This window comes from Acinetobacter sp. TUM15064, assembly GCF_008980265.1.
GTDB lineage: Bacteria > Pseudomonadota > Gammaproteobacteria > Pseudomonadales > Moraxellaceae > Acinetobacter.
Window position 1 is genome coordinate 1 of sequence record NZ_BKFU01000012.1, and the last position, 57,671, is coordinate 57,671.

Below are 57,671 nucleotides of genomic sequence, written 5' to 3' on the forward strand. Positions count from 1 at the left end.
TTCGTTACTTTAAAGCAGATGGAATGCAAATAAAAGTTTAGGAAATTATCTGTAAACGAGTAGCCATCAAACCAAAGCCAAACTTTTTATTGGCGACAACAGATGACGTTGAAGAGTTCTAAAAATGTTCGAGATAATTTTGGAGAGATAAGAAAGAGTAAAGCGGAGGCCTTTACGTTCACGCAGAAATTTCCAACAGAATGTAATAGTAACATAAAAATAAAATTCGCACATTTTGCTAAGTGCAACGTTTAGTGGGGGGCTGCCTATACTTTGTGAAATTTGAGTTCTGTTCTGTACTTATTTACTTTCTTGTAAATGATTATTCTGTACAGCCGTTTAATGTACTGTTGAGCGCTCATGTTTCTTGAGAAAAGATTAATTACCATTCTTTAGAGTGGTTTTTCTGCATTTAAATTTTGATAACTTTCTGAATCCAACGATGCCCTTGTGTAAGCGGGTCCTTATTTTGCTCCGTTGAATTTTAAATTGATGGAGAAAATATGTTTGCACAAGGGTGAGTTAAAGCAAATTTGGATGATGGTAGGAAAGATCATGACTTATAAAGCCTTTACGTTATCAAAATATCCGCAAGGACATATCACTACAGATATTTTTGAGCTAGTCACTTTGGCACAACCGACTTTAAAAGAAGGTGAGTTTCTCGTTAAGCAGACACATATGTCACTTGATCCTGCTATGCGCACTTGGCTCCAACCAAGAGAAGACAGTTATTTACCGCCAGTACAAATAGGCGAAGTCATGCGCTCTTACGGAGTCGGCGTGGTAGTCGAGTCCTTGAATGCTCAATTTCCAGTCGGTACTCATGTCGTTGGTGTCACTGGATGGAGTGAATATGTTTTAGGTCATGCCGACATGCAAGTGATTGATGCCTCGATACCAGCAGAGGCCATATTGGCTTTATTTTATTTCACAGGTCTGACCGCTTATGCAGGTTTAATGAAAGTTGGAAAACCTAAAAAGGGTGAAACTTTGGTGGTGACAGGTGCAGCAGGTTCAGTCGGTTCATTAGTAGGGCAATTGGCGAAAGCCGAAGGTCTAAGAGTCGTAGGTGTTGCTGGCTCTGATGAAAAGTGTAAATGGTTGGTTGAAGAGCTGGGTTTTGATGCTGCGCTTAACTATAAAGCGGAGGATTTTGAAGCTCAACTTCGTGTTGCTGCGCCAAATGGTGTGGATGTTTTCTATGAAAATACGGGTGGGTCAATCCAAGAAATTATTTTTAATCAGTTAAATCGGTATGCACGTGTCATCGTCTGTGGCGTGTTGGCTGATTATGACCATGAGATGCCTGCAAAAGGTCCAAGTTGGGTAGATATCAATTTAAAAAGCCTGCGTGTACAAGGTTTTATTGTAACTGATTATGCGTCTTTTGCAGACGAGGCTATGTCTGTGTTGGGCCGTTATCTCGCAGAAGGCAAAATCCAATATAAAACCTATACAGTTGAAGGCTTCGAGTCTTTGCCTGAAGGCTTAATGAAGCTATTTAAAGGTGAAAATACAGGAAAATTTATCGTTAAGTTTTAATCTTAATGGCTCTCATGGAGGTTAATGCCAATTCAATTTTATTGCTCACTATAAAAGTTCTGTCCCTTGTGTATTGGATCAACTGTTTTAGATGCAAAGGGGATGCTGGCGGCGTTGGTGCTGTGCTTAGTGAAATTTAAATTGCGATGAAGATCGTATCATTCTTGTGGACGATCAAACTTAAATCACATGGACGAATCGAGAACTTATTCTTTTAGCCCCAAGTCAGCATGGTTTGCTATGGGGCCGGGAGTTCTCACATAAATTAAAACAATGATTACAATCTGGATAGAATCAGCATGCGCATTATCCCTACTCAAGCCGAGTCTCCACCTTTAAAAAGTATACAGCTTCAAGGGCAAATGTATCGTTATCATGTGATGCTCAAACCCTCCGGTGCCCAATGTAACTTGGACTGTAGTTACTGTTTCTATCTGCATAAACAAGACTTATTGCGTCAACCTAAAACCCCACGTATGGCGGAGTCGATGCTTGAGTTGCATATCAAGCAATATATTGAAGTACAAACAGGTAATGAAGTGGTTTTTAGCTGGCAGGGTGGTGAGCCTACCCTGATGGGGTTAGAATTTTTTCAGCGTGTGGTTGAGCTACAAAATAAATATAAGAAGCCGAAGCAATGTATTGAAAATGACATACAAACCAATGGCACCTTGCTTGATGAGGCATGGTGTGAGTTTCTGAGTCAACACAATTTCTTGGTTGGTTTATCTATTGATGGCCCAGCTGAATTTCATGACAAACATCGCTATAACAAAGGTGGCAAACCTACGCATGCCAAAGTGATGCATGCCGTGGAATTACTTCATCGTTACCAGATTCCATTTAACGCACTGTGTGTCGTGAATCGAGACAATGCGAAACGCCCAAACGATGTATATCGTTTTATCCGTGATCAGGTGCAGCCACGGATGATCCAGTTTATTCCGGGAATGGAAAGTGCACAGTTCCAAAGCACTGCGCCTGGGCATTGGAATCTTGATGATTTACCCATACTTGGCAGCTCTGCCGCACAACCAGGAACCAACGACTCTGTTGTCACTGATTGGTCTATTGTTGCTGATGACTGGGGTTATTTTCTCTCACGGGTTTGGGGGGAATGGATCAAGAAAGATTTTGGACGGGTATTTGTCGACCAGTTTGAAAATATAGTGTCCATGATGCTTGGCTATGGCGCGCAGAAATGTGTTTCTGGTCAGATTTGCGGGAAATCACTGGCAATCGAGCATAACGGTGATCTCTTTTCCTGTGACCATTTTGTCTATCCCGAATACAAGCTCGGTAACATTCAAGAGATACATCAAGGCGATCTAGTCTTTTCAGAAGAACAGAAAAAGTTTGCTTATGCGAAGTCGAATAGCTTGCCTCAATACTGTCGCCAGTGCCCCTATTTACAATATTGCTGGGGCGACTGTCCCAAAGATCGCTTTTTGAAAACACCCGATGGAGAAGCAGGTTTACATTATCTGTGTTCTGGCTTAAAGCGCTTTTTTCATACTGCACTTTTATCCAAAAGTGAAATTATGAAACAGCTTAAACCCTAAAGAAATTTGCTGCGAATAAAGACTAAAAATAGTCTTTTAAATAAACGGGTTTATCTCGAATTTTGTCAATGTTGCTCAGGCGAAAGACAAATTTTCAAAATGTTATAAAAGGAAAAAGAATATGCACAAAAAAAGGATTTCGAGTTCAATCGCTGTACTGGGTGGAGCACTACTTTCAACAAGTCTAATGGCAAAGCCACCGAATATTTTGGTGATTATGTCTGATGACGTAGGTTTCACAAATGTTAGTGCATATAGTCATGGCGTTATGGGGTATAACACGCCCAATATTGATCGAATTGCCAAAGAAGGCATCATGTTCACCGATCATTATGCGCAACCCAGTTCAACAGCGGGACGTGCAGCATTTATTACGGGGCAATATCCAATTCGTTCAGGCATGACCACAGTAGGACGTCCAGGTTCTCCACTAGGTATTCAAGCTGCGACCCCAACCTTGGCAGAAGTGCTTAAACCTTTGGGTTATATGAGTGGTCAGTTTGGGAAAAACCACTTGGGCGATCGTAATGAACACTTACCGACTGTGCATGGTTTTGATGAGTTCTTTGGTAATTTATATCATTTAAATACCGAAGAAGAACCAGAACAATTTGATTATCCCAAAGATCCAGAATTTCATAAAAAATATGGCACACGCGGTGTTTTACACTGCTATGCCTCTTCAACAGATGATGAAACTACAGATTCTCGTTTTGGAAAAATGGGGAAGCAAAAATGTGAAGATACAGGGGCATTGACGCGCAAACGCATGGAAACGGTAGACGATGAGTTTATTACAGCCAGTGTTGACTTCATGAAACGTAGTAAAAAATCGGATAAGCCATTTTTTGTTTGGCTAAATCCAAGTCGCATGCACATGTATACGCATTTACGTGCGTCTCATCGCTATTTGGCTGCAAAAGCAACCTCAGAAGATGATTTGTATGGCAGCGGGATGATTGAGCACGATATGCAAGTCGGTCAATTGTTGGATGATATGAAGAAAATGGGTGTGTTGGACAATACCATTATTGTGTATACCACCGATAATGGTCCTGAACACAGCGCAAAAAATCATGGTGGTACGACACCATTTCGTGGTGAAAAAATGACGACCTATGAAGGTGGGGTACGTGTTCCGACAATGGTACGCTGGCCGGGACATATTCCTGCAGGGCAGGTGAGAACGGGTATTCAAGCCAACATGGATCTTTTCACGACATTGGCAACGATTGCAGGTAATCCAAATGTTGTCGACGATATGAAAAATAATCGTAAGCAATATATTGATGGGGTGAATAATTTAGATTACTGGACAGGGAAATCAGAGGAAAGCAAGCGCAATAATTTTCTTTATTATCATGAATCAACACTGCGAGCTGTTCGAATTAAGCAGTGGAAAGTTCACTTTGAAACCAGTGAAAATTATTATGATAGTTATCAAAAGCAAAAATTCCCCATCATGTACAATCTCCGTCAAGATCCATTTGAGTCCTTTGATAGTGTAAGAGACCGTTCTGAAATTATCCAAAGTAAACAATGGATTTCTGAACCTTTACAGGCTTTGATTGGATCACATATTAAATCCTTGATGGATTATCCTCCTGTACAAAAAGCAGCAACACTCGATTTTAGTGAGCTGATTAAAAATATGCAGGCAACGAAAAAATAAAAGCATTCTGGATGAATAAGGCAGCTCAGTTTTCTGAGTTGCCTTTTTTATTAATATGGCATCATTTTTTTCAACCTATTTTTATTGAACGCATCAATCTTTGTTTTTGATTGAGCCTCGACTTCAAATTGATTATGGTAAATAGACGATAACAATAAAAAAATGGAGGAAATATGTTTGTACTTGAGCAAGTCTTTAAGGATAAAAAAGCAGTGCATTCTGATGCCTTTAACTTAAGAATTCATCGTGGTCTAAGCTGGTTTAAAAAAGCCACACAATTGGATGATGATCTTGATTTGAAGTTCATCACGCTATGGATTTCTTTTCATGCTTTGTATGCCCAAGAATTAGAACACCTTCAAAACCAACAGCATCTGAGCCAGTTCTTACAGACAATGCTTCAGCATGATGTTGAGCACAAAATTGAGATAATTTTATTGGAGAGGTCGAGTCAGCCCATTTATCGCCTATTGAACAGTTCGTATAGTATGCAAAGTTATTGGGACTATCAAAATCAGGCAATTAGCCTAGAGGCGTATAAAGCTCAACGAGGACACGAGAAGAAGAAAGTCACAGAAGCCATAGAGAATAAACATACAGAAGATATTTTGTTGATCTTATTTAGCCGTTTATGCACGTTGAACGATCAGTTCATGCAGGGTGGTTGCTCCTATAAAAGCGCGTTAAACCGAGAGCAACTCCAAGACGCATGTCTTGTTTTATCCGCGTTATTGCCTGCTTTGATTTATATTTTACTGGAAAATGCAGATGCTCTAGATAACGGGAAACCCTATTATCCAGTGGCACAGGTCAGCTAATTTACGAATAAAAAATCAGACAGTTTTAAAGCAAGCTGTCTGATTATCGGTATTAGGCAATACCATATTTTCTACTATATAGTGTGTCAATCAGTGCAAAGACACTGGCCAAGATGACCAATGAAATTCCGACCAGACAGGTGCTGCTCCAGCCACCATGATGCCATGCATACACGCCCAGCGCAGAACCACACGCCCCACCAATAAAATATAAAGTCATATAGATTGAGTTCACCCGAGACTTTGCATCGGGACGTAAACGGAAAATCACGTTTTGATTACAACTATGTGTGGTGGCTAAACCAAGGTTAATTAGTGCATAGCCTAGGACATAGCTGAGCAATGAACTGGCACCCAAATATAAAAACACCCAACTCAAGGCTAAAATGGCGCAGCCTGCCCAAGTCAGGACTAGGGTATAACCACGATCTGCCCATTTCCCAATGAACTGAGTCGAGAGTGCCCCAAAAACGCCAACAAGGGTCACTATACCCACCCATACATCGGAGAGTTCGAATGGCTTAGAGGTTAGCAGCAGGGCAATGGTTGAAAACAGCATACTCATGGCAGCAAAAGCAAATCCACCAGTCATTGAACGAAACACCAAGCGTGGCTCTTGTTTCAGTAGGCTTCCCATGGACTTAAAAATTGTGAAATAAGTGATTTTAAATTTTGGTAGTTGCGGCAACTTTCCTTTCATAATGAAAGCTAGAACAAACATGGCAATGCCACTGAGGATGTAAATCATCTTCCAGTGCCATAGATCAGAAAGTAAGCCTGCCACACTGGTAGACAGTAAGATGCCGACCAGTAATCCACTCATGAGAAAACCAACCACTTCGCCAGTACGTTCAGGTTTGACTGCCATCGCAGCTAAAGGAATCAGCACTTGAGCTGCGACAGAGAATAACCCTGTAATAATTGTCCCGATCCAGAGCATCGCTAAGTTGGTCGATATTGCACAAATAAAAAGCCCTGCAGATGCACCAAACATCAGGAGTGGAATAAGCTTGGCTTTATTGAGCATATCGCCTAAAGGCACAATAAATAGCAAACCTAGTGCATAAGACACTTGTGCAAACGTTACTGTTAAAGCGACTTGTTCTTCTGGAACTTGAAGGCTTTGTTGTATTGATGAAATCAAAGGCTGGCAATAATAGTTTGCCCCTGCACATAAACCACACACAATTGCCATGAGCCAAAGCAGTGATTTATCTCGACTGATGTCGAAGGAAGTATTCATAGTAAGCCTTTGATTGGGGGAGGTAGGAGCAAACAACGACAACATCACTGTTGAATGATCATGATGTAGCGTTTGGGAAATTGTATACGAAGCGAGGTTAAAAGCATAAAAATGGTGCAGAAAATAAAGTACAAGTGGATCGCTATAGGGCTGAGTAATAACCTCGCATTCTTATGTTCTTTTGATATGCTTTACTGAGATATAATCAAAAAAAAGTGATATTTCTAATTTTCTGTCAAAAAACACCGAGAAAAATGAAAAAAATTCTGAATTGATGGGGGAAAATTGTGAGTAATTGTTGCATTCCATCATTCTTCATCAGAATCATCAGCAAAAAGCCAAATCAAATTGTTGAAATATTCACCTTGTAGATGCTTTTGTGGTCGATTATGGTGCATTTAGGTTTAAGTACAGACTCACAATTGGCTTTACTATCACTCCATAAAATATTGAAAAAAGTTTTTTGTTAGTCAACTCTAGCTTGAAATCAGATTGAACAGGACAAATTTTGTTTAGGGTTTTTATAGAATCATTTTCAAATACACTTTTTCATCTGACTGAAATTGGAGTGCGGGTATTTTTGATCTATTCAACATAGATGTTATTCAATTTGAAGCCAGAGTCATTGCCGTGAAACTGTCACTTGGGTCAATGTCTGCAAAGTTTGCATGACAAGATGTGGAAAAGGTCTATGAATGATAGGTTTTGTTTTATGTGAATGTGATGCTTTAAATTTGTGAATTGGTCAAAAAGATCAATAGGGAAGAATTAAAGCACTCAGTCTTGTACAAAAAAAGTGCGATTTTTATGCTAAATGGCGATGAGGGGAAAGCGCTGAATAGAAATAAATCAATTCTGAATGTCATTTTCAGCAAATAAACGATATATCACACAATATTTTTTATGAATCACGAGTTCAGTATGTGGGTATTTATTAAATAAATAGTGGGTGGTATTTTAAAAAAGTTTCATTAGAATCCAAAAATTCATAAGAACATCCTGGGGGAAACATCGCCTAACTCGTGATGTTTACTTTAAGAAAAATTAGCTTGAGGGACGCTCATGCAGATCGGAATTCCAGCCGAAACGGTTGTTGGTGAAAATCGTGTAGCCGCAACGCCAGAAACGGTAAAAAAATTGATCAATGCTGGTCACAGTGTAGTCATTGAACGTAGAGCAGGTGTAAAAGCTGCTTATATTGACAGTGCCTATGAACAAGTTGGTGCCACGCTTACAGATGATGCCTATACCGGTAGCCAAATCGTTTTGAAAGTACGTGCCCCTCAGGGTGCTGAGATTCAAAAGCTTGCGCCAAATACATCGGTTATTGCCATGTTTGATCCGCACCGCAACACTGAACTTGATCAATTTGCATCGCAAAACGTGTCTGCATTTGCTTTAGAGCTATTGCCACGTACTTTGTCTCGTGCACAGAACATGGACGTGTTGTCCTCACAAGCGAACTTGGCGGGTTATAAGTCAGTGCTTTTGGCTGCTGCTGAATACCAACGTATGTTCCCTATGTTGATGACGGCTGCAGGTACAGTAAAACCTGCACGTGTGGTGATCATGGGAGTCGGCGTTGCAGGATTACAAGCGATTGCAACTGCAAAACGTTTGGGTGCTGTGGTTGAAGCAACGGACTTACGTCCAACAGCGAAGGACCAAGTTGAGTCTTTAGGTGGCAAATGGTTAGACGTACCGATGTCAGCAGAAGAACAACAAAAAGCAGCCGATGCTGCGAAAAATGGTTATGGTTGGATGCCGGGTGAAGACTATATCCGTGATCAAGCCATCATTGTAGATAAAGCTGTGTCGAATGCCGACATCGTGATTACTACTGCACTATTACCAGGTCGTGACGCACCACGCTTAATCAAAGCAGAAACTGTTGCCAAAATGAAACCAGGTTCAATCATCCTTGATATGGCGGTTGAAACGGGTGGTAACGTTGAAGGTTCGAAGAATGGTGAAAACGTTGTCACTGATAACGGTGTGACCATTTTAGGTATTCCAAATATTCCATCTACAGTTGCAACAGAAGCGTCTGCTTTGTATGCACGTAATGTATTGAATTTCCTTGACACCTTGTTTGATGCTGAGAAAAACTTTGCACTCAACCCTGAAGAAGAAATTCAAAAAGCCCTTCTAGTAACTCATGGCGGTCAAGTACTGCTCAAGCGTGGTTAAGGAGATAGATCATGGTTGAAACAATTACAATTTTCGTCCTTGCCATCTTTGTAGGGTACTACGTGGTGTGGGGCGTAACGCCAGCATTACATACACCGCTTATGGCAGTAACCAATGCTTTGTCATCCATCATTATTGTGGGTGCGATGATCCAAACTGTAGGCTTACCTGCGATTGGGGTTGATGCCAATGTCGCATTCCAAAGCGTTAACGTGGTGAGCATCTTAGGTGCGATTGCGGTGTTCTTAGCAAGTATCAACATTTTTGGTGGCTTCGCAGTAACAGCGCGTATGCTTGAAATGTTCAAGCCAAAGCAAAAGAAAAAAGAGGGCTAATATATGGAATTCATTCGAGACTATGCGGATTGGTTCTACCTGATTGGTGCTGTCCTCTTTATCCTAACTTTACGTGGTTTGTCAGGTCCTAAAACTGCCATTCAAGGTAACCGTTACGGCATGATCGCAATGGCGATTGCGGTGATCACTACTTTCTTTGTGGCAGATCATCCAGTGATTTGGATGATTGGCGGGGCAATGGTACTGGGTGCACTTGTGGGTATTGCCCGTGCACGTACTGTACCTATGACACAAATGCCTGAAACGGTTGCATTGATGCACTCTTTGGTGGGCTTGGCTGCGGTATTGATTGCGATTGCTGCAATTCTACACAATAACCAACTCACTGCTTTATTTGCACAAAATGAAGCTGCATTAACTGCTGCGGGTGTACAACATGCCCACATGAGCAAGGTTCATTTGTTTGAATTGTTCGTGGGTTGTTTCGTTGGTGCGATTACCTTTACAGCGTCTGTATTTGCTTATGGTAAATTGGCTGCGAAAAAATGGGCAAAAACCATTTCTGGTGCATGGGTTAAACCTGTACAAGCGCTGATTTTCCTTGCAATGTTGGCATGTGGTGTGTATTTCTTCACCACGGGTAACATGACTGCATTTTGGGCAATGACTGCACTTGCACTTGCATTCGGTTGGGTGTGGATTGCGCCTGTTGGTGGTGGTGATATGCCAGTGGTGGTATCACTGTTGAACTCATTCTCTGGTTGGGCAGCAGCAGGTATTGGTTTCACGCTTGAAAACAATATGTTGATCGTTGCAGGTTCACTGGTGGGTTCTTCTGGTGCGATTCTGTCTTACATCATGTGTAAAGCGATGAACCGTTCGATCATCAACGTTTTGTTTGGTGGTGCGATGGGCGGTGCAGCAGTGGCTTCTGCGAATAAAGGTGAACAAGCACAGCGTAATCACCGTTCTGGTTCAGCAGATGACGCAGGCTTCTTGATGTCAAATGCAGACAGCGTTGTGATCGTGCCGGGTTATGGTATGGCGCAAGGTCGTGCACAAAATGCAGTTAAAGAATTGTGTGAAATCTTAAAAGAGCAGGGCGTAAAAGTTCGCTTCGCGATTCACCCAGTGGCTGGTCGTATGCCGGGTCACATGAACGTATTGTTAGCAGAAGCAGATGTTGCGTATGAAGACATCTTAGAAATGGATGAGATCAACTCAGATTTCCCTGCAACAGATGTAGTACTGGTAATTGGTGCAAACGACGTGGTTAACCCTGCGGCGAAAGATGATCCGACATCTCCAATCTACGGCATGCCAATTCTTGAAGCACATAAAGCACGTACCATCATGGTGATCAAACGTTCTATGGCAACAGGTTATGCGGGCTTAGACAATGACTTGTTCTACAATGAAAAAACCATGATGATCTTTGGTGATGCGAAAAAAGTGGTTGAAGATATGACCAAAGCAATTAATGGTGGTGGACACTAATCCTCCTCCTGGATTGTATAAAGACCACCTTCGGGTGGTTTTTTTGTTTTAGGGCCAAAGCTCTTTAGTTACAAAAAAACCTCACAAAGACACATTTTGTATAAGAAATCAGCATGCTGATTTGTATTTAGGTGTTTAAATTGAGAATTATTATTCTCAATTTGGCTAAACCCTATTATGGACTTGCACCCGTTATCTCGCACGGAAAAACAGAACAAAAGAAAACAACTTATTATTGATAAAGCTATAGAGTTAACTGTAGCACATGGTTTAGATCAACTTTCAATTGCAGACATTGCAAAGGCCAGTGGATTAGGTCCCGGACAAATTTATCGCTGTTTTCAAGATAAAGATGAAATCATAGAAAATATGATTTTGAGTATTACGGACAAGCGCATTTGCACTCCTGGCTTTCACCGACACGATCTACATATAAAGGCTCAGGAGCTTGCCAGTGGGCATCCTAATAATATGAGTTCTGAAGAATTATCTTTGTTATATGAAGTTCTCAATATTAGTGGCAATAATAAAATAATCGAAACTATTGAAAAATCAGAAAAAAAAATGCAGGAGCAAGGTTTGTATATTTTAAAAGAATATTACAAAACCGCGTCTCCACAAGAAATAAGAGCAATTGCTGAGGTGGTTGCCACGTTAACGGAGGGCGTCATTTTGAGAACGGCGAAAGGGTATTCGCAAGATGTTGATCAGGCTATTTTACAGCGTATTTATGAAACGATGTTAACAGCAATGGATTCCTTATTTGGTGAAGTGAAAGAGAAAGAAAATAATATTCAATAAATACAATATTTTATTTCTTAAATTTAATGTGGTGGGTTCAGTCTTTTTTCAAATCTAGGTGTGCGTGTGCAATGAAAAAATCGGTAGTATTCAAAAAGGCTTTTCTGACAGGAATGATTATATGCTGTCTTGGTCTTACCTTATCTGCTTGTGATCAAGAGCAGGTCGCTCCACAAAAGTCTGTAACTGAAGTAGAGGTGATGACGATCCAACCTCAGTCTATGGACATGAAACAAACCTTGGCTGGTCGGACAACGGCTTATTTGACCTCAGATGTCAGGCCTCAAGTGAGTGGTATTATTGAAAAGCGGCTTTTTAAGGAAGGAGATTATGTACAAGCTGGTCAGGTATTGTATCAGCTCGATTCTAAACTGTATCAAGCAGCACATGAAAGTGCGCGTGGTGATTTAGTTGAAGCTGAGGCGAGTTTGCTTGCCGCAAAGCCCAAAGCGCAACGTTATAAAAACCTTCTCGCAATTGAAGCGGTTAGTCAGCAAGATGCCCTTGATGCTCAAGCAACTTTAAAAGAACAAGAAGCAGCCGTTATTTCTGCAAAAGCGGCGTTAAATACAGCCAAAATTAATTTGGGCTATACCTCAATACGTGCCCCGATCTCAGGACGGATTGCCACGTCTACATATACTCCTGGTGCACTGGTGACGGCTGAGCAAACGACCGCATTGACAACGATCCAACAATTAAACCCAATTTATGTTGATATCACGCTATCGAGCACTGAGTTACTTAATCTGAGAAAGCAAATTGATAAGGGAACATTGAATGCCCCTAATGGTAAGGTGCCTGTCAGTATTATTATGGAAGATGGTTCGACTTATGAACATACGGGGACGCTCGAATTTATTGGAACGTCCGTTGATACTGGAACGGGTACGGTAAATTTAAGAGCTATTGTTCCAAATCCTAAATATCTATTGCTTCCAGGTGCTTATGTTAAGGCAGAGCTACCATTAGCAGTTAATCATCAGGCTATTCTGATTCCACAAAAGGCAGTGACCCGAAATCATAAGGGAGATCCTGTTGTGAAGTTGGTCGGTGCAGACAATAAGGTGGTTGAACGTACCGTCGAAACCTCGGATGCACAAGGCAACCAGTGGGTGGTGACCTCTGGTCTAAAAGCTGGGGAGAAGTTGATTGTTGAAGGTGTGAGTACTGTTTCTTCGGGGAATACCGTGAAAGTGGTACAGCAAGCAACTGCAAGTAATTCAGTGACCTCAGATCAAAAATAGGATGAACAATGGCTCGTTTCTTTATTAACAGACCTATTTTTGCATGGGTCATTGCAATTGTGATCACCTTGGCGGGTGCACTTTCTATATATACTTTACCTATTGAGCAATATCCTGACATTGCTCCTCCAACAGTCAGTATCAGTGCAACTTATACAGGTGCTTCAGCTGAAACGACAGAAAACTCAGTGACGCAAGTGATTGAGCAAAGTATGACGGGGTTGGATAATTTACTGTATATGTCATCAAGTAGTTCATCCTCAGGGAGCTCTTCGGTAACCTTAACGTTTGCTTCAGGGACAGACCCAGATACGGCACAAGTTCAAGTCCAGAATAAGTTGAAGCAAGCGGAATCCTCTTTGCCAGAATCCGTGCAGGACAATGGTCTGACGGTGACCAAGTCTTCAGGTAGTATCTTTATGGTGCTGAGTTTTATCTCAGAAGATGGCAGTATGAATGGTACGGACTTGGCAGATTACATGGTGTCTAGTGTAAAAGACCAAGTGAGTCGAGTCAGTGGTGTTGGTAATGTTCAAGTGATGGGTTCGCAGTATTCCATGCGAATCTGGCTAAATCCAGAAAAACTCAAAACCTATTCTTTAGTACCCAGTGATATTGTAACGGCTATTCAAGCACAAAATAGCGATGTTGCGGCAGGTTCCCTTGGCGCTTTACCTGCTGTAAATGGGCAGGAATTGAGTGCCACGGTAACGGCACGTAGTCGCTTAAAAACAGTGGATCAGTTTAAAAATATTATTTTAAAGTCAGATGAAAGTGGAGCGGAGGTTCGGCTATCTGATGTGGCAAATGTTGAACTCGGCAGTGAAGACTATGCGGCCTTGAGTAAGTTCAATGGTAAGAATGCAGCAGGCATGGGGATTGAGCTTGCAGCTGGTGCAAATGCTTTAGATGTTTCAAATGCGGTAGAAGCAAAATTACAAGAGCTCAAAGCGTTCTTTCCTACGGGTGTGAACTATAAGGTTGCCTATAGCACAGCACCCTTTGTCAAAATTTCGATAGAAGAAGTAGTGAAGACCTTATTTGAAGCAATTGCGCTGGTCATCATTATTATGTATCTGTTTTTGCAAAACTGGCGTATTACTTTAATTCCTGCAGTTGCCGTTCCTGTTGTGCTCATGGGGACCTTTGGCGTGTTGTCTATTTTGGGTTATTCCATTAATACCTTATCAATGTTTGCCATGGTGTTGGCGATTGGTCTTTTGGTGGACGACGCGATTGTTGTGGTGGAAAACGTTGAACGGATCATGCAAGAGGAGGGACTATCACCTAAGGCGGCTGCTGAAAAATCAATGGGGCAAATTACAGGTGCGCTTATTGGTATTGCTTTAGTACTGACGGCGGTATTTATTCCCATGGCATTCTTTAGTGGTTCTACAGGAGCCATTTATCGCCAGTTCTCTATTACGATTGCCTCTGCGATGATTCTCTCGGTGATTGTTGCAATGACGATTACCCCTGCATTATGTGCAACCTTGTTGAAGCCAATTCATCAAAATGGAACTGAGAAAAAAACAGGCGTGCTTTCTCGATTTTTTCAGTGGTTTAACCAGACATTTAATACCAATACCGAGCGCTATAACCGTGGTGTGAAATGGATACTTGCTCATAAACGTCTAGGTCTGGTGGCTTATTTACTCATTGTTGTTTCTATTGCGGGGCTGTTTTGGAAACTTCCAACAGCATTTTTACCTGAAGAAGATCAGGGCATGTTGATGGTGTCAATCAAACTACCATCAGGTGCGACGCAACAACAAACTGTGCGTGTTATGGATCAAGTTGCTAACTATGTAGAAAAGCAACCTGAAGTGGAATCGGTGATGAGTGTTGCTGGTTTTAGTACTGGAGGTAGTGGTCAGAACTCAGGAATGGGATTCATTAAGTTAAAAGATTGGTCTGAACGTTCTACCGATGCTACAAGTGTTGGGAACCGTATTACCAAAGATATGGCTTCTAAGTTTAAAGATGCGCAGATTTTTGCCATGGCACCCTCTGGGATTCCGGGTTTGGGACAAGGCTCAGGTTTCACCATGGAGCTGACAGATTTGGGTGGAGCTGGGCATGATGCATTGGTTTCGGCCCGTGATCAGCTTCTAAAACTCGCTCAGCAAAATGAAAAGCTTACGGCTGTTCGCTATGGCAGCTTAGAAGATGCACCTACATTTGCCTTGAAAATTAATGACTCCAAAGCAGGTGCTTTAAAAGTCAGTCAAAGTGATATTGATGATGTTTTATCAACTGCTTTGGGCAGTAGCTATGTCAATGACTTTGTAAATAATGGGCGTGTTAAAAAGGTTTATGTGCAAGGTGAAGCGTCTGCGCGTATGTTACCTAGCGATATTAATCGCTGGTACGTTCGAAATGATGATAATGATATGGTGCCATTTTCTGCTTTCACTGAAAGTAAATGGAACTTTGCGCCGTCTTCTTTAGCTCGTTTTAATGGTTCTTCCGCAATGGAAATTTCAGGGCAAGCTGCAGAAGGAGTGAGTTCTGGAACAGCGATGGCAGAAATGCAAAACTTAGTCAAACAATTGCCAAATGGTTTTGGCTATGCGTGGTCTGGCTTGTCTTATCAAGAACAGCAGTCGGGCAATATGGCACCCCTGCTATATGCTATTTCAATCCTGTTTGTATTCTTGTGTTTAGCGGCTTTATACGAAAGTTGGTCGATTCCTTTTTCTGTTTTACTTGTTGTGCCGATTGGTGTGTTGGGCGCTTTATTATTTACAACGTTGCGAGGCTTATCTAATGACATTTATTTTCAAGTTGGCTTGCTGACAACCATCGGTCTGGCTTCGAAAAATGCGATTTTGATCGTGGAATTTGCTAAAGAGTTAGAAGAAAAAGGTGAAACCTTAATAGCTGCAACCTTACATGCAACTAAAATGCGTCTGCGTCCAATTCTAATGACATCATTTGCGTTCTTACTCGGGGTATTGCCTTTGGTGATTAGTACGGGAGCAGGTTCAGGCGGGCGTCACTCTTTAGGAACAGGTGTTTTTGGTGGAACATTATTGTCTACGGCACTTGGTATTTTCTTTGTCCCTTTATTCTATGTTCTTATCCGTAGCATTTTTTCCAAAAAGAAAACAGCTGAATTACCACAGGAGCATTCATAATGTTGTTGAACTATAAATATGGCGCAGTGGGGCTGTGTTTTCTGGGAATGACGGGGTGCATGAATCTCAATCCAGAATATAGTCAACCAACATCGCCTGTCGCAACGTCATTTAATAATCAGGCTGTGGGGGAGAGCTCTTCTCAACCAGTTGCAGATATACAGTGGCGCACTATTTTTCTTGATACTCGCTTACAAAAAGTCATTGCGATGTCTTTAGATAATAATCGTGACTTGCGTATGGCGATGTTGAATATTGATAAAGCTAGAGCACAATATCGCATTCAGAAAGCAGACTTATATCCAAGTGTAAGTGCATCTGTATCTCAATCTGCATCTAAAGCACAATCCTCATCGGGGCAAAGCCAAATCAGTCGCTCTAGTGAGTTTTCTGTAGGATTTACCAGTTGGGAGCTTGATTTGTTTGGTCGTATTCGAAGTCTGAATACTGAGTCTTTAGAAAGCTATTTTGCAACCGCTGAAACACAACGCAGTTCGCGTATGAGCTTGGTTGCAGAGGTTGCCAGTGATTGGTTGACGATTGCTGCTTATCAGCAACAATTGCGCATTGCAGAAAGCACGCTGGCCAGTCAGGAAAAAACACTCAAACTCACTTATGCCAAATATAAAGAAGGTATATCTTCTGCCCTAGACTATGAGGAAATTAAAACCAGTGTCGATAGTGCCAAGGCTGATATTGCCAGTTACAAAAAAGCTTTGGCTCAAGCGCAGAATGCATTGAACTTAATCGTAGGCACTGCTGTACCAGCTGAGTTTCTTCCCTCAAATGATATAGATTTGCAATCCATACGTCTGGCTCCAATTGCTGCAAACTTATCTTCGAGCATGCTGCAAAACCACCCCGATGTTTTATATGTAGAGCATCTCTTAAAGGGGGCAAATGCTGACATCGGAGCCGCAAGAGCAGCTTTCTTTCCAACCATTTCATTAACCACCACGGCTGGGCGAAGCAGTAGCGATTTAGAAAAGCTGTTTAGTGCTGGAACTGGTACATGGTCGTTTATACCAACGATCTCTGTGCCTATTTTCCAAGGAGGGGAGCTTAAAGCTTCTTTAGATTCAGCCAAAATTCAGAAAAATATCTATATTGCACAATATGAGAAAGCGATTCAAACCGCTTTTTCTGATGTAGCAGATGCTTTGGCTGTGCGTCAGAATATTGAAGCGCAACTTGATGCACAAAAAGACCTAGTCCGTTCCTCGGAACGTAGTTATCGTTTATCTACTGCCCGGTACAAAGAAGGTTTGGATAGCTATTTGACGGCCCTGACTGCGCAGCGAACATATTATAGTGCACAGCAAGAACTTGTTACGTTGGTTCTAGAGGAAGCCACCAATCGTGTCACGTTATATAAGGTCTTAGGCGGGGGGGCTGACGCACAATAAAAAATTGAATGGGTTCGTTGTTTTATAAAAGTGACTCTTTCGGGTCACTTTTTTTATGTGAGAGGTTTGGCGTCTTTCTGAAAAGGGTCTCAAAGCAACATCGTTTTAATATTTGAATGACATTAGCTCGAGTATGCGTGATGTAAGGCAGAATGTATGTGTTTTCTATGCAAGAAGAGAAATGGGTTTTAAATTTTAGAAAGATTGTTTATGTGAAAATAAGGTTGAAAAAGGTTGAGTTACTGGAACTTTTGATCAAATAAATGTTTTGAAATATATATAGAAAATTAAGTATATCCCTAGAAATTGGCATATTTGTTGCAATTTTTATTTCGGTTCTTTGGGGGATAATGATGAAAAAACTTCAAATTTTAGCAGGGCTATATTTACTGTGTTCTAGCTCAACCTGGGCAGTTGAACCTGTGGTGAGTGCAGCCAATATACAAGAAATTCGCCTATCTTTAGACAGTGTCTGGGTGGTGCTAGGTGGTATCTTGGTGTTTTTTATGCAAGCGGGTTTTGCACTGATTGAAAGTGGTTCAGTTCGTTCTAAAAATACGATTAATGTACTCATGAAAAACTATATGGATGCATGTTTGGGGGGCTTGGTGTTTTGGTTGATTGGCTTTGGCTTAATGTTTGGGGTAAACCAAACTGGCTGGATCGGAACTTCTCATTTTGCACCCAATGAAATGGATGGATGGCATTGGAATTTATTGTTCTTCCAAATGATGTTTGCTGCAACGGCCACCACTATTGCCAGTGGCGCAATGGCAGAGCGTATTCACTTTGTAGCCTATATTGTCAGTGCGGCAGTAGTGAGCGGTTTGATTTATCCGATCTTTGGGGCATGGGCTTGGGGAAGTTTGTTTGACGGCGAGGGCTGGTTGAAGGCTCTAGGGTTTATCGACTTTGCAGGTTCAACTGTTGTGCACTCGATTGGTGGATGGGTGGCTCTGGCGGGTATTATTGTGCTTGGGCCACGACTCGGACGTTTTGGTCGCAATGGGCAAGTTCACTATTTGGCTGGACATAATTTACCGCTGGTGGCACTAGGTGGTTTTATTTTATGGCTAGCATGGTTTGGTTTTAATGCTGCTTCTACCGTTAAAGCTGAAGTGAGTATTGGACGTATAGCCCTAAACACGCATTTAGCGGCGTGTGCTTCGGCCGTTGCCTACATGGTCTATACCCTGATTCGAGGTAAAGCGATTTTAATGCGAGGCACGATTAATGCGTCTTTAGGTGGGTTGGTTGCAATCACCGCAGGCTGTGCAACCATGAGTCCACTTTTTGCAGTGATGAGTGGAGCCTTTGCTGGAATTCTGGTCAGTATTTTACCTGTATTGATGGAAAAACTTCGTTTGGATGATGTGGTCGATGCCGTGACTGTGCATGGCTTTTGTGGTGCGTGGGGGACGTTGGCAGCAGGGCTGTTTTTTGAAGGGCGAATGTTTAATTCAGAAATAATTGCAGTACAAATTTTAGGTATTATGGCTGCATTTATTTGGGGATTTGGTGTGGCTTTTATTGTGTTCAAAGTCTTGGATAAAGTGTTGGGTGGTCTACGTGTAAGTAAACAACATGAACAACGTGGTTTAGACTATACCGAACATGCCGAACTGTCCTATCCGGAGTTTCAGCATGATGTGACTTTTGAAACAGATGATATGACTAAACGTCATTAAATGAAGAGGATAGCTCATGTCGACTGAAACATTAAGTATTTTGCAAAAACGTCAAGCGATTGAACGAGGCCTCAGTCAATACTTACCGGGGACACTTTTGGAGCAAGTGTTGAATCACTGGGAAGCCAAATATGGTGACCAACCATCCTTTGTTTTAAATCGTTTTTTGAGTGAAATTTGCACTACCGAAGAATTGCGTTATCACCGCAAAGATATGCTCAGAAATGTCTTAGCAGAGATGGCACAAGTTGAAAAACAAGTATTACTCAAGCCTACAGCCCAAGAGCTCCGAGCAGAACAGACACAAGAGCAATTATTGGATGCTTTCATCTTTTTTATGCAAGGTATTTGTCAGTCGGTAAAAGATGTTGATATGCAGGATTTTGAAAGTGAAGTAAAGGTGGAGTTGGAAGCATTATCTATTTTGATGTCTGCAAACCAAAGGTTGGATGATCGGATGCTTCTAAATACTTTACTGATGGCTCAGTATGCTCAGATGTTGACAGCCTGCTATGAAAAGTACTGTGAATTTTACAGCCCTGCAAAAGCTGATCAGGTTTATGCCAGTATCAAGAGACAGGTTAAAACACAGTATCCGTCAGTGGATTTGCATTGGCTCATTTAGAAAATATAGCGTATAAAAAAGCGACCTTTAGGTCGCTTTTTTTGATTAGGCTACAGTTTCTTCTGGGGCTGCACGCCATAGGCTTTCGAGGTCGTAGAAACGACGTGCTGTTGGCAACATCACATGCACAACAACAAAGCCAAGATCAATCAAGATCCATTCAGCATCACGTTCGCCTTCGACACCGAGAGGGCGGAAGCCTGCTTTACGTGCTTCTTCAGCAACGTTATCAGCAAGTGCTTTAATGTGACGCGTAGATGTACCACTTGCAATTACAATTGCATCAGCAACATTACTGATTGAGCTGACATCAAGCGCTAAAATATCTTTTGCTTTTACATCTTCAAGGGCTTCGTGTACAACTTTTAAGCAAGCTTGTACGTCGGCAGCTTGTGTATTCATTGCGAGATCGTGAGAATTAGAAGCGCTGGGCGATGGTTCTAAATTCATAAAGGGAATTTTTCCGGACAATAACTCACCTTATAGTATAGAGTTTTTGGCCGAAAAATTCAAATCTGACAAGGCTTAGCTTTGAGGATGCGTGGCAAAGTATTTTGCCTTCCATGCAAAGGACTGAGTTGAAACAGTTTTTGGTCGATATTCAGCCGTAAGAAAACCATCATAGTTGCTGTGTTGTAACCATTCAAAAATATTTGCATACATTATTTGTGCAGTGTCTGGTTCGTGCCGGCCCGGACAGTCGGCAAACTGGATATGTCCAATATCTTGAATATTTTCTTGTAAGCCTTGAAGGACATCCTCACCCATCATTGCCATGTGATAGCAGTCGTATTGCATTTTAAGTGCAGGGTGTTTTACGGCTTCTAACATTTCTTGTGCTTGGGCAATATTTTGTACTAAAAAGCGTGGCATATCGGTGCCGTTGATCATTTCAAAGACAGGTTGAATTTGATGTTCGGTGAACATGTGGCAGGCTAACTTTAAGTTTTTAGCCAAGGTGTTTAAACAAGGCAGGAGGTCAGCGTCCAATGGCTGTTTGCCTGCAAGGATATTCACGCTTGGTACTTTGAGTGCGCTGGCATATTGCACAGCCAACTGTAGGGCCCGATGAAACTCCAGTTCTTTGCCAGGGACACCTGCTAGACCATTACCACCTGTCATGAGGTCTCCCGCGGGAACATTAATCAAGCAGAGGCTTAAGTCATGTAGTGTTAGTTGAGTTTGAACTTGTTCAATACTCAGTTCATAGGGGAATTGGATCTCAACATGTTTAAAGCCTGCGGCTTGAGCTAAAGCAAAACGCTCAAGCAGCGGTACTTCGGTAAAAATCATGGATAAATTTACAGCAAGTTTGGTCATGATTTTCTCCTTTTGTTATTTGGCTTTCTGTCCTACTTGTAATATGACCGAGGCAAGGTCAGCTTCAGCATAGCCTTGTTGTTGATGTGCTTGCAATTGCTGAAGTGCTCGTGCTGCAACGGGGATATCGAGTTGATGGTGGGCTGCGAGTTGCACAGCATTGTTTAAATCTTTAGAGAGGGTTTGTACTTTCCATTGTACGGGTTCAAATTGGTGTGTGGCCATACGTGGGCTTAAAATTTGAAAGGGTTTAGAATCTGCAAAACCACCTGCCAGTGCAGGTGCAAGTAGACGAGTATCTACGCCAGCTTTAGCAGCTAAAGCCACCGCTTCAGCAATCAAGGTGCTATTGGCAGCCACAATCAGTTGATTGCAAATTTTAGTGGCTTGTCCTGTGCCTGTAGCGCCCATGCAAGTAACGCGCTGTGACAGAATATTATAAATTAAAGACAAGTCCTGAATGGTTTGAACATCACCGCCAGCAAAAATCACCAACGTTCCTTGCTCTGCACCTACAGTTCCTCCAGACACAGGCGAATCAATCCATTGCACCTGTTTGTGTTCAGCACGTGTAGCAAGTTTAATCGTTTGCTCAACCGAAAGACTGGAAAAGTCGACAAGTACTTGATTGGCTGTTAAAAACGGCTCTATTTGTTCATAAACATTTTCAACCGCTTTGTCGTCAGCTAAACAGGTGAGGATAACGGGATAGAGGGCTATGTCTTGCAGGGCTAAGCCTGTTGCTCCCAAATCAATGAGTGCATCCTTGGCATTTGGAGTGCGGTTCCAGACCGCGACTTCGAAACCTGCTTGAATTAATCGGGTCGCCATTCGGCTTCCCATGAGCCCTATACCAAGAAATGCAATTTTAGTGTGTCGATCGAAACTCATGGGACTCTCTTCTAAACTGAATGCGGTTAAATGCTGTTATTTGTACTGGCGTGGTACAAATTGGACATCGGGTTGTTTGTCTTTTTTGCGCGCGATTTGGCTGTTTTTACCTAACAGTAATTTGAGTTGCCAAATTTTTTCCATGCGCAAAGATTTTTTTGGCTCATGCTGCATGGCATCAAGTACGTATTTAGAGGCCATGAGCGCATCAGGTGAACGCTGTAGCATTTCTTCTGCAATAGACTGTGCTTTTGCAAGAGGGGATTCATCTAAGTGTGTGACTAAACCGACTTCTTTGGCATATTGAGCATCAAAAATACGTGCTGTAAGCGTGAGTTCTTTCGCAAGATCAAGTCCCACTAAGCCTTTTAAAGAGCGAGTAAGCCCCATATCTGGCACAAGTCCCCAACGACTTTCCATAATCGACATTTTAGTTGCAGGGTGAGCGACACGAATGTCAGCAGCCAAAGCCAATTGCATGCCTGCACCAAAACAAAATCCTTCAATTGCTGCGATCACAGGAACAGGCAGTTCTTGCCAAATAAGAAACGCTTTTTGAAATAGACTTTGCCCAGGTTTAATCAGTTCCCATGCGGCATAGGCGCGATTTTTGGGATTGTTTAAATCAGCAAGGTCAATACCAGCACTAAATACTTGCGCTTCACCAGTCAGAATCACACAGCGAATGCTCCGATCTTTTTTGATTTTTTCAGCGGTTTGCACCAGTTCGCGCAATAAAGCGAAGCTCATGGCATTACGCTTGTCTGGTCGGTTGAGTGAAACAGTCGCGATGCCATTATTTTTTTCAATGCGAAGTAAAGCCATGATGAAAACTCTTATTTTTTGCTTGCATGGAGCATAACATGCACCTTGTTAGGATACATGACAGTGCAGTCATATCAAAAGATAGACAGTGCTGACTTTAGTCGAGTTTCGACCGTTTTTAAGAATTATGTTTGATTAAAATTTGTTGTGCAGCATGTTGCACTTGCTCAATGACAACTTTGAGCTCATTAAAACGTTTTATGGTTTCTTGAATGAACTGTTCATCGGCTTTACGTCGCTCTTTACGCAAGGTCGAAACAAACTGCTCAAATGTGCCAGTTGCTTCTTGCAAGTTCGGTACACCGACATAGCGTGTTGCCCCGTATAGGCGGTGTAGAACGTGTTCAAGTTGCGGAAAGTCTTCCATTTCTATCAACTGTTTCATTTCATTTAGTTCTGTGTCGAAACTATCCATCAGCATGCGTAGCAGATCAACAGCAAGATCTTCTTTGTTTGCTGCCAATTGTAAGCTTTGTTGCCAGTCCAGTACTTTCGGATCCAGCGCCTCAATCATGATGGCTTTTTCAACCGCGGAGGTTTTGTTGAAACGTTCTGTAGTCCAGTGAGTCAAAATTTGGATAATTTGATCAATTTGAATTGGTTTAGTGACATAGTCATCCATACCGACTTGCAGGAGTTTTTGCTTTTCATCAGCTAAAGCATGTGCAGTGAGTGCGATAATCGGTAAGCGTTTATTATTTTCTAGAGTTGACTCTAAGGCGCGAATAGCGCGTGTAGTATCTACACCTGACATGACAGGCATTTGAATATCCATAAAGATTAAATCGAAAGGCTTGCTGTCCTGTTCAAAGTGTTCTTGTAAAATTTCTAAAGCCTGTTGCCCACTCAAGGCCTTGGTGGTAGTGACATTCAATTCACCCAATAATGCTTCAAGTACAATGAGGTTAGGTAAGTGATCATCGACTGCCAAAATATGTAAACCTTGACCATTGAAAGACTCCATTTCGTTATCTTCAAACAAGGGTTGATTGCTGAGTAGTTGAATCAAGGCACTGCGGCTGAGTGGTTGGTATAAAGGCCGTGCGCGGTAGTCATTCAACATGTTTAGATCAAGTGACATTTGATAGCCGTAAACTGCAAGATTACCATTATAGCGTTGACGGATTTCTTTCAATAAGGCCTCAGTATCTCCGCTATGATCTACAATCAGCCAGGTATTTTCGACATCTAGAGGCAGTTTATTCAGATGGCTAAACAAATCCAAAATTGAGCTGGATTCAATGTGTTTGACATCATAGTCTTCTAGATAGTGGCGTAAAATATTGGCAGTTGCAGGATGTGCTAAATAAGATACGACTTGAATATTGCTAAATTGAGGATGTTCGATGAATTCATCTTCCTCATTGACCATAAACATGGCTGTAAACCAGAAAGTGGAGCCTTTTTCTGTTGGAGCACGTTCTTGGTTGTCTTCAAAGCCAATTTGGCCTTGCATCAGGTGCACGAGTTGTTTAGAAATCGCTAAGCCCAATCCTGTCCCTCCAAACTGGCGAGTGACAGATGCATCGCCTTGGGAGAAGGATTCAAATAATTTCTTACGGTCGGTACCACTCAAACCAATACCACTGTCTTGTACACTAAAATGTAATAAACACTGTCCAATATCATCTTGTTCAAGTCTTGCGCGCACAATAATTTCACCATCAGGGGTGAACTTAATCGCATTGGAAATTAGGTTGGTCAAAATTTGTTTAAAACGTAAGGTATCGCCAACCACATGCTTCGGCACATTGTCTGCATAGTAAAAAGCCATGTCGATATGCTTTTGTGCTGCGAGTGGGGACAGCATATCCATTACATCAAAAATGGCTTCTTCAAGGTCAAAAGTGGCAGTATCGAGTTCTAGCTTACCTGCATCAATTTTTGAAAAATCTAATACATCATTAATCAGTGCCAATAAGTGTGCAGAAGACTTGCGAATGGTTTGTAAATATAGGTTTTGGTCGTTGCTCAAGTTGTCTTGACGCAACAGCAAATGGATAAAACCGTCAATACTATTTAGTGGGGTGCGCAGTTCGTGGCTAATGTTGGCTAGGAAAACAGATTTAGACTGACTTGCTGAAATGGCTTGGTCACGTGCTTGGCGATAGGTAATGTTTTGCACTTCTAATGTGTCAAGGGTTCGGCGCAAATCGTCTTCTGTCTGCTCAGTGTGTTCCTTTAGTTCTAAAAAACTAAAGTGTAAGCGTTTCACCACATTGGCAATGTCGCGCTGCAATAAACGTAATTCCCCCGTACTGTTGATGATCATGTGTTGATCAAGGGTGTCGGCATTTAAACGTTGTAACTGCATGCGAATTTCATACATGGGCGCGATCCAACGACGCGAGTAAAAATTCAAACACAATAAAAGCAATAAGAGTGTTAACAAGCCTGTCGCAATCAACACAATCAATACACGATAACGTGCAATTTGTAAGGGTTGATTGTCAACTTCAATCACCAACTGAGCAGGTGAGCCAGCAAATTGGTTGATGGGAAGACCATAGACCGTATTGCTGTTAAAAGACAAGGGGCCAAAAAAATCGGTGCCTTTTTTCAGCGCAGGCCATGGCGCCTGATCTTGATAACCAATGCTGAGTTTATTATTGCCTTTGTCATCAATAATTGCGGCACGGATTAGATGCTTTTCATCCAGCATTTTTTGCATGAGATAACGTGCATTTTCATATTGCCAAGGCGAAGCATTCAATAAATTAATGGCTGCTTCGGCATCGAGTTGATAGCGCGTTAAAATTGCAATCGCCATTTGGCGTTGCTGAGCTTTGGCTGCATTTGAAGTTTCGGTAATCACCAACAATGCACCGACACATGCCAAAATCATAATCGGCACGAAAATAAGGGCAATGAGCTGTCCATAAGCATGATTTAAGTGCAGACGATTAAATAACTTTTTATTGATATTTGACATGATGCAAGCGATTTATTCCCTATGCTTTGAAGTGTAGCATGCTTTATAAAAAATCGACGGTGCTTTAATCACTTTCACGAAAAAGCACGCTAAATGGGTGCAGGGGCAGGCATTTTTCCATACAATAGGCGCACCTCGATCAAGGTGCAAACAATGAGTACTACATCCACTGATTTTCAAGCAGACGAATTTTTGTTAGATCACTATGTTGGAAAAACTCCACTAGTGCGTTTACAGCGTTTGGCTCGTCATACTCAAGCAACAGTATTGGCAAAGTTAGAAGGCAACAACCCTGCAGGTTCTGTTAAAGACCGTCCCGCATATAACATGATTATGCAAGCGGAAAAGCGTGGGCAAATTCAGCCAGGCGATACCTTGATTGAAGCGACCAGTGGAAATACAGGCATTGCACTGGCGATGGTTGCCGCGATGCGTGGCTATCAAATGAAACTGATCATGCCAAATAACATGAGCCAAGAGCGTAAAGATGCAATGCGTGCTTATGGCGCTGAGCTGATTGAAGTGACGAAAGAGCAGGGCATGGAAGGTGCACGTGATTTAGCGTTGCAAATGCAAGAGGAAGGCAAAGGGCTTGTACTCAACCAGTTTGGTAATCCTGACAATGTTGAAGCGCATTATTTAACGACAGGGCCTGAAATCTGGCAGCAAACAGGTGGGAAAATTACTCACTTTGTCAGTTCAATGGGCACGACAGGTACCATCATGGGCGTATCGAAATACCTCAAAGAGATGAACCCTGAGATTCAAATTATTGGCTTACAGCCATCGGATGGTTCAAGTATTGCGGGGATTCGCCGTTGGCCTGAAGAATATTTGCCGACGATTTTTGACCGCAGTCGGATTGATCAGATTATTGATATTCCGCAAATTGAAGCAGAAAAAACCATGCGTAAATTGGCACAAAAAGAAGGCATTAGCGCAGGAACTTCTTCAGGTGGTGCGGTGTGGGCATCAATTAAAATTGCTGAAGAAAACCCTGGTGCTATCATTGCATGCATTATTTGTGACCGTGGTGACCGTTATTTATCGACGGGACTTTTCTCTGTGGTTGATCCTGAATAAAACGAAAATAGAGTCTGATATATGCGCCTACCTGTGCTCACCTTTGATATTGAAACCATGACTGATTTGAGATCTGGGGCGCATTTATATGGTTTGGATTTGCCTGAGGCTGATTTGGAGGCTGCACTGACCAAATTGCGTCGCCAAGAGTCAGGCATGGATTTTCAACGTTTGGCTTTGCATGAAATTGTGTGTATTTCAGGCTTGTGGTTGGATGATCAAGGCCAGATGAAACTCTTTTCTTTTAGTCGCGAACAATACTCTGAAGCAGAAATTCTGAGTAAGTTTTTATCTATATTTGATAAGCGCTTACCAACTTTGGTGAGCTGGAATGGTGCGCAGTTCGACTTACCAGTGATCATGCTTCGTGCCATGTATCATGGTTTAACTGCACCTGCTTTGTTCGATCAGGGCGAAATTGACACACAAAAGCGCTATAATAACTATCAGAACCGTTATCATCAGCGCCACATCGACCTTATGGATGTGATGGCAATGTTTAATGGACGTCATTTCCAAAAACTGGATGATGTTGCACATTTGTTGGGTTATCCCGGCAAACGAGGCGATGGGGCTTATCATGTGCCTGAATATGTTCGGGCGCAGGAATGGCTTAAACTCACTAGTTATTGTGAAGGTGATGTGCTGAATACATGGCTGGTGTATTTACGTTGGCTCTTGCTCAAAGGGCAGTTGTTGACGCAAGACCATCGTCATTTGGTTTACCAAACCATTCAGTTTTTACAAACCCAGCCACAGCATCAAGATTTCTTAACGGTGTGGCGTGAGACCTCGCAACATACAGCTTTTACCGCTGCTGATTTTTCTTCTTCCCATATTTAGGTACACATGAAACATAGAGCCAAACCTCGTCCCACTCAACAGCCGAGTTATATCTTTCAGGTTGAGTCTCTTTCGCATGAAGGGCGTGGTATAGCACACTATGGTTCACATCCTGATCATCCTGTAGAAAAGCATGGCAAAAAAGTCTTTATTAGCTATGCTCTGCCTGGGGAAACCGTGAAAGCGCAGATTACCCACGCGGTAAAGCGTTTAGAGGAAGCCGATGCTGTTCAACTCATCAGTGAAGCCTCTGCTTTTCGTGTCGAGCCAAAGTGTCTGCATTTTAAAAGCTGTGGTGGCTGTAATATGCAGCACATTCATCCCGATGAGCAAATTCGTTTAAAGCAAAATGTACTGCAATCGCATTTGCAGCATTTTGCAGGTATTCAACCTGAAGAATGGTTGCCACCTTTGCGCTCTTTACGTGAAGACTACCGCCGTAAAGCACGCATTGGGGTGCGCTATATTCCCAATAAAGATAAGTTGGTGGTCGGTTTTCGCGAGCGCCAAACCAATAAACTGACTTCAATTGACCGCTGTTTGGTGTTGGATCAAGCGTTTGGTTCGATCACACGACTGAAGCAGTTACTCCAAAGTCTAACAGCCAAAGCCGCGATTGGTCATATAGAATTAGCGATGGGGGACAGTGATATTGCCCTTACGGTACGACATACTGAAAAATTAAACCCAGAGGATGTCAACCGATTAAAACAATTTGCGTTAGACAAAGGGTGGCAGTTGTATTTACAGGCTGAGGGCCCAGAAAGTTTAAAGCGTGTCGATGATGAACATGCAGCGATGCGTTTACATTATCGTTTAACTGATTTTGATGTGGAATTTGGTTTTAACCCTCAGGACTTTACTCAAGTCAACTCAACCATCAACCCACAAATGGTGAAATTGGCATGTGACTTGCTAGAATTACAACAAGGAGAGCGTGTGCTCGATTTGTTCTGTGGTTTAGGTAATTTCTCTTTGCCTTTGGCTCGATGTGTTGGTGCGATGGGAGAGGTGATTGCGGTTGAAGGTAGTGAGGAGATGGTTCAGCGTGGTGCGGAAAATGCAAAGTACAATGCATTGAGTCAGTTGAAGTTCTTTTCACAAGATTTAACAAAAGATTTTTCGCATCATTCTTGGGCAAATCAAGGATTTGATGCATTATTGATAGATCCTCCACGTGCAGGCGCAGAGGAAATAATGCATTATATGCCTAACTTTGGTGCAAAAAGAATCGTTTACGTGTCGTGTAATCCAGCGACACTCGCAAGGGATGCGGGGCTGTTGGTACAGCAGGGTTATCGGTTGGTTAAAGCTGGTGTGATGGACATGTTTACGCACACTGGTCATGTTGAGTCGATAGCATTGTTTGAAAAAGATAATGAGATAAACGATTAAAGAATATGAAGCGTAAAAATGTAGGAGATGGGTATGGTCACAGTACGTGAGCAACTACCTGGGCGACTTAATGAGTTGTCTCAGGAGGCGACTGTAGAGCATGCCGAACAAGCTCAACATGATTTGGCTGAATGGTTAGATCGTGTTCGAAGCATATTAGATGATGCGAAGCTTGAGCAACTCGAAGAAGTTGCCAATTTGACTTTACAAAAAGAGTTAGAAACCACAGTAAACCACCGTTCCAATATCTTTTATACAGGTATTGAGATGGCGGATATTCTGGCCCATTTGCATGTCGATGAAGATACTTTAGCTGCTGCGATGCTCTATCGTGGTGTACGTGAAGGGGTCATTCCTTTGGCGGAAGTGCAAGAGCACTTTGGTGAACAAGTACATGCCTTGGTCAAAGGCACTTTGTCCATGGGGAAGTTGTCTGACCTCATCGAGCAGAATAAACGCCTCGAAGATCATTTTAATAACAACCAGCGCGAGCACTTAAACGGCATTTATAAAATGTTGATTTCTGTGACCGAAGACGTCCGTGTTGTATTGATCAAACTGGCAGAGCGAACCTATGCACTGCGTGAATTGGCGACTTCTTCTAAAGAACGTCAAGAGCGTGTAGCACGCGAGATCTTAACCATTTACTCACCACTAGCACACCGTTTAGGGATTGCGCAGTTAAAGTGGGAACTTGAAGATCTGGCCTTTCGCTATTTAGCACCTGATCGTTATAAAGAAATTGCGACGCTACTGAATGAAAAGCGACTGGAGCGTGAGCAGTATATCCAGTTTGTTATAGATAAGTTGCGTGAAGCTTTGGCTGAACATGGTATAGAGGCTGAAATCAGTGGTCGGGTGAAACACATTTATTCGATTTATCGAAAAATGAAAAGTAAGAACCTGAGTTTCGATCAGCTCTATGACATACGTGCCGTCAGGGTTTTGGTGAAGACCGTCCCTGAGTGTTATCACTCTTTGGGGATCGTACATCAAATTTGGCGTCATATTCCGCATCAATTTGACGATTATATTACCAACCCGAAAGCCAATGGTTATCGTTCATTGCATACTGCTGTGATTGCGGAAAATAAATCACTTGAAGTACAAATTCGTACCAAAAATATGCATGAAGAAGCTGAGCTAGGGGTATGTTCACACTTTAATTATAAAGAAGGCGGCAAGAATACCGACCGCTCTTTTAACCACCGTTTACATTCATTGCGTGCTGTGCTTGAGCATTATCAAGAACGGAATGATGCCAATGTACATAAGTCAGATGATGATTCTGAAAATTTTGAACAAATTCAGGATTTTGAAGATTTTGAGAAGATTTACGTCTTTAGTCGTGATGGCGATATCAAAGAACTTCCACGTGGTTCGACCGTGCTTGACTTTGCTTATCATGTACACACCCAAGTTGGTAACAAATGCTATGCCGCACGGGTGAATCAGCGCTATGTTCCGCTGACTTATACCTTAAAAACGGGCGAGCAAGTTGAGATTTTAACCAAGAAAGACCGTGAGCCAAACCGCGATTGGTTGGTGAACTCTTTAGGTTATATCAAGACGGCACGTGCGCGTGACAAGTTGCGTCATTGGTTCCGCCAACAAGATCGTAGTAAAAACTTGGAAGTAGGCCGTGAGCTACTCAATAAAGAGCTTTCACGTTTAGCGATTCATCCGAAAAGTATTGATTTAAATGATTACTGCAATCATTTCAATGTCAAAGCGGGTGAAGACATCCTGATTGCACTGGTGAATGGTGACATTAGTCTACATGCGCTGATTAATCAGGTGAATCGTCATATGCATTTGGATCAGGATGAACCTGAGCTGGTGCTGAAGCCGACCTTGAACCCACGTGCTAGCCATACTTTGTCAGCACATGGCATTCTGATTGATGGTTTGGATAACGTTGAGCTGCATGTAGCTCAATGCTGTCAGCCTGTGCATGGCGAGTCGATTGCAGGTTATATCACCTTGAATCGTGGGGTGAGCATTCATAAAATTGCATGTCCAGATTACTTGCGCATGATTCAAAATGAACCTGAACGTGCAGTAGAAGCCGATTGGGAAATGCAGCCAACACGTGGTCAGAGTGTGCAAATTGTGGTGGAAGCTTATGATCGCCGTGGTTTGCTCAAAGATTTGACCCAAGTGATTTTTTCTGACCAAATCAATATTCGTCAGGTTAATACGATTTCTGAAGCAGATGGTATTGCCAATATGAAATTGTTGATTGAGGTCAAAGGCTTATCGCAACTATCGAAACTGTTGGCGCGGTTAGAGCAACAACCGGGCATCATTAGTGCGCGTCGTTTGGTGCAAGGTAACTAAGCGAATTGAAAAGAAAGAGCCTGCAATTGCAGGCTCTTTTTTTATTTAGAAAGATATAAGTTGGTCAGGCGATTCAGACATTGGGGACTGATTTTACTCAGTTGAAATAAAAGCTTGGCTTTAGCGCCCACGGCTTGATGGGTTGGAGTTAAAGCCGTATCTTTTTCAACAGCGCGTTGAAAAACGTGTTGTGCTACATCTTCCGCAGTTAAGTGTACTCCCATGTTTTGAATACTCTTCGCTTGCATATCCTGCACCATAGCAGTTTGTACAAATAGTGGCATGACATCGAGCACGCGAATGCCATATTTTTGCCATTCGGTATCTAAGCCTTCGGTGATACCGCGTACTGCAAACTTACTGGCAGAGTACGAGACCAAATCAGCTTGACCATAGATGGCTGAAGCCGATGAAAGGTTGATGACACGAGCAAAATTTGCTTGTTTGAGATAGGGCAATGCAGCGTGGCAGCCATTCAGTACGCCATTGACATTAATCGACATGGTTTTGTGATGTGCGCCGATCTCTGTTTGTTCAAAAGGCCCTGAGAATAGAATTCCTGCATTATTGACCAAGACATTGAGCTCGCCTGCCCATGTGACAAACTCGGCTAAAGCAGTTTGCCAGTCTTGATAGTTGGAAACATCGAGCTGTCCTGCTTTGGCATTTGGGCCGAGGCTAGCTGCCAGCTGTTCGGCTTGAGCGCTATTGATGTCATAAATCCCTACTTTGTAATGATGTGTATAAAATAAGCGGGCGATGGCTGCACCAATCCCTTGAGCTGCACCACTAATCAAAATACTGCGCATTGAAACTGCTCCTTGTTGCTCTTTTTCTTAATGTTATTGTTGTGATTGGATTGAGCATAACAAATGTATGCCGTCATAATGTAATTATTATCAATATGATTTTTGAAGAGAGATAAACATGGAACAATTGCTGAACGTGATGCGTGAGTTACGTGAAAAATGTCCATGGGATCAACAGCAAACCCCAGAAAGTTTAACCCGCTATGCCATTGAAGAAGCTTATGAAGTTGAAGATGCCGTGCGTTCAGGTGAGGCTGATGAGGTGCGTGATGAGTTGGGGGATTTACTGCTACAGGTGGTGTTCCAGTCGCAGATGTATGCTGAGCAAGGGGCTTTTAATTTTCAAGATGTGGTGCATGCCATCACCGAAAAGTTGATTCGTCGTCATCCACATGTTTTTCAAGCACAGCAGTTTTCGGTGTTGTCTGCTGAAGAGGTGGGCGAACTTTGGAAGCAAATTAAACAACAGGAAAAGCAAGGTCAGGCACAGTCTAGACTTGCCAGTATCAAACACGGGCCTGCCTTACAGCAGGCGGAACAGATTCAAAAAAATGTAGCACAGATCGGTTTTGACTTTCCTGATGTGGCAGGTGCTTATGCCAAGCTTGAAGAAGAATTAGCTGAATTGAAACATGCGGTTCAGCAGCAAAATTCCGATGAAATAGCAGATGAATTTGGCGATTGTTTATTTTCAATGATCAATGTTGGACGTAAACTGGGCGTCTCAAGCGAAATATCGCTTTTGAGTACGATTCATAAATTTCGGACTCGTTTTGCTTTCATTGAAGATCAAGCTTTGCAACAAAACAAAAATATTGAGCAAATGTCTTTAGCTGAAATGGATCATCTGTGGGAGCAAGCCAAATTACAATTGAAATAATAAAAATGGTGGTTTGAATTGATAAAAATAAAAGTAAGTTTGTTGATCATTGCTTTGTTATTACTGAGTTTATTGTCTTGGGTGCCGACCAGTTATGCACAGTCTTTTGATCAGAACTACCTGAGCTGGAAAGCTGAACAGCAAGCGTGGGATGATCGTATTCAAGTGCCCAAGAGCATGAAACGTGCTGTGTCTCCAGTTCAGCCTCAGTCTGTAACTGATGCGGATAAAATTAGTTTAAACCAAGCCAGTGTTGAACAGTTACAACAGCTTCAGGGTGTAGGTCTAAAGAAAGCCCAAGCAATTGTGGCCTATCGACAAAAACAGGGTGCATTCAAATCCATAGATGAATTACAGCAGGTGACAGGGATTGGGCCTGCCATTTTTCTGAAAAATAAAGCACGTTTGAGTTTATAGTCAAATGGAAAACTTTTCTTCATGAATTGCTCAGAATTCTGTTTTGCTTTCGAGAATCAAATTGCCCTTTGATTGTGTTAGAGATATCATTAGCGTCATCTTAGAATTTTACGTTTAGGCGTAGGAGACAGCGGCTTTTGCAAACTTTGCGCGCGTCAAAATGTGGTTTATCAACCGCTCAATTACCTTCTTACATTTTAGATGTGATCGATGCATTAACTAAGGCTGGCTATGAGGCTTATATCGTCGGAGGCGGTGTCCGCGACATGATGCTCGGCCTAAATCCTAAAGATTTTGATGCAGTGACCAATGCAACACCGTCACAGGTAAAAGAAGTTTTCGGACGACGTTGCCGTATTATCGGGCGCCGTTTTGAGCTGGCTCATGTCTATTCAGGTCGTGAGTTGGTTGAAGTTGCAACTTTCCGTGCACCGCCGAAGAAAGAAGTCACCTCAGCGCAAGGCATGATTTTGCGTGATAACAATTGGGGAACGATTGAGCAAGACTTTGCGCGTCGTGATTTTTCAATTAATGCAATGTACTATCAGCCACGCAAGGGCATTGTATTGGATTTTTGTCATGCCGTAGACGATATTAAAGATAAAACATTACGTCTATTGGGTGATGCGCAAACGCGTTTTGAAGAAGATCCTGTGCGCATGTTGCGTACTTTACGTTTTGCTGCAAAATTAGGTTTTTCAATTGATCAGAAAATTTTAGATGTTTTCAGTCTTGAAATGACACAACTGCTTCGCGATGTTTCTCCGCACCGCCTGTATGATGAATCTCAGAAGCTGTTTACAATGGGTCATCTGAATCGTGTATTGCCAATGCTGATTGACTTCGGAATTTGGAAACAACTATTTGCGGACATTCAGCCGAATATCAGCCCATTTATTGAGCGTGCGGCTAAAAATACGGATCAGCGTATTCAAGTCGGCAAAACCATTAACCCTGCCTTTTTCTATGCGGTGTTGCTCTGGAAACCGTTCCTAGAGCGTTGTGAGTTTTATAGCAGTAAAGGTGTGGTTGCTGCTGAAGCTCGTGCACAAGCGGGACTTGATGTATTAAAACGCCAAGCCACTCGGACGATTATTCCGCGCTTTGCTGAAACGTTTATTCGTGAAGTGTGGGAAATGCAAACGCGTTTACTTAACCCGAAAGCACAGCAAATTCAAGCATTATCAACCCATGCACGTTTCCGTGCAGGCTTTGACTTTTTATTGCTGCGTGAAAAATCGGGCGATGATAGTACGCAAGGTATGGGTCAATGGTGGGATGCATATCAATTAATGAGCACCGATGAAAAAGAGCGTGCCATTAGTCAATATAATCGCCAACGTGCAAAAACACGTCGCAGTGGCAAAGCAAGTGCTGAAGAAGCTGCTGTTGCTAAAACAGTAAGCCATGAAATAGAGCCTCTGGTAAAAGAACAAGAACCACGCAGTCGTCGCACGCGTAAGACCAAACAGCAGTCTGAAGTTCGATCTCAAGTGGGCGCGGTGACTACAACTGGCTCTGCGGAAATAGGTTTAGATCATCCAATTTTAAAACGCAAGCGTGTGAAGCGTGACTTGAGCAGTGTGATTTTTGGACCGACACAATGAGCATCGTCACGTACATTGGTCTAGGTAGCAACTTAGGCGACTCTAAAGTAATTTTGACTGAAGCGGTGCACAAGTTGGCCAGTCTTGGCGATGTGAAGACATCTAAGCTGTATCAAAGCCCACCGATGGGACCGCAAGACCAACCCAATTATTTAAATGCCGTGGTGCAACTCAGCACAGATTTGGCACCGTTGGCGTTGCTGGATGAACTACAACGTTTTGAACAAGAGTCGGGACGTGTACGTTTACGCCATTGGGGTGAACGCACTTTAGATTTAGATTTACTGCTTTATGCCGAAGAAAAAATTCAGCATGAACGTTTAACTGTGCCACATGTAGGGGTAATGGAGCGTGATTTTGTGCTTATCCCACTGTTGGATTTAGATCCTGATTTACACATTGATGGTATTGCGTTGAAGCAGTTGCCTGTTGTACAACAAGCGACATTAAGTGTGCTTGATGCAGGTAATTGGGCCGCGATTGAATTGAGCAATGCTCAAAATGTTGAAAAGGAATAGTTTGATGATTAGTTTAAATGACTTAAGAAAATTTAAAGCAGAAGGTCGCAAATTTTCCTGCCTAACTTGCTATGATGCAAGTATGGCAAAAGCAATGCAACTAGCTGAAATTGATACTATTTTAATTGGAGATTCTCTAGGGATGGCCATTCAAGGTCGTGATTCCACTTTGCCTGTTACGGTTGAGGATATGGCTTACCATACAGCAGCAGTATGTCGTGGTAATCAACATGCTTTCATTTTGACAGACTTGCCCTTTATGAGCTATGCCACTTTAAATGATGCTCTGCAAAGCTCAAAAGTTGTGATGCAGGCAGGTGCGCAAATGGTCAAAGTCGAAGGCGGTGCATGGCTTGCTGAAACAGTTCAGGTTTTGACACGAAATGGTATTCCTGTATGTGTACACTTGGGCTTAACCCCACAGTCTGTTCATGTGCTAGGCGGTTATAAATTACAAGCGCGCACACGTGAAGCCGCAGACCAGTTGATTGCCGACTGTCAGGCGGTTGTGGATGCGGGTGCTGCAATGTTGTTATTGGAATGTGTGCCTGCACAGCTCGGTAAAGAAATTAGTGAGTTGTTCCCGCATGTACCCGTTATTGGCATTGGCGCAGGTGTGGATACCGATGGTCAAGTCTTGGTGGTACAAGACATGCTTGGACTGACTTTTGGTCGTGTTGCAAAATTTGTACGTAACTTTATGAAAGAACAAGCAGGGGAAACTGCGATTTTGGATGCATTCAAGGCATACCATACAGCAGTACTAGATCGTTCATTCCCAGCTAAAGAACAAACATTTCAAGTCGAGCTGTAAAACATGAAAACTGAAACCACGATCCAAGGCCTCTCAGCATCATTGAACCCTGCGCGAACGGCTCGAAAGAGTATTGGTTTCGTACCGACCATGGGGAACTTGCACCAAGGGCATTTAAACCTTGTACGTGAAGCCAAAAAGCTTTGTGATGTGGTTGTGGTCAGTATTTTTGTGAACCCGATTCAATTTGGTCCAAATGAAGATTTTGATAGCTATCCACGTACCTTAGAGCAAGATCAGCGTTTGTTGGCTGATGTAGGGTGTGACATCGTTTTTGCACCATCGGTTGAACAAATGTATGGTAAAAATCCACGTTTGACCAACATTACTGTATCTGATATCACCAATGATTTATGTGGTTTACAACGCCCAGGACATTTTGATGGGGTGGCGGTGGTGGTGACAAAACTGTTCAATATTGTGCAACCAAATTTTGCCTTCTTTGGTGAAAAAGACTACCAACAGCTGGCGGTGATTCGTCAGTTTGTCCGTGATCTAAATATGCCACTTGAAGTGATTGGCGTTCCGATTGCACGAGCAGAAGATGGCTTGGCTTTGAGTTCACGTAATGGATACTTAAGTGAAGAAAATCGCCAAAAAGCACCAAGCATTTATCAAAGCTTAAAAGCAGCGGAGCAATCACTACAAACGGGTATCGCTTTAGCTGATGTGTTAACAAATATAAAGGCGACATTGACACAAGCGGGTTTTGTTGTGGATTATGTGGAAGCACGTACCCCAGCTTTACAAAAAGTAGATGCGTTTGATCAAGATGTAGTGTTGTTTGTTGCGGCAAAGCTTGATGTAACACGTTTAATTGATAACTTGAAAGTGAAACACATTTAGTTCGGGTTTGATGACAAAGGATTAAGATGAAGCGCATTTTAATTGTTACAGGACAGTCTGGTTCAGGTAAATCCTCTGCATTACAAGTATTGGAAGATCTAGGTTATTACTGTATTGATAATTTGCCTTTGGCTTTACTTCCTGAAATCGTGGCGAAACTGGATCGAGAAAATAATCTTGAACAATTAGCCTTGGGTGTGGATGTCCGCAGTACCCGTGCAGATTTGCAAGAATTTGACTTGGTGTTTGAACAATTGCAAAGACATGGTACGGTCGATATTATTTATTTGACCACCCGTGACCAAGAGTTGATTGCACGTTTTAGTGCTTCACGTCGTCCACATCCATTAGCAACGCGCTTTCAAAGCCTGAATCAGTGTATTCAGGAAGAGAAAACACTTTTATTGCCGATTAACTTGCGCTCTACCGTGCATATTGATACCACCGATAAAAGTGTGCACGATTTAAAGCACACCTTACTCTCAAAGTTAGGACAGTCAGATAATCTGATCCTGATTTTACAGTCTTTTGGCTTTAAACATGGTATTCCACTGGATGCAGATTATGTTTTTGATGTACGCCATTTACCCAATCCACACTGGGATTTGGAACTGCGTAAGCACTCTGGGCTAGACGCATCCGTGCAACAGTTTTTGGAGCAAAGTGGGCAAACGCATGAAATGTTCCAAGATATTTATAAGTTTTTAGATAAATGGTTACCTGCTTTTGCTGAGGGGCATCGTCATTATATGACTGTGTCTATTGGTTGTACGGGCGGGCAGCATCGTTCTGTATATATTGTGGATAGACTAAAAAAAGCTCTTGAGGCAAAATGGTCTGTTCAGGTCCTCCATCGAGAAATGAAGCACTGGTCATGATTGACACAACTGTTGACGTAATTAATAAACTAGGGTTACATGCGCGTGCATCTGGCAAGCTCATTGAAGTGACCACAAAATTCCGTTCTTCTATCCAAATTGGGAAAGCAGACAAATTGGTGGATGCCAAAAATATTATGTCCCTTCTGATGCTAGGCGCAGGGAAGGGCACCACTTTACGCTTACTGCTTGATGGTGCAGATGAAGAACAAGCTTTATCTGAAATTCAGGCACTTTTTGCAGCAAAATTTTACGAGGCAGATTAATCGTGGCACGTCGACCGCATAGTTTTACTGAAGAAGACTTTGAATCTTTAGAAGGACGTGCAAGTAAAACCGAACAGAAAAAAGCCGTACAACGTATGGCGTCTTTGGGTGCGCAACTGGCAGAGTTGAACACTAAACAAATTCAAAACTTACCTGTTGAAGAGCGTTTGATTGAAGCACTTTTGGATGTGAAACTGATTACATCAAATGAAGCACGTCGTCGCCAATTTTTACGCATTGGCAAGTTGCTGCGTAATGAAGACGAAACAGTGATTTTGTCTTATTTGACACCGCAACAAGGCGCGAAAAAAACCGCTCAATTGCTACGTTGGGTTGATCGTATGATCAAAGATGGTGACCCTGTGATTAATGAGTTTTCCAAAACCTATAATGCAGCTGAGCGTCATACCATTCGCCAACATGTTTTGCGTATTCACCGTGATATGAAACAACAGGCGGATGAAGAACAACTTAAAGCTTCACGTTTAAAGTTGTTTAATTACATTCAGCAAGTGGCTTTAATTTCAGATAATTAAGTCATTTAGATGTAAAAAGGCGACCTTTGAGGTCGCTTTTTTATGTGAGGACTTTTGCTTGTGCAGACTGCTGAATGTTTAGCTAAACTCACCCATTGCACGCTCTTTCGCCCAATCGCGCAAGACAAATTTTTGTAACTTGCCTGTCGAGGTTTTTGGAATTTCAGTAATTACCACATCTTTCGGGACTTTAAAACGTGCCAGATGTTGCTTACAAAACTCAATGATTTCCTCAGGTGTGGTTTCCTTACCTGCTTTGAGTTCAATAAATGCACAGGGTACTTCTTGCCAACGTGGATCGGGTTTCGCGACCACTGCAGCCGTTAAAATAGCAGGGTGTTGATACAGAATTTCTTCCACTTCGAGTGATGAAATATTCTCGCCTCCAGAAATGATGACATCTTTAGAGCGATCAGTAATTTTGGCATAACCATCAGGTTGGCAAACGGCAAGATCGCCTGTATGGAACCAACCACCAGCAAAGGCTTCTGCCGTGGCTTCTGGGTTTTTGAGATAGCCTTTCATCACAATGTTACCCCGGAACATAATTTCACCCATAGTTTGACCGTCATGCGGTACAGGTTGCATCGTGTCTGGATCCAGCACTTTCATACCATCTTGCAGTGGGTAAGGTACACCTTGGCGTGAGTGCAGCTGCGCTTGTTCCTGAATAGATAAGTCTGACCAACCCGCTTGAGAGGCACACAACGCAGAAGGCCCATAGGTTTCAGTCAGTCCATAGACATGGGTGACATTGATACCAATATGGCGCATGCCTTCAATGATTGCAGCAGGAGGCGCAGCACCTGCCACCATTACTTCAACGCGGTGTTCAAAGTGAACCCGTTGCTCTTCAGGGGTATTGATCAGCATGGATAACACAATTGGCGCACCACAGAAATAATCGACTTTATGCTCAGCGATCAATTTGAAAATGAGTTCAGGATCAATTTTACGCAGGCAGATATTGGTGCCCCCATTGGCTGCCATGGTCCATGCAAAGCACCAGCCGTTACAGTGGAATAAAGGTAAGGTCCACAAGTAGGTCGCACGTGGTGTCATGCCGCAAGCAATGATGTTACTGGCCGCATTGATATAAGCGCCACGGTGGTGATAAACCACGCCTTTGGGGTTGCCTGTGGTGCCAGAGGTGTAGTTAAGGCTGATGGCATCCCATTCATCTTGAGGTAAATGCCATTCAAAGTTCTCATCGCCTTCGGTTAACCAGTCTTCATACTCGATTTGCCCAATCGGGGCTGCAAAACAGTTTTCGTACTCAGCATCATCTACATCAATCACGAAAATATCGCGTCCGACCAAAGCCAAGGCTTCTTGTGCAACCGATGCAAACTCTGGATCCACCAATAAGACTTTGGTTTCTGCATGATCAAGCATAAATGCGATGGTTTTGGCATCTAAGCGCGTGTTCAATGTGTTGAGCACAGCACCTGCCATTGGGACTGCAAAATGTGCTTCGATCATTGCAGGGACATTGGGCAGCAAAACAGAGACAGTATCGTTTTTTGTGATTCCCAATTTTTGTAACTGTGAGGCAAATTGGCGGCAGCGAAGGTAAGTTTCACGCCATGAAATATGGCGGTGCCCATGAATGATGGCATCTTGATGAGGGTAAATATAAGCAGCTCGTTCTAAATAACGTAATGGTGACAAAGCCACAAAGTTTGCGGGGGTTCTTGGTAACTCATCATAAGCACTCACCATGTTGATCACTCCTGAATTTGGTATTATTTTTTCCATTGCTTAAAAGATATGCATTTTCAAGCCATCTTGCATTTATGCTTTAGTCGAGTTGTTCTTTTTAGATGAATTTATTGAACTTTTTTGTTTAGTTTATCTAAACTGAATGTATTAATTTTACGGAATTGATCCATTTGTAGTTCGATTTTAGCTTGCTTTTTGATCGGTTTGTGTCTCCTTGTGTTACGGTAATTTTTAATAAAAATAGATGCAATCGTTATTCTGAGCCTTGTGGTGATATGCAGGTTCAACAGCAAATCCCTTATTTGAGGGATGTGATGGACTGGCAAATGAATTCAAAATGCGCCGAAAAGCGAATTTTCTAGGCGAAAAGGTTTAATCCTGTGGATAACACGTGTAAAATTCGACTGATTTTATTTATCCACCGTTTTTATCTTTTGAGGTTTTACCTCGATCATAATCTCGCGGTGACATGCTCCATGGTACGGGGCATCACTCCTTAAGGATTTTTTATGCCAATTATCACTTTGCCAAATGGCGATCAAAAACAATTTGATCAAGCCGTATCTGTGATGGACGTTGCACTGAGCATCGGTCCAGGTCTTGCTAAAAATACAGTTGCAGGAAAAGTCGATGGTCGTTTAGTCGATGCATCTGATCTGATTACCACGGATGCAAGCCTTCAAATTATTACGCCTAAAGACGAAGAAGGGGTCGAAATTATTCGTCACTCTTGCGCTCACTTGGTGGGGCATGCGGTTAAGCAATTGTTCCCTGAAGCGAAAATGGTGATTGGTCCTGTCATTGAAGAAGGTTTCTACTATGACATTTGGATGCCACGTCCATTTACTTTAGATGATATGGCGGCCATCGAAGAGCGTATGAAAAAGCTCATCGACCAAGATTATGATGTCATCAAAAAAATGACCCCACGTGACGAAGTGATTGCAGAATTCACTGCACGTGGTGAAGAGTATAAATTACGCTTGATCGCGGACATGCCTGAAGAAACACAAATGGGCTTGTACTACCATCAAGATTATTTGGATATGTGCCGCGGTCCGCACGTACCAAATACTAAATTCTTAAAATCGTTCAAGCTGACTAAAATTTCAGGCGCTTACTGGCGTGGTGATGCGAAGAATGAACAACTTCAACGTATTTATGGTACAGCGTGGGCAGACAAGAAACAGCTTGCGGCTTATATCAAACGTATTGAAGAAGCTGAAAAGCGTGATCACCGTAAAATCGGTAAAGCTTTAGACCTGTTCCATATGCAAGAAGAAGCACCGGGTATGGTGTTCTGGCATCCAAATGGTTGGACGATTTACCAAGTACTTGAACAATACATGCGTAAAGTGCAGCAAGACAATGGTTATCTTGAGATTAAAACACCACAAATCGTAGACTTTACGCTGTGGGAAAAATCAGGCCATGCTGCAAACTATGCAGACAACATGTTTACGACGCATTCTGAAAGTCGTAACTATGCAGTGAAGCCAATGAACTGCCCATGTCACGTGCAAGTGTTCAACCAAGGTTTGAAATCTTACCGTGATTTACCAATTCGCTTAGCTGAATTTGGTTCATGTCACCGTAACGAACCATCGGGTTCATTGCACGGGATTATGCGTGTTCGTGGCTTTACTCAAGACGATGCACACATTTTCTGTACCAAAGAACAAATTGGGCCTGAAGTGGCAGACTTTATTAAACTGACTTTAGATGTTTATAAAGATTTTGGTTTTGAAGAAGTGCAGATGAAGTTATCTACTCGTCCGGAAAAACGTGTCGGGGATGATGCACTTTGGGATATGGCTGAAAAATCTTTAGCAGATGCTTTAGATGCTGCTGGTTTGGAGTGGGAACTTCAACCGGGTGAAGGCGCATTCTATGGTCCGAAAATTGAATTCTCACTGAAAGACTGCTTAGGCCGTGTATGGCAATGTGGTACAATCCAATGTGACTTCAATCTGCCAGAACGTTTAGATGCGTCATATGTCACTGAAGACAATGATCGTGATCAGCCTGTGATGTTGCACCGTGCAATTCTTGGCAGTTTTGAACGTTTTATTGGTATACTAATCGAACACTATGCGGGCTTTATGCCACCTTGGTTGACACCAATCCAAGCATGTGTGATGAACATTACCGATTCACAAGCGGAAGCATGTGAGTCAGTCGTCGCTAAACTTAAAGAAAACGGTCTCCGTGCGATTTCAGACTTGAGAAATGAGAAAATCGGCTTTAAGATTCGTGAACGTACATTAGAGCGTATTCCTTACTTACTGGTACTTGGGGACCGTGAGGTAGAGGAAGGTACAGTAAATGTCCGTACCCGCTCTGGGAAAAATTTGGGTACTATGTCAATCGACGCTTTCGTTGACTTAGTAAAAGCAGCCGTTGCCGAACGCGGCCGGTACATTGTGGAGTAACAGCGATTAAACAGCCTGACCGTAATCAACAGGGCGGTAACAAATCAAACCGTCCTGCGTTGAATGATGAAATTCGTGCGAAAGAAGTCCGTCTTGTAGACGAAAATGGTGAGCAAAAAGGTATTGTTAGCTTGGCAGAAGCATTACGCGCTGCTGAAAGTGTTGAGCTTGATCTTGTTGAGATCGTAGCCAACGCTGAACCGCCTGTTTGTAAAATCATGGATTTCAACAAGCATTTGTTTGATCTAAAGCAAAAGCAGAAAGAAGCGAAGAAAAAACAGCATCAAGTACAGGTGAAAGAAATCAAACTCCGCCCGGGTACTGATGTTGGTGATTACAACGTAAAACTACGTGCAATCACTAAGTTCCTTGAAGAAGGCAACAAAGTAAAAATTACCCTTCGTTTCCGTGGTCGTGAAATGGCACACCAACAACTTGGTTTGGCTCAATTACAAAAAGTTGAAGCAGATGTGGTTGAAGTGGGTGTTGTAGAACAAGCACCGAAAATGGAAGGTCGTCAAATGGGTATGTTGCTTGGTCCTAAAAAGAAAAAGTAATAATCTATTGATTAAAAAAAGCACTGCCTATGCAGTGCTTTTTTATTACCTAACGATGAACCATTTTTAATAAACTGCATCTAATCTAGCTATAAAGTAACCTGAAAAGCACATAAGCCATCTATTTCAAGTGCAATTTCAACATTACCAAAGCCACTATTCTTTAGGCTCTCAATGTGTTCATGTTTATTCATATATAATTCTCGATTACCCATCTGTCCATCGGGTTCAGCAAGATGGTCAGTGATGAAATATGTACCATTAGGCTGAATTACATGTTGCGCAATGCTTTTATGAAAATCGTTGGTATATGCTTTATGGCGAAGTTCATGTAAAGCCTGATGAATGACAACATAATCAAAGCGTTGATTAAGAAGGGCGGTATACCAGTCCTGCTGTTTAAAATCAGCGATGATGAAATCTACAGACGTATAAGCAATAGTAGCTAAACGTTGTTTGGCTAAGCTATGCATGGCTACTGAAAAATCGACGGCGGTATAATTGATATTGGGGCGTCTATCTAGAAGTTCATATGCCAAGAAACCTGGCCCTGAACCTAGTTCTAAAATACGAACATCAGGCTTTGGGTGGCTTAGAATTTGTGAAATATAGTGTTTGAAGAACTCTAACCGGTAAGGACGTTTAATATTCGCTTCTTTTGCCCATTGAGTCGCTTCAAGCGGGTCTTTTAAATTGATCGGGCTTGGAATATCAATGATTTTATTCATTTTGTTGGGTGGTTTTTATTCAAATATGTGCTAAATAATATATAAAATTACATAAAAATAATCACGTTTAATTATGATATCGTGTATCTAAAATAAGCGAATAAACTTAGGAAATAAGAATGATTGATTTGTACTATTGGGGAACACCCAACGGACATAAAATTAGCATCGCATTAGAAGAAATGGGTTTGGAGTATCAAGTCTTTCCCATTAATATTTTAGAAAATGACCAATTTCAACCTGATTTTCTTCGTATTTCACCTAACAATAAAATTCCTGCGATTGTGGATCAAGATGGCCCCAAAGGTGAAGCTATTTCGGTGTTTGAGTCAGGAGCAATTCTGCAGTATTTAGGGCGTAAAACAGGGCAGTTTTATCCACGGGATGAGCAGTTCCGTGTTGAAGTTGAGCAGTGGTTAATGTGGCAAATGGGTGGTTTTGGCCCTATGCTTGGACAGAACCATCATTTTAGTAAATTTGCTCCTGAACGTATTGCCTATGCAACTGAACGCTATGTTAATGAAACCAAACGTCTATATGTTGTATTAGACAAGCAACTTTTTGGGCAAGATTATGTGGCAGGAGAGTATTCGATAGCGGATATGGCAATTTTCCCATGGATTTTGCGTTATGAATGGCAACAAATTGATTTAAATGATTATCCTAATGTCAAAGCTTATATGGAGCGTATTCAAGCACGCCCTGCAGTACAACGAGCACTGGCGATTCGAGTTAATTAGGTACAAAAGTAATGACTTGAATTGTGTTAAGCTTAGTGCCTTCAAGGTATAAGCCATTCTTTAAAGCCACCGATGGGTGGCTTTTTTGTTGAAAGTTGTTTGGACATCAGCGTAATGAAAAAAGAGTTTTTCCTCAATTTAACCCGCATTATTGAAGCGAATCCTAAAATCTATCTCAGTATTATTGTGGGGATTGCGGGATGTTTGATGCTTTTTGTAGCTGAAGCGGTACACATTCAAAAAATCATTGAACTGCTGAATACCAAAGATCAGGTGGTACTCCGCGCTGCTATTGAACCGATTGCCGATAAGTATTCATGGTCACGTTGGTCTTTGTTGATTCTGGCATTGATCTGGTCAGGTTTTGCTTATAGCTCAACCAAGAAAAAACTGGGTTTAAAATCATAAAATGATGTGGACCTTAGGACTGCTTTTCCTTTCTGCTTTTGGAGCTGCGACACTGCTACCGTTACAGTCAGAGGCAGTCTTGGTGGGATTGTTGGCTCAGACGCAGTATCCAGTGTGGTTACTAGTGGCTGTCGCCAGTTTAGGCAATGTTCTAGGTAGTTGTGTCAATTGGTGGCTGGGTCTTAAAGTTGAGCAATACAAAAATAAAAAATGGTTTCCAGTCTCAGAGCAAAAGATGTTGCAGGCACAGGGCATTTATCAAAAATATGGTTTTTGGTCTTTATTGCTCAGTTGGGTGCCCATCATTGGTGATCCGATTACTCTGATTGCAGGATTGCTCAAAGAAAACTTTGTTCGTTTCTTATTGATGGTGAGCATTGCGAAAATAGGGCGTTATCTTTTTGTGTATTGGATGTTTAGTCAATTCTAATCGGTCTTCAAATGCTGTTATTGACCAACAGATTTTTAATGGTTTTTAGCTTTGTAAGAAGTCAGGACACGAGCTATCGAAAACTCGTGTCATCTTAAATTTTAACGACAAGACTCAAGGTCAAATTCAATCGCATCTTTAAATTTAGATTTTTTATAGAGCCACAGTGTACTTGCTGTGCGTTTAACACTGACTTTGCTATTGGCAACAGCGTGTAAAACCTGCTGATCAAGCTCATAAATGCCAGAGCCTTTAGTAATCTTGGGCTTTTTCACGTTGCCTTGTTTATCTGTTTTGAAGCTAAATTTAACTTGACGGTCATGACCATTTAACTGTGTTGAATCTAATCCAAGCGTAGGTTGAGTTTGATATTGAAAAGGCACTTTTTGTTGCTGTTGTTGCGCAAGCCAGTTCTTAGAGTCAAAGGTGTAGTTACATGCTTCGGCGTTATCTGGCGTTAAGTTTAAATTAAAAACTTGATAACCAATGACGGCAGAAGCAGTATCATCTTCAACAAAAGGTTTTACTTTGGCTTGAAGCACAGCATTCACCAACTTTTCATCCAAAGCTTTGAGCCCAGTACTTTCCTGTACGGTGGCTTTGGTCACATCGCCTGTTTCATCTGCATAGATACGAATAATCGCTGCACGGTTTTGCTGATTTAAATCGCTATTTTTATATTGGGGTTTGGGAAAATCGACCCATTGAATACGCGTGGTCAAATGTGCTGATTGAGCTGAACTTTTTTGAATGGTGAGTTCTAATGGTGGCTGAGCTGCATGGCTTAAATGAACGGGCAATGTTGATAATGCAAGCAATAAGAGTGGTTTCATATGATCAATTTCTTTTATAACGCATCCAGTGCGTATGACTTAAATAATGGTTGCGAGTATTTCCTGAATTGAAAAGACTCGCAAGTTATATTGTTAAATTAAAAACTATTTCTGCTCGGCTTGAGTAATGTCGACGCCAAATAAGTCTTTGGTTTTAGCCCAACTCAGTGCGACCACCAATAAGGTCATGCTGCCGCCAAAAACTGTTGCAATCACAGGACCTAAATATTTAGCTGCAAGACCTGACTCAAATGCCCCTAATTCATTACTACTCGATACAAACATACCGTTTACTGCCGCAACACGACCTCGCATATTCTCAGGAGGATAGATTTGTAAAATGGTCTGACGGATTACCACTGAAATACTGTCGCAAGCCCCTGTCATAGCCAGAGCAAACAAAGACAGCCATAAGGAGTTTGAGTACGCAAACAAAAGTGTAAATAGCCCAAAACCTGCAACAGCAAGTAGCATATTGCGCCAAGCATGTCGGGTGGGTGGAAAACGAGTCAGCGCAATCATGGTGATAAGCGCACCAATTGACGGTGCTGCACGTAAATAGCCTAATCCTTCTGGACCAATTTTTAAAATATCTTCAGCAAAGATTGGGAGTAAAGCAATCACACCACCGAACAGTACAGAGACTAAGTCGAGTGAGATGGCCCAGAGGACGATTTTAGTTTTAGCAATAAAGCGAAAGCCTTCACCTAGGCTTTGCAGCACATGTTCTGTTTCAATTTTAGGAAACGTGCGTTTACTTAAAAGATTGACGAGTAAAAAGCACAGACCAAGTATCACTGCTACACTGATTAAACTAGTTTCACGACCTAAAAAAGCCAACATCAACCCACCCAGCATCGGGCCAATAATCACCCCACTTTGCCAACCAATGGTGGTCCATGTGGCGCCGTTGGCATAAATGTCTCGTGGAATTAAAAAGGGTTTGAGAGACGTTGCGGATGGATTATAGAAACCTCGAATCGTTCCTAGACCAAAGATCACTGCATATACACCCCATGACAGGGTGGAGAGCTCGATGTGCTTTAAGCCATAAGCATGAAATAATCCCCATAGCACCAAGGGCAGTGGAATGGCAAAGAATAAGCAGATTTTCATGATACTTTGTTTATTAAAACGATCCGCAAAATAACCACCCCATAAGGAAAGTGCAATAAAGGGGATTGCTTCTGCTAAACCAATTAAACCTAGAGTCAGTGGATCTTTAGTGAGGGTGTACAAGGAGTACGCCACAATAATTTCCTGAATTAAAATGGCAAGCGTCAGGCAAAATTGATTCAGTGTAACAATCGAGAAGTCTCGGTAGCGGAGCGCAGCAAACGCATCCTGTTTGACGTTCATAAGGATACAATATTAGATGGATGAGGCATTATACGGCTTGGATGTGCGTGTGTTTATAAATTCATCGCTTAAAGCTTATCGGGAAATAGACTAAGCTTACTTTTATTGTTGATTATTTGCTTTTGTTTTAGACAAAGTTCGATTAGAATATTCGCTCCCTTACCTGCAGGTCGTTTTGCAATGGTGCAAACGTTCCGAACAGGTGTTCAAAAGAGGTTGTTATGCCTAAGATGAAAACTCGCCGTGGTGCAGCTAAGCGTTTCAAAGCGACTGCAAACGGTTTCAAGCGTAAACAAGCGTTCAAACGCCACATTTTGACCAAAAAATCTGCTAAGCGTATTCGTCAATTACGCGGCTGTGTAATGGTTCACGTGAGTGACGTTGCTTCAGTTCGTCGTATGTGCCCATACATCTAAGGAGATTATAAATGGCTCGTGTAAAACGTGGTGTACAGGCTCATCGCCGTCATAAAAAAATTCTTGCTCGTGCTAAAGGTTACTACGGCGCTCGTTCACGCGTATATCGCGTAGCGTTCCAAGCAGTAATCAAAGCGGGTCAATACGCTTACCGTGACCGTCGTCAGAAAAAACGTCAATTCCGTGCTCTATGGATTGCGCGTATTAATGCTGGTGCTCGTCTAAATGGTTTATCGTACAGCCGTATGATCGCTGGCTTGAAAAAAGCTCAAGTGATTATCGACCGTCGCGTACTTGCTGACATCGCTATGCATGACGCAGTTGCATTTGCTGCTTTAGCTTCTAAAGCTAAAGATGCATTAGCTGCATAAGTCTTTAAGACTTAAAAAAAGACCGCTTTTTAGCGGTCTTTTTTATTGCCTATTCTTTTAATCCCATTGAGAGTTTTGATGTTTCAAAATTAGAGCGTTATAGGTATTCATCAAAAACTAAAAATATTCCATCGGGCGGGTGAGCGTTGGATATTATGATTATGTGATTTGAGCGGGATGCATCAAAGCAAATCATAGACTAGACATTAGCGTGTGATACAACCATGATGATGTATAGCGAAAAAGCTTGGATTGGAATTGGATACAACAATGAAAAGAATAAACGTAGTTGGTACATCAGCCACGGGCAAATCGACCTTTTCCAGAGCTTTGGCTGAGAAGCTAGGCTTGCATTATATTGAATTAGATAACTTATTTTGGTTGGATGATTGGCAGGAATGTCCAGATGAAGTATTTTTTGCCAAAATTGAGTCTGAAACACAAAAAGCGACACAAGGTTATGTCATTGATGGTAACTATACCCGAGCCATTCCTGTGAAATGGGCGGAAATTGATACGGTTATTTGGTTGGACTTACCATTTCCAGTCAATCTGTATCGTTCTGTGAAACGTGCTGTTCAACGTACATGGGCGCAACAAGATTTATGGGCAAACTCCAATAATCGTGAAAGCCTCTTGCGTATGTTTGGTCGGGATTCAATCATTTGGTGGATGGTAAAAACCCATGCTAAAAATAGAAAAAAATATTTAAACATGATGCAGATGCCCGAATATCAGCATATAAAGTGGATTCATCTAAAGACACCTAAACAGGTGAAAAACTTTTTAGATCAATTGGTGGTTGAGTAGAGTACAGCTTAAATTTATGAAACATGAAAAAATGAAGTCTTATATGTAAAACCATAGCTGAACTTTGGTTACATAAATCTGCTTTAATCTGAAATGTGATAGATGCCTAATAAATAAAAAGATTGATAAGACAAGGATCAGGATATGCTTGTAGAGATTACAGGGATGGGACAAGGCAGTATTGCTGTAGAGTTACAAATGGTTCCAAGGAAAGGGGAGTCGGTCAAAATTATGTATGGGCCTGATGCAGAGCTAGAAGGCGAGGTGGTTTCAGTCAATCATTATATTAATCAACATGCCGATGAACATAAAATACAAATTAAGATTCAGCCTTTTAATTATTTAATTACAGCATGATTTAGTGTGGGGAAATAAAAAAGCGCCCACGGATAAGTTTGGCGCTTTTTATATTAGCGAGGGTTATAACCCAAAGTAATAGCCCAATACGCAAATTAAAAGTGTAATCACAATTAACGCAAACACCCCAGTTTTTCCAGATTTATGCTGTGTTTCATGAGACTTGGTTTCTATCGGACTTAATTTAGCTGCGGAATGATTGCGAGCATCAAGTGGTGTAGGTGTATTTTTGGGGCTTAGCTGTGCGGTTTGATAGTGATTGGCTACTTTTACGATGAACTTGGTCTTTAAATCATCAATCTTTTGCTCAAAATGACGTAGGTTCAATTGCTCATCTGGCGTGAGGACTTGGCCTTCTGCATTGTAAGGATGTTGAATCTTGGTCTGGGTCAATGCTGATAGGGCATCTAAACGATACAGCGTTTGATGTGCATAATCAGCAGCGTAGTCTGTCGGTAAAAGAGAGAGATGGTGGGCATCATCTATGGCATCTTGTTGTCCATAGTAAGGTAAGTCTACAGCATCAGGCTCGACCAAACCTTGCGCAAATGGCGCACTAAAGAGTTCTTGTTCGGTAAAGTTTTCGATTTCATCCCATTTCGGCGTTTGTAAATCCGCTTCAATGCGTTTGCTGAGTTTATGATTCAGTTCAAAACGCCATAAATTTTCGCTACGGATTGAGCTTTGTTGTGCTTTTGGAATTATAAAATCTTGTTCGGCGCTGTACCACTCAGCCAGTTCTTTACCGAAAATCCAAGCAGTTTTTTGCTGTGCTTGATGACTCACAATAATATGTGGTGTAGCAAGCAGTTCAATATTTGGATTGGGGTTCTTTTCATCTGCTAGCAATGTTGAACTATGTAGACTGAGTTGTTTGACCCCTTGTTTTTTTAAGGCTTCAAGCCATACTTGAAAATGCTGAGCCAGTAAATGTTGGCTATTCAGATCACGAAACTGAAAGCAATGTCGGTCAAAAATGGCGTGTTCTAACCAACGTTGGAAACTTAGGTTGTGACGCAAATATTCATTGCCATAAGTCACTAAAGTAAGTTGTTGTTGCCAAATAGGATCAAGCGACATCGTTTGTTGTTCTCTTCTGTGATGGCCCTATCTTAACCTGATTATAAAACCATGTACTAAACAAATTTTCCTGATCGTAGAGCTTCATCAACACGCTTAAAAACTGATAGAATATGGGGTTTTATTAATTTTATAAATTGTTGCTTTGAGAGTTACTATGTCACTGGAAGCCCTGACCACTGAAGCGCTCGCTGCGATTGCAGCAGCAGAGGACCTTGCTACACTCGATCAAGTACGAGTGCAGTTTACGGGTAAGAAAAGCCAGCTCGCTGAGCAATCGAAAGCTTTAGGTAAAATGGACCCTGAAGAGCGTAAAGTTTTTGGTGCGCAAATTCATGCAGTCCGCGAAGCGATTACCAGTGCTTTAACTGAACGCCAAACACAATTACAACAAGCTGCGTTGGCGCAGAAACTCGCAAGTGAAACGGTTGATATTACTCTACCAGGTCGTGGTCAAACGATTGGGAGTATTCACCCGGTCACTCAAGTGCAAGAGCGTATTTGTCAGTTCTTTACCAAAGCAGGTTTTGTGATTGAAACTGGTCCTGAAGTTGAAGATGACTATCACAACTTTGAAGCTTTAAATATTCCAGGGCATCACCCTGCACGTGCAATGCACGACACTTTCTATTTTGATGCGACCCATTTGCTACGTACCCATACTTCGGGTGTGCAGATTCGTACTATGGAAACCCAGCAACCTCCGATTCGTATTGTTTGTCCGGGTCGTGTATATCGCTGTGACTCTGACCAAACGCATTCGCCAATGTTTCATCAAATTGAAGGTTTGTATGTCGCTGAAAATACCAGCTTTGCAGAACTGAAAGGTTTGTTGGTCAATCTATTAAACGAATTCTTTGAAAAAGACTTAAAAGTACGTTTCCGTCCATCTTATTTCCCATTCACAGAGCCAAGTGCTGAAGTGGACATTATGGACGAGCGTGGTAAATGGTTAGAAGTACTCGGTTGTGGCATGGTGCATCCGAATGTATTGCAAGCTGCGGGTATTGATCCTGAAAAATACAAAGGCTTTGCTTTTGGTCTAGGTGTGGAACGTTTTGCGATGCTTCGTTATGGCATCAATGACTTACGTATGTTCTACCAAAACGATGTGCGTTTCTTACGCCAATTTGCTTAATGGTTTAAATACAAATTTAACAATTTAAAGGTTTATAGAAATCCCCCTAAATCCCCCTTTAAGAAAGGGGGACTTCCACAGTCAAAAATAGAGTACGTGGTTTTCCCCTCTTTTATACAGAAGGGGTTAGGGGGAGATTAAGGAAATTGAATTTATGAAAATTAGCGAAAATTGGTTGCGTACATGGGTGAACCCAGCCGTTGATAGCAATACGTTATCTGACCAACTAACCATGTTGGGCTTAGAAGTCGATGACTTATCGCCTGCGGCAAAACCGTTCACTGGCGTAGTTGTTGGCGAGGTATTGACCGTAGAACAACATCCTGATGCAGACCGTTTACGTGTGACAACCGTCAATATTGGTTCAGGTGAACCATTGCAAATTGTGTGTGGCGCGCCAAACGTACGTGTCGGTATGAAAGCCCCTGTGGCAACCATTGGTGCGGTGCTTCCGGGTGATTTCAAAATCAAAAAAGGCAAACTTCGTGGTATTGAATCACAAGGTATGCTGTGCGGTGCGTCTGAAATTGATTTAGAAGATAAAATTGATGGTCTTTTAGAATTGCCTACAGATGCACCTGTCGGTGTGGATGTTCGTGAGTATTTACAGCTTGATGATCATGTGATTGATATCAGTATCACGCCAAACCGTGGTGACTGTTTCAGTATTCGTGGTATTGCCCGTGAAATTGGGGTGATTAATCAACTGACCCTGACTGCACCTGAAATTAATGCTGTAGCTGCAACTATTGCCGATGAGAAAAAAGTTGTGGTGAGCACGGAAGGCTGCCCACGCTATTTAGGTCGTGTGATTAAAAATGTGAATACCAAAGCAGCAACCCCAGAGTGGATGGAACGTGCTTTGGTTCGCTCAGGGATTCGTCAGCACAGTATTTTGGTTGATATTACCAACTATGTACTGATGGAGTTGGGTCAACCGTTACATGCTTTTGATGCGGCGAAAATTCAAGGTTCGGTTCAAGTTCGTCAAGCGAATGCAACTGAAAAATTGGTTCTACTGAATGAACAAGAAGTTGAGCTCAATGAAAAAGTCATGGTGATTGCGGATGATGAAAAAGCATTGGCGATTGCAGGCATCATGGGTGGCTTGTCTTCATCTGTTAGTGATGAAACCCAAGACATTTTCTTAGAGTCTGCGTTCTTTGCTCCATTAGCTATTGCGGGCCGTGCGCGTAGTTTTGGTTTACATACGGATGCGTCGCAGCGTTATGAACGTGGTGTCGATTTTGAATTACCAATGCTCGCGATGCATCGTGCATCACAATTGATTGCAGAATTGGCGGGTGGTGAGTTCGGTCCGATTACAACTGTAGAACAAACGGCAGTTTTACCGAAGCGTGAAGCGATTGAGCTGGAACAAGTGCAAGTGGATCAATTGCTTGGTTATCGCGTAGATGCTGGATTTATTGCGGATGCATTGACCCGTTTAGGTTGTGCTGTGACGGTTAAAGCAGAAGGTCTGTGGTCAGTGGTTCCGCCTTCACACCGTTATGATATGGCGATCTACCAAGACCTGATTGAAGAAGTTGCGCGTATTCATGGTTATGACAATATTCAAATCAGTTTGCCAAAAATTGAAGCGCAATTGGCTCAATATCAAGACCAATTTGAAGTGGCTCAGCTTCGTCAAACCCTTGTGACTTTGGGTTATCAAGAAGCAATTAGCTTTAGCTTTGCAGACTTAAAGCTTGAGAAGCAACTCAATGCGGCTGTGAATCCTTTGGCTTTGGCTAACCCGATTTCAAGCGATTTAGCAGTGATGCGTTCAACACTGCTTTCTAGTTTGATTCCGTGTGTGCAATATAACGTAAACCGCCAACAAAGTCGTGTGCGTTTCTTTGAACTCGGCTTACGTTTCGACTATCAAGATGCTGAATCTATTCATGATTTGAAACAAATTCCTACCCTTGCAGTGATTGCAACAGGTGCAAAAACGTCAGAAACTTGGCATGCTAAACCTCAAGCTATGGATTTCTTTGATTTCAAAGGCGAAATTGAAGAAGTATTGGCAGCAGGTCGTGTGCAGGTTGAATATGTTCGCTCTGAACGTAGTTGGTTGCATCCGGGTCAGTCTGCTGAGGTTTTAGTCCATGGTCAATCTATTGGTTACTTTGGTCGATTACATCCATCTTTAGAAGATGCACTGGATTTGAGCACAACTTGGGTGGCTGAACTTGATCAATCGGCTGTTTTGCAAACTTATGTATCTAATTTTACAGAATTATCACGTTTTCCGTCGGTTAGACGTGATATTGCGCTTTTAATTAGTGATAAGATAAATGTAAGTGAAATTCAGCAACTTATCGAAAAAACAGGTGGTGAGCTTTTAGACTCGACTTGGTTGTTCGATGTGTACACTGGGCAAGGCGTTGAAGAAGGTAAGCGTTCATTGGCATTTGCACTTCTTTGGCAGCACCCATCGCGTACGCTTGAAGATGCTGAAATTAAATCCGGTATGGATCATATTTTACACGTGTTGGAAAACACTTATCAGGCGACATTGAGGGCTTCATGACAGCATTAACAAAAGCGGAAATGGCTGACCATCTAAGTGAGCTCACGAGTTTAAACCGTCGTGAAGCTAAACAAATGGTCGAGTTGTTTTTTGATGAGATTAGCCAAGCGCTAATCTCTGGTGAGCAAGTTAAACTTTCTGGTTTCGGTAACTTTGAGTTGCGTGATAAACGTCAACGTCCAGGTCGTAACCCGAAAACGGGTGAAGAAATTCCGATTTCTGCACGCCGTGTAGTAACCTTCCGCGCAGGGCAGAAATTCCGCCAGCGTGTGGGAAATGAGCAGATCGATTGATCTGCTTTTTTTTGCTTCAGGTGTAGGTTTAAGCTGACTTGCTACTGATAATGGGTAGCAAAGTCTTAAACTAAATTTTCAGCATAAAAAAAGAGAGCCAAGGGCTCTCTTTTTTACTGACTAATCGAAAGTGATTAGTGAGCTTTAGCTTCAGATGCAGCAGTAGCAGCAACGTCAGAAGCAGCAGCAGTAGCGTCAGAAGCAGCAGCAGTAGCTTCAGAAGCAGCAGCAGCAGCGTCTACAGCAACTTCAGAAGCAGCTTGAACAGCTTCAGATGCAGCAGCAACTTCAGATGCAGCAGCAGCAGCAGGAGCTTCTTCTTTCTTAGCACAGCCAACGAAAGCTAAAGTAGTAGCAACTGCAGCAGCAATAGCGATTTTTTTGAATAACATGGCATCACTCTCTAAAATATGAGATTAAAAAAAACCGACGTTAGTCTGTTGTATGCTTTTATTGTTCCTAATTTTGTTAGGGACTAACAACGCAGGAGCAGTCTAACTGGTCTGCAAATATGCTATCACTGCGCATTTTGAATTGCTACTAGCTAAGGTGAAAAAAGTGATAAAAATGGTCTAAAAACAGTGATTTTTTAACAGAAAATAACAATTAATAGCAGGGTTTATATTGGATAAATGCCGAATAAACATCTAAAAAGATGGAGCTTTTTTATTTCAAATTTTTGTTTATCAAAAACTTGCAAATAAGTTTACATACCGTGCTTTGAAATGTTTCATTGTGTAAGTGGTGTCAACCAAATAAAAAGGCTGTCCTAGAGACAGCCTTTTTATAAGATTAGTCAGATTAGCTGGTTGCTTTACGTTTCATTTGGTCAAAGAAATCATCATTGGTTTTAGTTTCTTTCATACGATCAAGTAGGAACTCCATTGCTGCGAGTTCATCTTGGGTATGAAGTAACTTACGTAAAATCCAGACCTTACGAAGGTTATCTTCAGACATTAAGCGTTCTTCACGACGTGTACCTGATTTTTTGATGTTCATCGCAGGGAAGACACGTTTTTCAGCAATACGGCGGTCTAGCGTAATTTCTTGGTTACCAGTACCTTTGAATTCTTCGTAGATCACTTCATCCATTTTACTGCCTGTTTCAATCAAGGCTGTAGAAATGATGGTCAGTGAACCACCTTCTTCAATATTACGTGCTGCACCGAAGAAACGCTTAGGGCGCTCAAGTGCATGTGCATCGACACCACCAGTTAAAACTTTACCTGATGAAGGCACAACGGTGTTGTATGCACGTGCTAAACGGGTAATGGAGTCGAGAAGAATCACAACGTCTTTTTTGTGTTCAACCAAACGTTTGGCTTTTTCAATCACCATTTCAGCCACTTGAACGTGACGAGCAGGAGATTCATCAAACGTTGACGCAATCACTTCGCCACGAACTGTACGTTCCATTTCTGTTACTTCTTCAGGACGTTCATCAATCAGAAGAACGATGAGGAAGCACTCTGGGTTATTACGTACAATCGACTGGGCGATGTTTTGTAATAACATGGTTTTCCCCGCTTTTGGCGGCGCAACGATAATTGAACGTTGACCTTTACCAATGGGTGCAACTAAGTCGACTACACGTGCAGTTAAATCTTCAGTGGTGCCGTTACCAAGTTCCATCACCAACTGTTCAGTCGGGAATAATGGCGTTAGGTTTTCAAATAAAATCTTATTACGAGAGTTTTCAGGGGTGTCGTAGTTAATTTGATTCACTTTTAACAGTGCAAAATAACGTTCGCCTTCTTTTGGTGGGCGAATCGTTCCCGTAATGGTGTCACCAGTACGGAGATTAAAACGACGAATTTGAGATGGGCTAACATAAATGTCGTCTGGACCTGCAAGGTAAGAACCTGCTGCAGAGCGTAAGAAGCCGAAGCCATCTGACAGAATTTCCAAAACGCCATCACCAAAGATCTCTTCGCCATTCATCGCATGGCGCTTTAAGATGGCAAAAATAATGTCTTGCTTACGGTTACGAGCCATTCCTTCAAGGCCCATAAATTCAGCAATTTTGATGAGTTCGCCAATCGGTTTTTTCTTGAGTTCGGTTAAATTCATAGGAGGTCAGATAAGAATCAAAAATTCTAGGATACAGGATGAAAAGGAAGCAACATTTAGCCGCGGACATGCAATGAAGTAACGCAATTGTATTTGCACAATAACAATTCAGAGGACTGATTCATTGTTTGAAGAGAAGCGTGTCAAAACAATTTGTATTGCCGAGCGGCGATCTTATGTGTTGTGTCTTTTAAGAAAATGACAGGATTGGATAATCCTTTATCTCTTGAGCAAGCAATATAAGAGAGAAAGTCAAACTTGTCAATTTATAGCCGAAAAAAATACGCTGTTGTTTAAACAGCGTATTTCATGATGTGCTCTAAATCGAGGTTTAAATGTTTTCGTCGATGAAAGCAGTTAGTTTCGATTTTGGTGCAGCGCCCACTTGTTGAGCCACAACTTCACCATTTTTAAACATCAATAGTGCAGGAATGTTACGGATGTTGTAGTTCACAGCCGTT

Annotated in this window: 53 protein-coding genes (1 of these 53 running past the window's edge); 38 read left to right on the forward strand and 15 right to left on the reverse strand. The window is 42.1% G+C overall.

Going from position 1 to position 57,671, the window contains the following annotated elements:
• Positions 1–555 precede the first annotated feature (555 nt).
• The 4 genes from GBI16_RS05720 to GBI16_RS05735 all read left to right on the forward strand — a co-directional run bounded on the left by GBI16_RS05720 (position 556) and on the right by GBI16_RS05735 (position 5,597).
• Positions 556–1,545 carry an NADP-dependent oxidoreductase gene (locus GBI16_RS05720; RefSeq protein WP_086210016.1) on the forward strand — a complete coding sequence of 330 codons (990 nt, stop codon included), beginning with the start codon at positions 556–558 and terminating at the stop codon, positions 1,543–1,545.
• A gap of 299 nt (positions 1,546–1,844) precedes the next feature.
• Positions 1,845–3,107 carry an anaerobic sulfatase maturase gene (locus GBI16_RS05725; RefSeq protein WP_086209876.1) on the forward strand — a complete coding sequence of 421 codons (1,263 nt, stop codon included), beginning with the start codon at positions 1,845–1,847 and terminating at the stop codon, positions 3,105–3,107.
• A 121-nt stretch (positions 3,108–3,228) separates the two neighbouring features.
• Positions 3,229–4,779 carry an arylsulfatase gene (locus tag GBI16_RS05730; RefSeq protein ID WP_171494533.1) on the forward strand — a complete coding sequence of 517 codons (1,551 nt, stop codon included), beginning with the start codon at positions 3,229–3,231 and terminating at the stop codon, positions 4,777–4,779.
• Positions 4,780–4,952: 173 nt separating this feature from the next.
• On the forward strand, positions 4,953–5,597 hold the full coding sequence (locus tag GBI16_RS05735; protein WP_151706703.1) for a HEPN domain-containing protein: 645 nt from the start codon (positions 4,953–4,955) through the stop codon (positions 5,595–5,597).
• A gap of 52 nt (positions 5,598–5,649) precedes the next feature.
• On the opposite strand, the gene GBI16_RS05740 is transcribed toward GBI16_RS05735, so the two are convergent.
• A complete protein-coding gene (locus tag GBI16_RS05740) occupies positions 5,650–6,840 on the reverse strand; it encodes an MFS transporter (RefSeq protein WP_151706704.1) in 1,191 nt (396 codons plus the stop codon).
• A 1,062-nt stretch (positions 6,841–7,902) separates the two neighbouring features.
• On the opposite strand from GBI16_RS05740, the gene GBI16_RS05750 reads away from it, so the two are divergent.
• The 9 genes from GBI16_RS05750 (at position 7,903) to GBI16_RS05790 (ending at position 19,730) form a co-directional block, all read left to right on the forward strand.
• Positions 7,903–9,030, forward strand: coding sequence for a Re/Si-specific NAD(P)(+) transhydrogenase subunit alpha (locus GBI16_RS05750; RefSeq protein WP_086209873.1), 1,128 nt, complete (start codon positions 7,903–7,905; stop codon positions 9,028–9,030).
• Between the two features lie 11 nt (positions 9,031–9,041).
• A complete protein-coding gene (locus GBI16_RS05755) occupies positions 9,042–9,365 on the forward strand; it encodes a proton-translocating transhydrogenase family protein (RefSeq protein WP_086209872.1) in 324 nt (107 codons plus the stop codon).
• A gap of 3 nt (positions 9,366–9,368) precedes the next feature.
• Positions 9,369–10,823 carry an NAD(P)(+) transhydrogenase (Re/Si-specific) subunit beta gene (locus tag GBI16_RS05760; RefSeq protein WP_086209871.1) on the forward strand — a complete coding sequence of 485 codons (1,455 nt, stop codon included), beginning with the start codon at positions 9,369–9,371 and terminating at the stop codon, positions 10,821–10,823.
• 177 nt (positions 10,824–11,000) lie between these two features.
• Positions 11,001–11,624 carry a TetR/AcrR family transcriptional regulator gene (locus GBI16_RS05765; RefSeq protein ID WP_151706705.1) on the forward strand — a complete coding sequence of 208 codons (624 nt, stop codon included), beginning with the start codon at positions 11,001–11,003 and terminating at the stop codon, positions 11,622–11,624.
• Positions 11,625–11,695: 71 nt separating this feature from the next.
• Positions 11,696–12,871, forward strand: a complete 1,176-nt coding sequence (locus GBI16_RS05770; RefSeq protein ID WP_171264471.1) for an efflux RND transporter periplasmic adaptor subunit — start codon at positions 11,696–11,698, stop codon at positions 12,869–12,871.
• A gap of 8 nt (positions 12,872–12,879) precedes the next feature.
• On the forward strand, positions 12,880–16,011 hold the full coding sequence (locus tag GBI16_RS05775) for an efflux RND transporter permease subunit (RefSeq protein ID WP_086209868.1): 3,132 nt from the start codon (positions 12,880–12,882) through the stop codon (positions 16,009–16,011).
• Entirely contained in the window at positions 16,011–17,417 is a 1,407-nt protein-coding gene (locus GBI16_RS05780) for an efflux transporter outer membrane subunit (RefSeq protein WP_171264470.1), read from the forward strand. Before GBI16_RS05775 ends, GBI16_RS05780 begins: the two co-directional genes overlap by 1 nt.
• Before the next feature lie 353 nt (positions 17,418–17,770).
• Positions 17,771–19,105: an ammonium transporter gene (locus tag GBI16_RS05785; protein WP_086209867.1), complete on the forward strand. Its 1,335-nt coding sequence runs from the start codon at positions 17,771–17,773 to the stop codon at positions 19,103–19,105.
• A 16-nt stretch (positions 19,106–19,121) separates the two neighbouring features.
• Positions 19,122–19,730 (forward strand): hypothetical protein, encoded by a 609-nt coding sequence (locus tag GBI16_RS05790; protein WP_151706706.1) that lies wholly within the window; start codon positions 19,122–19,124, stop codon positions 19,728–19,730.
• 45 nt (positions 19,731–19,775) lie between these two features.
• Here the strand turns inward: GBI16_RS05790 and rsfS are convergent, their stop codons facing one another.
• From rsfS to GBI16_RS05815, 5 genes are all read right to left on the reverse strand, one after another.
• Positions 19,776–20,180, reverse strand: a complete 405-nt coding sequence (gene rsfS / locus GBI16_RS05795; protein ID WP_086209865.1) for a ribosome silencing factor — start codon at positions 20,178–20,180, stop codon at positions 19,776–19,778.
• Between the two features lie 75 nt (positions 20,181–20,255).
• On the reverse strand, positions 20,256–21,050 hold the full coding sequence (locus GBI16_RS05800; RefSeq protein WP_151706707.1) for a hydroxypyruvate isomerase family protein: 795 nt from the start codon (positions 21,048–21,050) through the stop codon (positions 20,256–20,258).
• A gap of 15 nt (positions 21,051–21,065) precedes the next feature.
• Positions 21,066–21,941 (reverse strand): NAD(P)-dependent oxidoreductase, encoded by an 876-nt coding sequence (locus GBI16_RS05805; RefSeq protein ID WP_151706708.1) that lies wholly within the window; start codon positions 21,939–21,941, stop codon positions 21,066–21,068.
• A 36-nt stretch (positions 21,942–21,977) separates the two neighbouring features.
• Positions 21,978–22,766 (reverse strand): crotonase/enoyl-CoA hydratase family protein, encoded by a 789-nt coding sequence (locus GBI16_RS05810; RefSeq protein WP_086209862.1) that lies wholly within the window; start codon positions 22,764–22,766, stop codon positions 21,978–21,980.
• Positions 22,767–22,884: 118 nt separating this feature from the next.
• Positions 22,885–25,698, reverse strand: coding sequence for an ATP-binding protein (locus tag GBI16_RS05815; protein ID WP_151706709.1), 2,814 nt, complete (start codon positions 25,696–25,698; stop codon positions 22,885–22,887).
• A 153-nt stretch (positions 25,699–25,851) separates the two neighbouring features.
• Here GBI16_RS05815 and cysM point away from each other — a divergent pair, with 153 nt between their 5' ends.
• Genes cysM through GBI16_RS05835 form a run of 4 tightly spaced genes read left to right on the forward strand, consistent with a single transcriptional unit; the run spans position 25,852 to position 31,359 of the window.
• Positions 25,852–26,781, forward strand: a complete 930-nt coding sequence (cysM, locus tag GBI16_RS05820; protein WP_086209860.1) for a cysteine synthase CysM — start codon at positions 25,852–25,854, stop codon at positions 26,779–26,781.
• 21 nt (positions 26,782–26,802) lie between these two features.
• Positions 26,803–27,624, forward strand: a complete 822-nt coding sequence (locus GBI16_RS05825; RefSeq protein WP_151706710.1) for a 3'-5' exonuclease — start codon at positions 26,803–26,805, stop codon at positions 27,622–27,624.
• 6 nt (positions 27,625–27,630) lie between these two features.
• Positions 27,631–29,019: a 23S rRNA (uracil(1939)-C(5))-methyltransferase RlmD gene (gene rlmD, locus GBI16_RS05830; protein ID WP_151706711.1), complete on the forward strand. Its 1,389-nt coding sequence runs from the start codon at positions 27,631–27,633 to the stop codon at positions 29,017–29,019.
• Between the two features lie 33 nt (positions 29,020–29,052).
• The gene (locus tag GBI16_RS05835; protein ID WP_086209857.1) at positions 29,053–31,359 is read left to right on the forward strand and encodes a bifunctional (p)ppGpp synthetase/guanosine-3',5'-bis(diphosphate) 3'-pyrophosphohydrolase; all 2,307 of its coding nucleotides are present in this window, start codon (positions 29,053–29,055) and stop codon (positions 31,357–31,359) included.
• 41 nt (positions 31,360–31,400) lie between these two features.
• Here GBI16_RS05835 and GBI16_RS05840 read toward each other — a convergent pair whose 3' ends face one another.
• Positions 31,401–32,168 (reverse strand): SDR family oxidoreductase, encoded by a 768-nt coding sequence (locus GBI16_RS05840; protein ID WP_086209856.1) that lies wholly within the window; start codon positions 32,166–32,168, stop codon positions 31,401–31,403.
• A gap of 118 nt (positions 32,169–32,286) precedes the next feature.
• Between GBI16_RS05840 and mazG the strand changes: the two genes are divergently transcribed.
• The 9 genes from mazG to yjgA all read left to right on the forward strand — a co-directional run bounded on the left by mazG (position 32,287) and on the right by yjgA (position 38,930).
• Positions 32,287–33,048 (forward strand): nucleoside triphosphate pyrophosphohydrolase, encoded by a 762-nt coding sequence (gene mazG / locus GBI16_RS05845; RefSeq protein WP_086209855.1) that lies wholly within the window; start codon positions 32,287–32,289, stop codon positions 33,046–33,048.
• Positions 33,049–33,066: 18 nt separating this feature from the next.
• Positions 33,067–33,465, forward strand: a complete 399-nt coding sequence (locus GBI16_RS05850) for a ComEA family DNA-binding protein (RefSeq protein ID WP_151706712.1) — start codon at positions 33,067–33,069, stop codon at positions 33,463–33,465.
• 137 nt (positions 33,466–33,602) lie between these two features.
• A complete protein-coding gene (pcnB, locus tag GBI16_RS05855) occupies positions 33,603–35,072 on the forward strand; it encodes a polynucleotide adenylyltransferase PcnB (RefSeq protein WP_151706713.1) in 1,470 nt (489 codons plus the stop codon).
• Positions 35,069–35,590, forward strand: a complete 522-nt coding sequence (gene folK / locus GBI16_RS05860; protein ID WP_151706714.1) for a 2-amino-4-hydroxy-6-hydroxymethyldihydropteridine diphosphokinase — start codon at positions 35,069–35,071, stop codon at positions 35,588–35,590. The genes pcnB and folK overlap by 4 nt, the downstream gene beginning before the upstream one ends.
• 4 nt (positions 35,591–35,594) lie before the next feature.
• Complete coding sequence (gene panB, locus GBI16_RS05865; protein WP_086209851.1) at positions 35,595–36,404, forward strand: 3-methyl-2-oxobutanoate hydroxymethyltransferase; 810 nt, start codon at positions 35,595–35,597, stop codon at positions 36,402–36,404.
• A 3-nt stretch (positions 36,405–36,407) separates the two neighbouring features.
• On the forward strand, positions 36,408–37,250 hold the full coding sequence (gene panC, locus GBI16_RS05870; RefSeq protein ID WP_086209850.1) for a pantoate--beta-alanine ligase: 843 nt from the start codon (positions 36,408–36,410) through the stop codon (positions 37,248–37,250).
• A 26-nt stretch (positions 37,251–37,276) separates the two neighbouring features.
• Complete coding sequence (gene rapZ / locus GBI16_RS05875; protein WP_086209849.1) at positions 37,277–38,128, forward strand: RNase adapter RapZ; 852 nt, start codon at positions 37,277–37,279, stop codon at positions 38,126–38,128.
• Positions 38,125–38,394, forward strand: coding sequence for an HPr family phosphocarrier protein (locus GBI16_RS05880; protein WP_151706715.1), 270 nt, complete (start codon positions 38,125–38,127; stop codon positions 38,392–38,394). The genes rapZ and GBI16_RS05880 overlap by 4 nt, the downstream gene beginning before the upstream one ends.
• A 2-nt stretch (positions 38,395–38,396) precedes the next feature.
• On the forward strand, positions 38,397–38,930 hold the full coding sequence (gene yjgA, locus GBI16_RS05885; RefSeq protein ID WP_086209847.1) for a ribosome biogenesis factor YjgA: 534 nt from the start codon (positions 38,397–38,399) through the stop codon (positions 38,928–38,930).
• 78 nt (positions 38,931–39,008) lie between these two features.
• On the opposite strand, the gene GBI16_RS05890 is transcribed toward yjgA, so the two are convergent.
• Complete coding sequence (locus GBI16_RS05890) at positions 39,009–40,652, reverse strand: acyl-CoA synthetase (protein ID WP_110975528.1); 1,644 nt, start codon at positions 40,650–40,652, stop codon at positions 39,009–39,011.
• 509 nt (positions 40,653–41,161) lie between these two features.
• Here GBI16_RS05890 and thrS point away from each other — a divergent pair.
• Both thrS and infC read left to right on the forward strand, forming a co-directional pair.
• A complete protein-coding gene (gene thrS, locus GBI16_RS05895) occupies positions 41,162–43,084 on the forward strand; it encodes a threonine--tRNA ligase (RefSeq protein WP_086209845.1) in 1,923 nt (640 codons plus the stop codon).
• A 59-nt stretch (positions 43,085–43,143) separates the two neighbouring features.
• Entirely contained in the window at positions 43,144–43,641 is a 498-nt protein-coding gene (gene infC, locus GBI16_RS05900; protein WP_395579355.1) for a translation initiation factor IF-3, read from the forward strand.
• Positions 43,642–43,730: 89 nt separating this feature from the next.
• Here the strand turns inward: infC and GBI16_RS05905 are convergent, their stop codons facing one another.
• The gene (locus tag GBI16_RS05905; protein WP_119064918.1) at positions 43,731–44,369 is read right to left on the reverse strand and encodes a class I SAM-dependent methyltransferase; all 639 of its coding nucleotides are present in this window, start codon (positions 44,367–44,369) and stop codon (positions 43,731–43,733) included.
• A 119-nt stretch (positions 44,370–44,488) separates the two neighbouring features.
• On the opposite strand from GBI16_RS05905, the gene GBI16_RS05910 reads away from it, so the two are divergent.
• From GBI16_RS05910 to GBI16_RS05920, 3 genes are all read left to right on the forward strand, one after another.
• Positions 44,489–45,109 (forward strand): glutathione binding-like protein, encoded by a 621-nt coding sequence (locus tag GBI16_RS05910; RefSeq protein ID WP_151706716.1) that lies wholly within the window; start codon positions 44,489–44,491, stop codon positions 45,107–45,109.
• A gap of 114 nt (positions 45,110–45,223) precedes the next feature.
• Positions 45,224–45,517: a hypothetical protein gene (locus tag GBI16_RS05915; protein ID WP_151706717.1), complete on the forward strand. Its 294-nt coding sequence runs from the start codon at positions 45,224–45,226 to the stop codon at positions 45,515–45,517.
• Between the two features lies 1 nt (position 45,518).
• Entirely contained in the window at positions 45,519–45,947 is a 429-nt protein-coding gene (locus tag GBI16_RS05920; RefSeq protein WP_086209841.1) for a YqaA family protein, read from the forward strand.
• Positions 45,948–46,048: 101 nt separating this feature from the next.
• On the opposite strand, the gene GBI16_RS05925 is transcribed toward GBI16_RS05920, so the two are convergent.
• Positions 46,049–46,780, reverse strand: coding sequence for a TonB family protein (locus tag GBI16_RS05925; RefSeq protein ID WP_151706718.1), 732 nt, complete (start codon positions 46,778–46,780; stop codon positions 46,049–46,051).
• A gap of 105 nt (positions 46,781–46,885) precedes the next feature.
• The gene (locus GBI16_RS05930; RefSeq protein WP_151706719.1) at positions 46,886–48,139 is read right to left on the reverse strand and encodes an MFS transporter; all 1,254 of its coding nucleotides are present in this window, start codon (positions 48,137–48,139) and stop codon (positions 46,886–46,888) included.
• A gap of 221 nt (positions 48,140–48,360) precedes the next feature.
• Here GBI16_RS05930 and rpmI point away from each other — a divergent pair, with 221 nt between their 5' ends.
• The 4 genes from rpmI to GBI16_RS05950 all read left to right on the forward strand — a co-directional run bounded on the left by rpmI (position 48,361) and on the right by GBI16_RS05950 (position 50,093).
• On the forward strand, positions 48,361–48,555 hold the full coding sequence (gene rpmI, locus GBI16_RS05935) for a 50S ribosomal protein L35 (RefSeq protein ID WP_004278281.1): 195 nt from the start codon (positions 48,361–48,363) through the stop codon (positions 48,553–48,555).
• 11 nt (positions 48,556–48,566) lie between these two features.
• A complete protein-coding gene (gene rplT / locus GBI16_RS05940; protein WP_004692276.1) occupies positions 48,567–48,926 on the forward strand; it encodes a 50S ribosomal protein L20 in 360 nt (119 codons plus the stop codon).
• 270 nt (positions 48,927–49,196) lie between these two features.
• A complete protein-coding gene (locus GBI16_RS05945; protein WP_151706720.1) occupies positions 49,197–49,736 on the forward strand; it encodes an adenylate kinase in 540 nt (179 codons plus the stop codon).
• A gap of 144 nt (positions 49,737–49,880) precedes the next feature.
• Positions 49,881–50,093 (forward strand): KOW motif-containing protein, encoded by a 213-nt coding sequence (locus GBI16_RS05950; protein WP_086209837.1) that lies wholly within the window; start codon positions 49,881–49,883, stop codon positions 50,091–50,093.
• A 63-nt stretch (positions 50,094–50,156) separates the two neighbouring features.
• Here the strand turns inward: GBI16_RS05950 and GBI16_RS05955 are convergent, their stop codons facing one another.
• Positions 50,157–51,173 carry a hypothetical protein gene (locus GBI16_RS05955; protein ID WP_151706721.1) on the reverse strand — a complete coding sequence of 339 codons (1,017 nt, stop codon included), beginning with the start codon at positions 51,171–51,173 and terminating at the stop codon, positions 50,157–50,159.
• Between the two features lie 157 nt (positions 51,174–51,330).
• On the opposite strand from GBI16_RS05955, the gene pheS reads away from it, so the two are divergent.
• The 3 genes from pheS (at position 51,331) to GBI16_RS05970 (ending at position 55,140) form a co-directional block, all read left to right on the forward strand.
• Positions 51,331–52,311 carry a phenylalanine--tRNA ligase subunit alpha gene (pheS, locus tag GBI16_RS05960; protein ID WP_086209835.1) on the forward strand — a complete coding sequence of 327 codons (981 nt, stop codon included), beginning with the start codon at positions 51,331–51,333 and terminating at the stop codon, positions 52,309–52,311.
• 154 nt (positions 52,312–52,465) lie between these two features.
• Entirely contained in the window at positions 52,466–54,847 is a 2,382-nt protein-coding gene (pheT, locus tag GBI16_RS05965; RefSeq protein ID WP_086209834.1) for a phenylalanine--tRNA ligase subunit beta, read from the forward strand.
• Positions 54,844–55,140: an integration host factor subunit alpha gene (locus tag GBI16_RS05970; RefSeq protein ID WP_004649746.1), complete on the forward strand. Its 297-nt coding sequence runs from the start codon at positions 54,844–54,846 to the stop codon at positions 55,138–55,140. The genes pheT and GBI16_RS05970 overlap by 4 nt, the downstream gene beginning before the upstream one ends.
• A 134-nt stretch (positions 55,141–55,274) precedes the next feature.
• Here the strand turns inward: GBI16_RS05970 and GBI16_RS05975 are convergent, their stop codons facing one another.
• The 3 genes from GBI16_RS05975 to trxA form a co-directional block, all read right to left on the reverse strand.
• Positions 55,275–55,532: a hypothetical protein gene (locus GBI16_RS05975; RefSeq protein WP_086209833.1), complete on the reverse strand. Its 258-nt coding sequence runs from the start codon at positions 55,530–55,532 to the stop codon at positions 55,275–55,277.
• Between the two features lie 409 nt (positions 55,533–55,941).
• A complete protein-coding gene (gene rho / locus GBI16_RS05980) occupies positions 55,942–57,210 on the reverse strand; it encodes a transcription termination factor Rho (protein WP_004692266.1) in 1,269 nt (422 codons plus the stop codon).
• Between the two features lie 331 nt (positions 57,211–57,541).
• On the reverse strand, positions 57,542–57,671 hold the 3' portion of the coding sequence (gene trxA / locus GBI16_RS05985; protein WP_086209832.1) for a thioredoxin. Its footprint extends 197 nt past the window's final position; 130 of the gene's 327 nt are visible here — the last part of the coding sequence; its start codon lies off the right edge, out of view — the gene reads right to left on this strand; it ends in the stop codon at positions 57,542–57,544.

Bases quoted from the DNA above. Each gene is read 5' to 3' on its own strand.
- pheS (WP_086209835.1), top strand. From the start codon at position 51,331: ATGTCACTGGAAGCCCTGACCACTGAAGCGCTCGCTGCGATTGCAGCA.
- rlmD (WP_151706711.1), top strand. From the start codon at position 27,631: ATGAAACATAGAGCCAAACCTCGTCCCACTCAACAGCCGAGTTATATC.
- GBI16_RS05975 (WP_086209833.1), bottom strand. From the start codon at position 55,532: ATGTTATTCAAAAAAATCGCTATTGCTGCTGCAGTTGCTACTACTTTA.
- rplT (WP_004692276.1), top strand. From the start codon at position 48,567: ATGGCTCGTGTAAAACGTGGTGTACAGGCTCATCGCCGTCATAAAAAA.
- cysM (WP_086209860.1), top strand. From the start codon at position 25,852: ATGAGTACTACATCCACTGATTTTCAAGCAGACGAATTTTTGTTAGAT.
- GBI16_RS05815 (WP_151706709.1), bottom strand. From the start codon at position 25,698: ATGTCAAATATCAATAAAAAGTTATTTAATCGTCTGCACTTAAATCAT.
- GBI16_RS05915 (WP_151706717.1), top strand. From the start codon at position 45,224: ATGAAAAAAGAGTTTTTCCTCAATTTAACCCGCATTATTGAAGCGAAT.
- GBI16_RS05760 (WP_086209871.1), top strand. From the start codon at position 9,369: ATGGAATTCATTCGAGACTATGCGGATTGGTTCTACCTGATTGGTGCT.
- GBI16_RS05840 (WP_086209856.1), bottom strand. From the start codon at position 32,168: ATGCGCAGTATTTTGATTAGTGGTGCAGCTCAAGGGATTGGTGCAGCC.
- GBI16_RS05780 (WP_171264470.1), top strand. From the start codon at position 16,011: ATGTTGTTGAACTATAAATATGGCGCAGTGGGGCTGTGTTTTCTGGGA.
- mazG (WP_086209855.1), top strand. From the start codon at position 32,287: ATGGAACAATTGCTGAACGTGATGCGTGAGTTACGTGAAAAATGTCCA.
- GBI16_RS05730 (WP_171494533.1), top strand. From the start codon at position 3,229: ATGCACAAAAAAAGGATTTCGAGTTCAATCGCTGTACTGGGTGGAGCA.
- rpmI (WP_004278281.1), top strand. From the start codon at position 48,361: ATGCCTAAGATGAAAACTCGCCGTGGTGCAGCTAAGCGTTTCAAAGCG.
- panB (WP_086209851.1), top strand. From the start codon at position 35,595: ATGATTAGTTTAAATGACTTAAGAAAATTTAAAGCAGAAGGTCGCAAA.
- thrS (WP_086209845.1), top strand. From the start codon at position 41,162: ATGCCAATTATCACTTTGCCAAATGGCGATCAAAAACAATTTGATCAA.
- GBI16_RS05755 (WP_086209872.1), top strand. From the start codon at position 9,042: ATGGTTGAAACAATTACAATTTTCGTCCTTGCCATCTTTGTAGGGTAC.
- GBI16_RS05765 (WP_151706705.1), top strand. From the start codon at position 11,001: ATGGACTTGCACCCGTTATCTCGCACGGAAAAACAGAACAAAAGAAAA.
- GBI16_RS05925 (WP_151706718.1), bottom strand. From the start codon at position 46,780: ATGAAACCACTCTTATTGCTTGCATTATCAACATTGCCCGTTCATTTA.
- GBI16_RS05950 (WP_086209837.1), top strand. From the start codon at position 49,881: ATGCTTGTAGAGATTACAGGGATGGGACAAGGCAGTATTGCTGTAGAG.
- GBI16_RS05920 (WP_086209841.1), top strand. From the start codon at position 45,519: ATGATGTGGACCTTAGGACTGCTTTTCCTTTCTGCTTTTGGAGCTGCG.
- GBI16_RS05805 (WP_151706708.1), bottom strand. From the start codon at position 21,941: ATGAGTTTCGATCGACACACTAAAATTGCATTTCTTGGTATAGGGCTC.
- rsfS (WP_086209865.1), bottom strand. From the start codon at position 20,180: ATGAATTTAGAACCATCGCCCAGCGCTTCTAATTCTCACGATCTCGCA.
- GBI16_RS05740 (WP_151706704.1), bottom strand. From the start codon at position 6,840: ATGAATACTTCCTTCGACATCAGTCGAGATAAATCACTGCTTTGGCTC.
- GBI16_RS05970 (WP_004649746.1), top strand. From the start codon at position 54,844: ATGACAGCATTAACAAAAGCGGAAATGGCTGACCATCTAAGTGAGCTC.
- rho (WP_004692266.1), bottom strand. From the start codon at position 57,210: ATGAATTTAACCGAACTCAAGAAAAAACCGATTGGCGAACTCATCAAA.
- GBI16_RS05890 (WP_110975528.1), bottom strand. From the start codon at position 40,652: ATGGTGAGTGCTTATGATGAGTTACCAAGAACCCCCGCAAACTTTGTG.
- GBI16_RS05725 (WP_086209876.1), top strand. From the start codon at position 1,845: ATGCGCATTATCCCTACTCAAGCCGAGTCTCCACCTTTAAAAAGTATA.
- GBI16_RS05750 (WP_086209873.1), top strand. From the start codon at position 7,903: ATGCAGATCGGAATTCCAGCCGAAACGGTTGTTGGTGAAAATCGTGTA.
- GBI16_RS05905 (WP_119064918.1), bottom strand. From the start codon at position 44,369: ATGAATAAAATCATTGATATTCCAAGCCCGATCAATTTAAAAGACCCG.
- pheT (WP_086209834.1), top strand. From the start codon at position 52,466: ATGAAAATTAGCGAAAATTGGTTGCGTACATGGGTGAACCCAGCCGTT.
- rapZ (WP_086209849.1), top strand. From the start codon at position 37,277: ATGAAGCGCATTTTAATTGTTACAGGACAGTCTGGTTCAGGTAAATCC.
- GBI16_RS05955 (WP_151706721.1), bottom strand. From the start codon at position 51,173: ATGTCGCTTGATCCTATTTGGCAACAACAACTTACTTTAGTGACTTAT.
- panC (WP_086209850.1), top strand. From the start codon at position 36,408: ATGAAAACTGAAACCACGATCCAAGGCCTCTCAGCATCATTGAACCCT.
- GBI16_RS05785 (WP_086209867.1), top strand. From the start codon at position 17,771: ATGAAAAAACTTCAAATTTTAGCAGGGCTATATTTACTGTGTTCTAGC.
- GBI16_RS05800 (WP_151706707.1), bottom strand. From the start codon at position 21,050: ATGACCAAACTTGCTGTAAATTTATCCATGATTTTTACCGAAGTACCG.
- GBI16_RS05790 (WP_151706706.1), top strand. From the start codon at position 19,122: ATGTCGACTGAAACATTAAGTATTTTGCAAAAACGTCAAGCGATTGAA.
- GBI16_RS05910 (WP_151706716.1), top strand. From the start codon at position 44,489: ATGATTGATTTGTACTATTGGGGAACACCCAACGGACATAAAATTAGC.
- GBI16_RS05825 (WP_151706710.1), top strand. From the start codon at position 26,803: ATGCGCCTACCTGTGCTCACCTTTGATATTGAAACCATGACTGATTTG.
- GBI16_RS05835 (WP_086209857.1), top strand. From the start codon at position 29,053: ATGGTCACAGTACGTGAGCAACTACCTGGGCGACTTAATGAGTTGTCT.
- GBI16_RS05880 (WP_151706715.1), top strand. From the start codon at position 38,125: ATGATTGACACAACTGTTGACGTAATTAATAAACTAGGGTTACATGCG.
- GBI16_RS05720 (WP_086210016.1), top strand. From the start codon at position 556: ATGACTTATAAAGCCTTTACGTTATCAAAATATCCGCAAGGACATATC.
- GBI16_RS05945 (WP_151706720.1), top strand. From the start codon at position 49,197: ATGAAAAGAATAAACGTAGTTGGTACATCAGCCACGGGCAAATCGACC.
- GBI16_RS05735 (WP_151706703.1), top strand. From the start codon at position 4,953: ATGTTTGTACTTGAGCAAGTCTTTAAGGATAAAAAAGCAGTGCATTCT.
- GBI16_RS05775 (WP_086209868.1), top strand. From the start codon at position 12,880: ATGGCTCGTTTCTTTATTAACAGACCTATTTTTGCATGGGTCATTGCA.
- GBI16_RS05810 (WP_086209862.1), bottom strand. From the start codon at position 22,766: ATGGCTTTACTTCGCATTGAAAAAAATAATGGCATCGCGACTGTTTCA.
- GBI16_RS05930 (WP_151706719.1), bottom strand. From the start codon at position 48,139: ATGAACGTCAAACAGGATGCGTTTGCTGCGCTCCGCTACCGAGACTTC.
- GBI16_RS05770 (WP_171264471.1), top strand. From the start codon at position 11,696: ATGAAAAAATCGGTAGTATTCAAAAAGGCTTTTCTGACAGGAATGATT.
- folK (WP_151706714.1), top strand. From the start codon at position 35,069: ATGAGCATCGTCACGTACATTGGTCTAGGTAGCAACTTAGGCGACTCT.